Annotated in this window: 49 protein-coding genes and 1 pseudogene (2 of these 50 cut by a window edge); 15 read left to right on the forward strand and 35 right to left on the reverse strand. The window is 70.0% G+C overall.

All coding sequences use genetic code 11. The features are described from left to right. From HKD39_RS03010 to HKD39_RS03030, 5 genes are all read right to left on the reverse strand, one after another. Positions 1–201: the 5' portion of a shikimate dehydrogenase gene (locus HKD39_RS03010; RefSeq protein ID WP_171198301.1), read on the reverse strand. 654 nt of this gene lie to the left of the window's left edge; 201 of the gene's 855 nt are visible here — the first part of the coding sequence; it begins with the start codon at positions 199–201; its stop codon lies beyond the left edge, outside the window. Then, positions 194–1543: an endolytic transglycosylase MltG gene (gene mltG, locus HKD39_RS03015; RefSeq protein ID WP_171198302.1), complete on the reverse strand. Its 1350-nt coding sequence runs from the start codon at positions 1541–1543 to the stop codon at positions 194–196. The genes HKD39_RS03010 and mltG overlap by 8 nt, the downstream gene beginning before the upstream one ends. After that, entirely contained in the window at positions 1540–1998 is a 459-nt protein-coding gene (gene ruvX, locus HKD39_RS03020; protein WP_171198303.1) for a Holliday junction resolvase RuvX, read from the reverse strand. The genes mltG and ruvX overlap by 4 nt, the downstream gene beginning before the upstream one ends. A gap of 6 nt (positions 1999–2004) precedes the next feature. Then, positions 2005–4713, reverse strand: coding sequence for an alanine--tRNA ligase (alaS, locus tag HKD39_RS03025; protein ID WP_171198304.1), 2709 nt, complete (start codon positions 4711–4713; stop codon positions 2005–2007). Between the two features lie 115 nt (positions 4714–4828). Continuing rightward, complete coding sequence (locus tag HKD39_RS03030) at positions 4829–5167, reverse strand: hypothetical protein (protein WP_171198305.1); 339 nt, start codon at positions 5165–5167, stop codon at positions 4829–4831. Between the two features lie 166 nt (positions 5168–5333). Between HKD39_RS03030 and HKD39_RS03035 the strand changes: the two genes are divergently transcribed. Beyond that, on the forward strand, positions 5334–8396 hold the full coding sequence (locus tag HKD39_RS03035; RefSeq protein WP_171198306.1) for an FAD-binding and (Fe-S)-binding domain-containing protein: 3063 nt from the start codon (positions 5334–5336) through the stop codon (positions 8394–8396). Positions 8397–8426: 30 nt separating this feature from the next. Beyond that, positions 8427–10226: a glycoside hydrolase family 13 protein gene (locus tag HKD39_RS03040; protein ID WP_171198307.1), complete on the forward strand. Its 1800-nt coding sequence runs from the start codon at positions 8427–8429 to the stop codon at positions 10224–10226. On the opposite strand, the gene HKD39_RS03045 is transcribed toward HKD39_RS03040, so the two are convergent. Next, entirely contained in the window at positions 10227–11222 is a 996-nt protein-coding gene (locus HKD39_RS03045; RefSeq protein ID WP_171198308.1) for a quinone oxidoreductase family protein, read from the reverse strand. Between the two features lie 138 nt (positions 11223–11360). Here HKD39_RS03045 and HKD39_RS03050 point away from each other — a divergent pair, with 138 nt between their 5' ends. Further along, the gene (locus HKD39_RS03050; protein WP_171198309.1) at positions 11361–11933 is read left to right on the forward strand and encodes an HdeD family acid-resistance protein; all 573 of its coding nucleotides are present in this window, start codon (positions 11361–11363) and stop codon (positions 11931–11933) included. Between the two features lie 11 nt (positions 11934–11944). On the opposite strand, the gene HKD39_RS03055 is transcribed toward HKD39_RS03050, so the two are convergent. The 4 genes from HKD39_RS03055 to mmsB all read right to left on the reverse strand — a co-directional run bounded on the left by HKD39_RS03055 (position 11945) and on the right by mmsB (position 17587). Beyond that, positions 11945–13195 (reverse strand): replication-associated recombination protein A, encoded by a 1251-nt coding sequence (locus HKD39_RS03055; RefSeq protein WP_425488411.1) that lies wholly within the window; start codon positions 13193–13195, stop codon positions 11945–11947. A gap of 186 nt (positions 13196–13381) precedes the next feature. Beyond that, positions 13382–14827, reverse strand: coding sequence for an aldehyde dehydrogenase family protein (locus HKD39_RS03060; RefSeq protein WP_171198439.1), 1446 nt, complete (start codon positions 14825–14827; stop codon positions 13382–13384). A gap of 110 nt (positions 14828–14937) precedes the next feature. Then, on the reverse strand, positions 14938–16386 hold the full coding sequence (locus tag HKD39_RS03065; RefSeq protein ID WP_171198311.1) for an MFS transporter: 1449 nt from the start codon (positions 16384–16386) through the stop codon (positions 14938–14940). Continuing rightward, positions 16379–17587 carry a 3-hydroxyisobutyrate dehydrogenase gene (mmsB, locus tag HKD39_RS03070; RefSeq protein WP_343074542.1) on the reverse strand — a complete coding sequence of 403 codons (1209 nt, stop codon included), beginning with the start codon at positions 17585–17587 and terminating at the stop codon, positions 16379–16381. The genes HKD39_RS03065 and mmsB overlap by 8 nt, the downstream gene beginning before the upstream one ends. Here mmsB and HKD39_RS03075 point away from each other — a divergent pair. Beyond that, positions 17469–18410: a LysR family transcriptional regulator gene (locus tag HKD39_RS03075; protein ID WP_212753804.1), complete on the forward strand. Its 942-nt coding sequence runs from the start codon at positions 17469–17471 to the stop codon at positions 18408–18410. The genes mmsB and HKD39_RS03075 overlap by 119 nt on opposite strands. A gap of 5 nt (positions 18411–18415) precedes the next feature. On the opposite strand, the gene HKD39_RS03080 is transcribed toward HKD39_RS03075, so the two are convergent. The 3 genes from HKD39_RS03080 to HKD39_RS03090 all read right to left on the reverse strand — a co-directional run bounded on the left by HKD39_RS03080 (position 18416) and on the right by HKD39_RS03090 (position 21684). Then, on the reverse strand, positions 18416–18844 hold the full coding sequence (locus HKD39_RS03080; protein ID WP_171198313.1) for a hypothetical protein: 429 nt from the start codon (positions 18842–18844) through the stop codon (positions 18416–18418). A gap of 29 nt (positions 18845–18873) precedes the next feature. Continuing rightward, positions 18874–20778, reverse strand: a complete 1905-nt coding sequence (gene aspS, locus HKD39_RS03085) for an aspartate--tRNA ligase (protein ID WP_171198314.1) — start codon at positions 20776–20778, stop codon at positions 18874–18876. A gap of 165 nt (positions 20779–20943) precedes the next feature. Beyond that, a complete protein-coding gene (locus HKD39_RS03090; protein ID WP_171198315.1) occupies positions 20944–21684 on the reverse strand; it encodes a GntR family transcriptional regulator in 741 nt (246 codons plus the stop codon). 134 nt (positions 21685–21818) lie between these two features. Between HKD39_RS03090 and HKD39_RS03095 the strand changes: the two genes are divergently transcribed. Genes HKD39_RS03095 through HKD39_RS03120 form a run of 6 tightly spaced genes read left to right on the forward strand, consistent with a single transcriptional unit; the run spans position 21819 to position 28571 of the window. Next, on the forward strand, positions 21819–22748 hold the full coding sequence (locus HKD39_RS03095) for a TIM barrel protein (RefSeq protein WP_171198316.1): 930 nt from the start codon (positions 21819–21821) through the stop codon (positions 22746–22748). Further along, the gene (gene iolC, locus HKD39_RS03100; protein ID WP_171198317.1) at positions 22745–23704 is read left to right on the forward strand and encodes a 5-dehydro-2-deoxygluconokinase; all 960 of its coding nucleotides are present in this window, start codon (positions 22745–22747) and stop codon (positions 23702–23704) included. Before HKD39_RS03095 ends, iolC begins: the two co-directional genes overlap by 4 nt. After that, on the forward strand, positions 23701–24615 hold the full coding sequence (locus HKD39_RS03105) for a Cgl0159 family (beta/alpha)8-fold protein (protein WP_171198318.1): 915 nt from the start codon (positions 23701–23703) through the stop codon (positions 24613–24615). The genes iolC and HKD39_RS03105 overlap by 4 nt, the downstream gene beginning before the upstream one ends. Further along, the gene (iolB, locus tag HKD39_RS03110) at positions 24608–25543 is read left to right on the forward strand and encodes a 5-deoxy-glucuronate isomerase (RefSeq protein ID WP_171198319.1); all 936 of its coding nucleotides are present in this window, start codon (positions 24608–24610) and stop codon (positions 25541–25543) included. Before HKD39_RS03105 ends, iolB begins: the two co-directional genes overlap by 8 nt. Continuing rightward, the gene (gene iolD, locus HKD39_RS03115) at positions 25540–27525 is read left to right on the forward strand and encodes a 3D-(3,5/4)-trihydroxycyclohexane-1,2-dione acylhydrolase (decyclizing) (protein ID WP_343074543.1); all 1986 of its coding nucleotides are present in this window, start codon (positions 25540–25542) and stop codon (positions 27523–27525) included. Before iolB ends, iolD begins: the two co-directional genes overlap by 4 nt. After that, positions 27522–28571, forward strand: a complete 1050-nt coding sequence (locus tag HKD39_RS03120) for a Gfo/Idh/MocA family oxidoreductase (RefSeq protein ID WP_171198320.1) — start codon at positions 27522–27524, stop codon at positions 28569–28571. The genes iolD and HKD39_RS03120 overlap by 4 nt, the downstream gene beginning before the upstream one ends. 1 nt (position 28572) lies before the next feature. Here the strand turns inward: HKD39_RS03120 and HKD39_RS03125 are convergent, their stop codons facing one another. Next, a complete protein-coding gene (locus HKD39_RS03125) occupies positions 28573–29106 on the reverse strand; it encodes a beta-class carbonic anhydrase (RefSeq protein WP_171198321.1) in 534 nt (177 codons plus the stop codon). Between the two features lie 81 nt (positions 29107–29187). On the opposite strand from HKD39_RS03125, the gene HKD39_RS03130 reads away from it, so the two are divergent. After that, positions 29188–29502, forward strand: coding sequence for a hypothetical protein (locus HKD39_RS03130; RefSeq protein ID WP_171198322.1), 315 nt, complete (start codon positions 29188–29190; stop codon positions 29500–29502). Further along, entirely contained in the window at positions 29486–31312 is a 1827-nt protein-coding gene (locus HKD39_RS03135; RefSeq protein WP_212753806.1) for a DEAD/DEAH box helicase, read from the forward strand. The genes HKD39_RS03130 and HKD39_RS03135 overlap by 17 nt, the downstream gene beginning before the upstream one ends. 18 nt (positions 31313–31330) lie before the next feature. Here the strand turns inward: HKD39_RS03135 and HKD39_RS03140 are convergent, their stop codons facing one another. The 5 genes from HKD39_RS03140 to HKD39_RS03160 form a co-directional block, all read right to left on the reverse strand. Further along, the gene (locus HKD39_RS03140) at positions 31331–32488 is read right to left on the reverse strand and encodes an Rv2578c family radical SAM protein (protein ID WP_171198323.1); all 1158 of its coding nucleotides are present in this window, start codon (positions 32486–32488) and stop codon (positions 31331–31333) included. Between the two features lie 61 nt (positions 32489–32549). After that, positions 32550–35447: a glycoside hydrolase family 2 protein gene (locus HKD39_RS03145; protein WP_171198324.1), complete on the reverse strand. Its 2898-nt coding sequence runs from the start codon at positions 35445–35447 to the stop codon at positions 32550–32552. 162 nt (positions 35448–35609) lie between these two features. After that, the gene (locus HKD39_RS03150) at positions 35610–36803 is read right to left on the reverse strand and encodes an alpha/beta hydrolase fold domain-containing protein (RefSeq protein ID WP_171198325.1); all 1194 of its coding nucleotides are present in this window, start codon (positions 36801–36803) and stop codon (positions 35610–35612) included. Between the two features lie 20 nt (positions 36804–36823). Continuing rightward, positions 36824–38239 carry a histidine--tRNA ligase gene (hisS, locus tag HKD39_RS03155; protein WP_171198326.1) on the reverse strand — a complete coding sequence of 472 codons (1416 nt, stop codon included), beginning with the start codon at positions 38237–38239 and terminating at the stop codon, positions 36824–36826. A gap of 12 nt (positions 38240–38251) precedes the next feature. Beyond that, on the reverse strand, positions 38252–38998 hold the full coding sequence (locus HKD39_RS03160; RefSeq protein ID WP_171198327.1) for an MBL fold metallo-hydrolase: 747 nt from the start codon (positions 38996–38998) through the stop codon (positions 38252–38254). A 235-nt stretch (positions 38999–39233) separates the two neighbouring features. Between HKD39_RS03160 and HKD39_RS20255 the strand changes: the two genes are divergently transcribed. After that, entirely contained in the window at positions 39234–40175 is a 942-nt protein-coding gene (locus HKD39_RS20255) for a peptidylprolyl isomerase (protein ID WP_171198328.1), read from the forward strand. Between the two features lie 21 nt (positions 40176–40196). Here HKD39_RS20255 and HKD39_RS03170 read toward each other — a convergent pair whose 3' ends face one another. The 7 genes and pseudogenes from HKD39_RS03170 to ruvC form a co-directional block, all read right to left on the reverse strand. After that, entirely contained in the window at positions 40197–42503 is a 2307-nt protein-coding gene (locus HKD39_RS03170) for a RelA/SpoT family protein (protein WP_281361773.1), read from the reverse strand. A gap of 81 nt (positions 42504–42584) precedes the next feature. Then, positions 42585–43913 (reverse strand): protein translocase subunit SecF, encoded by a 1329-nt coding sequence (secF, locus tag HKD39_RS03175; RefSeq protein WP_171198329.1) that lies wholly within the window; start codon positions 43911–43913, stop codon positions 42585–42587. A 3-nt stretch (positions 43914–43916) separates the two neighbouring features. Then, positions 43917–45866 (reverse strand): protein translocase subunit SecD, encoded by a 1950-nt coding sequence (secD, locus tag HKD39_RS03180; protein WP_171198330.1) that lies wholly within the window; start codon positions 45864–45866, stop codon positions 43917–43919. 110 nt (positions 45867–45976) lie between these two features. Further along, a complete protein-coding gene (yajC, locus tag HKD39_RS03185; protein WP_171198331.1) occupies positions 45977–46399 on the reverse strand; it encodes a preprotein translocase subunit YajC in 423 nt (140 codons plus the stop codon). A 90-nt stretch (positions 46400–46489) separates the two neighbouring features. Continuing rightward, positions 46490–47524: a Holliday junction branch migration DNA helicase RuvB gene (gene ruvB / locus HKD39_RS03190; protein WP_425488412.1), complete on the reverse strand. Its 1035-nt coding sequence runs from the start codon at positions 47522–47524 to the stop codon at positions 46490–46492. 57 nt (positions 47525–47581) lie between these two features. Then, positions 47582–47941: pseudogene (gene ruvA, locus HKD39_RS20260) on the reverse strand (Holliday junction branch migration protein RuvA); the annotation flags it as partial. After that, positions 47938–48546 carry a crossover junction endodeoxyribonuclease RuvC gene (gene ruvC, locus HKD39_RS03195; protein WP_171198333.1) on the reverse strand — a complete coding sequence of 203 codons (609 nt, stop codon included), beginning with the start codon at positions 48544–48546 and terminating at the stop codon, positions 47938–47940. The gene ruvC and the pseudogene ruvA, both read right to left, overlap by 4 nt. Before the next feature lie 123 nt (positions 48547–48669). On the opposite strand from ruvC, the gene HKD39_RS03200 reads away from it, so the two are divergent. Next, positions 48670–49299: a DUF2165 domain-containing protein gene (locus HKD39_RS03200; protein ID WP_212753807.1), complete on the forward strand. Its 630-nt coding sequence runs from the start codon at positions 48670–48672 to the stop codon at positions 49297–49299. On the opposite strand, the gene HKD39_RS03205 is transcribed toward HKD39_RS03200, so the two are convergent. Both HKD39_RS03205 and HKD39_RS03210 read right to left on the reverse strand, forming a co-directional pair. Further along, on the reverse strand, positions 49296–50063 hold the full coding sequence (locus tag HKD39_RS03205) for a YebC/PmpR family DNA-binding transcriptional regulator (RefSeq protein WP_171198334.1): 768 nt from the start codon (positions 50061–50063) through the stop codon (positions 49296–49298). The genes HKD39_RS03200 and HKD39_RS03205 overlap by 4 nt on opposite strands. 18 nt (positions 50064–50081) lie before the next feature. Continuing rightward, positions 50082–50543 (reverse strand): DUF2269 family protein, encoded by a 462-nt coding sequence (locus HKD39_RS03210; RefSeq protein WP_171198335.1) that lies wholly within the window; start codon positions 50541–50543, stop codon positions 50082–50084. Between the two features lie 25 nt (positions 50544–50568). Here HKD39_RS03210 and HKD39_RS03215 point away from each other — a divergent pair, with 25 nt between their 5' ends. Then, positions 50569–52344, forward strand: a complete 1776-nt coding sequence (locus HKD39_RS03215) for a CocE/NonD family hydrolase (RefSeq protein ID WP_171198336.1) — start codon at positions 50569–50571, stop codon at positions 52342–52344. Between the two features lie 3 nt (positions 52345–52347). On the opposite strand, the gene HKD39_RS03220 is transcribed toward HKD39_RS03215, so the two are convergent. From HKD39_RS03220 to thrS, 7 genes are all read right to left on the reverse strand, one after another. Next, positions 52348–53472, reverse strand: coding sequence for a DUF3048 domain-containing protein (locus HKD39_RS03220; protein WP_171198337.1), 1125 nt, complete (start codon positions 53470–53472; stop codon positions 52348–52350). A 29-nt stretch (positions 53473–53501) separates the two neighbouring features. Continuing rightward, on the reverse strand, positions 53502–54041 hold the full coding sequence (locus HKD39_RS03225) for a LemA family protein (RefSeq protein ID WP_212753808.1): 540 nt from the start codon (positions 54039–54041) through the stop codon (positions 53502–53504). A gap of 35 nt (positions 54042–54076) precedes the next feature. Beyond that, positions 54077–55225, reverse strand: coding sequence for a glycosyltransferase family 4 protein (locus HKD39_RS03230; protein ID WP_171198338.1), 1149 nt, complete (start codon positions 55223–55225; stop codon positions 54077–54079). Positions 55226–55235: 10 nt separating this feature from the next. Next, on the reverse strand, positions 55236–56165 hold the full coding sequence (locus tag HKD39_RS03235) for a phosphatidylinositol mannoside acyltransferase (protein WP_171198339.1): 930 nt from the start codon (positions 56163–56165) through the stop codon (positions 55236–55238). Further along, complete coding sequence (gene pgsA / locus HKD39_RS03240) at positions 56162–56779, reverse strand: phosphatidylinositol phosphate synthase (RefSeq protein WP_171198340.1); 618 nt, start codon at positions 56777–56779, stop codon at positions 56162–56164. The genes HKD39_RS03235 and pgsA overlap by 4 nt, the downstream gene beginning before the upstream one ends. 88 nt (positions 56780–56867) lie before the next feature. Then, the gene (locus HKD39_RS03245; protein ID WP_343074545.1) at positions 56868–57389 is read right to left on the reverse strand and encodes an HIT family protein; all 522 of its coding nucleotides are present in this window, start codon (positions 57387–57389) and stop codon (positions 56868–56870) included. Positions 57390–57401: 12 nt separating this feature from the next. Continuing rightward, positions 57402–57671: the 3' end of a threonine--tRNA ligase gene (gene thrS / locus HKD39_RS03250; RefSeq protein ID WP_343074546.1), read on the reverse strand. It continues 1752 nt past the right edge of the window; 270 of the gene's 2022 nt are visible here — the last part of the coding sequence; the start codon falls outside the window, past its right edge — the gene reads right to left on this strand; its stop codon occupies positions 57402–57404.

The following is a 57671-nucleotide window of genomic DNA, read 5'->3' on the forward strand; positions in this document are numbered from 1 at the left end:
CGTCACGGACAGCCCGCGCCAGTGTCGGTCGAGACCGGCGACCAGCCCTGGCAGCTGCCGTTCGTCGCACTCGATGGCCCGGTAGCGGGCGCGGCGCCAGTACGGGTCTTGGACGGCGGCGAACGCCGCGGTGTGCAGCGCCGGCGACAACGAGTGCGCGACCGGCTGCCCGAGCACGGCCAGCTCGGGGCGGTCAGCCATCGAAAACCCCGGCCGCCCTTGCCTTTTCCACACACTGCTGGTGCTGGGCGATGGTGGTGCTGAAGCACGAGGCCCCGGCCTTGTCCACCTTGACGAAGAACAGCCACGGCCCCGGCGGCGGGCTCAGCGCCGCGTCCATGGCATCGGGACCCGGCGAGCTGATCGGCGTCGGCGGCAGCCCCTGGTGCACATAGGTGTTGTACGGGCTGGGATTGCTGCGCTCGGCGGCGGCGGTGGCGATCTGGGCGTGCCCGGCCGCATAGTTCACCGTCGAGTCCATCTGCAGCGGCATCGGCTTGCTCAGCCGGTTGTAGATCACCCTGGCCGCTGCCGGCATGTCAGGGGTCAGCACCTCCTGCTGCACCACCGACCCGACGATCAGCGCCCGGTACGGGGTCATCCGCTGGGCGGCCGCCGCCGCGACGATGTTGCCGGAGTTGAACTCAACCGCCGACGCGCTGATCACGGCCTTGAGGGTGGTGACCGCGTCGGCGTTGGGCGGGATGTTGTAGTCGCCGGGGACGATCATCCCCTCCAGCCGCTTGTCCTTCTCCGGCGCCCCATCGACGTCGGCCACCGCCCAGCTCACCACTCCGAGCTGCGCGGCCGGGGTGGTGCTGGCCGCCTGCTGCAGTTCCGCCGCGGTGACGCAGCGCCTCCGCTGGTCGACCGGAACGCAAGCGGCAGCGGCGATCTGGCTCAGGTACCCGGGCACGGTGCGCGAACCCGCGGTGATGTCGGCCAGCCTGCCGCCGGGGTTGAGGCGCACCTGACCGACCCGGTTGGCCGGGTTCACCAACTCGTCGGCGGCGGCCGCCGCGGAGGCGTGCTGGCGCACCCGGTAGTAGCCGGGCGGCAGGGCCATCACGTCGGCGTCGTCCTCCGCCGTGCTGGCAAAGGCATCGGCGCTGGCCACCACCTGCGCCCGTGCCAGCGTCTCGGCTATCACCGGAACTCCGTCGCCGGACTGGATCTGGATGATCACCGTCGAGTCGCCCGGCCCGGCGAAGTCAGCGATCGCCGCTGCCGGGGTGCGCCGCCACAGGGTGAAGCCGACCGCGAGGCCGCCGGCGATCAGCGCGAGCACCAGCAGCGCGATGAGCACCGACCACCTGCGCCGCCGGCGACCGGCCGGCACCACCGGCGTCGGCGCCGTCACCGGTGCGCCACCCGCGCGGCTGGCCAGGGCCGAGCGCACGGCGCCCGGGTCGAGGTCCGGCGCCGGCCCTGCCGGCGTGGGCGGCGCCGCACCGCGCCGGCGTCGGACCGGACGCTTGGCATGTGGTGCGGCGTCGGCGCCGATCCCGAACAGCCCGAGGTGGTCATCCTGCTGGTCGGTCATCCGACGCCCGTCCTGAGCGCGTCCAGCCGGGCCTGCAGGATGGCGACGGCGGCGGCCTGGTCGACCACCGACCGGCGGTGCCGGCTGCGCACACCGCGTTCGGCGAGTTGCCGGTTGGCCGTCACGCTGGTCAGCCGTTCGTCGACGAACACCAGCGGCACCGGCGCGCCGACCCGCTCCAGCGTCCTGGTCAGCCGGGTCGCGTAGTCGCGTGCGGCGGCGACGGCCTTGCCGTCCTGGCCACGCAGCGTGCGGGGCAGGCCGACAACGATCTCCACCGCCCCATACTCGACGATGAGTTCGGCCAACGCGTCAAGGTCGGCCCCGGCGCGCTCCCGCCGCAGCGTGACCACCGGGGTCGCCAAGAGCCCGTCAGGGTCACTGGCGGCGACTCCTACCCGGACGCTGCCGACATCGACGCCGACGCGCACCCCACGGCTACTCTGCTCGGCCACCTGCGGCTAACGCTTCACCCGATCGGCCCCGACGTGCTCGACTACGGCGGAGCGCACGGCGGCGACGGCAGCCGGGATACCCGCGGGTTTGCTGCCGCCGCCCTGCGCGAGTTCGGGACGGCCGCCACCGCGACCGTCGATCTCCGGCAGGAAGGTCTTCACCAGGTCGCCGGCCTTCAGCCCGGCGTCAACCGCCGCGGCGGTGCAGGCGACAACGAAGGAAACGCTGCCGCCGCTGGCCGCGAACAGCGCCACCACCCCGGGGGAACCACCGAACCGGCCACGCACGTCGGTGGCCAGGTTGCGCAGCTCGCCGCCGCTCACACCCTCCGGCGCGGTACCGGCCACCAGGCGCAGGTCACCGAGCTGTTCGGCGGCGTCGGCCAGCGTTCCGGCGGAGGCCAGCACCGCGGCGGCGCGCATCGAGTCAAGTTCCTTCTCGACGGTGCGCAGCCGCTCGACCAGCTGCTCCACCCGGCCGGGTACCTCGGCGGCCGGCACCTTGAGCATGCCGGCCAGCTCGGTGATCAGCGCGCGCTCGGCGACGAGTCCACGGAAGGCCTCGATGCCGACGGCCGCCTCCACCCGGCGCACGCCGGAGCCGACGCTGGACTCGCCGAGCAGCGACACCGGCCCGATCTGGCTGGAGTGCTCGACGTGGGTGCCGCCGCACAACTCGATGGACCACGGGCCGCCGATCTCCACCACCCTGACGGTTTCGTCGTAGGTCTCGCCGAACAGCGCCAGCGCGCCCATCTCGCGGGCCTGCGGCAGCGAGGTGTACTCGACGCTCACCGGGAGGTCCTTGCGGACCGCGAGGTTGGCGACGTCCTCGATCTCGCTGCGGGTGGCGGCGGACAGCCCGGACGGCCAGGCGAAGTCCAGCCGCAGATATCCGGGCTTGTTGTAGGAGCCGGACTGCAGGGCCTTGGGGCCGAGCACCTCGCGCAGCGCGGCGTGCACCACATGGGTGCCCGAGTGCGCCTGCCGGGCGCCGGTGCGCCACTCCGGGTCGACCTTGGCGACCACCTGCTCACCCTCGCGCAGCTCGCCGTCGGTGATCCGCACCTGGTGCACCCAGAGCTTGCGGCCCACTTTCTGCACGTCGAGCACCTCGGCGGCGGCGTTCGCGCCGAGAATGCTGCCGGCGTCGGACTCCTGCCCGCCGGACTCGGCGTACAGCGGGGTGCGGTCGAGGACCAGCTCGACGATGTCGCCGCTGCCGGCGCTGGCGATCCGCTCGCCGTCGCGGACCAACCCGCGGACGGTGCCCTCGGATTCCAGCTCGGAGTAGCCGGTGAACTCGGTGGGGCCGCCGGTCTCCAGCAGCTCGGTGAACACCGGCGCCGAAGTGACGCCGCCCTTGCGGGCCTTGGCGTCGGCGCGGGCGCGGGCCTTCTGCTCGTCCATCAGCTTGGTGAAGCCCTCGACATCTACCTGCAGGCCCGACTCCGACGCCATCTCGAGGGTGAGGTCGATCGGGAAGCCGTAGGTGTCGTGCAGGGTGAACGCCGACTGTCCGGTGACGGTGCTGGAGTTGGCCGATTTCGCTTGCGCCGCAGTGGATTCGAAGAGCTTGGTGCCGGAGCTGAGTGTCTTCAGGAAGGCCTGCTCCTCGGTCGCGGCGATCTCCTCGATGCGGCCGTAGTCCTCGGCAAGCTCGGGGTACGACGGGCTCATCAGGTCACGCACCTGCGCGGTCAGCAGCGGCATCACCGGCTCGGTGACGCCCAACAGCCTGGCCGCCCGCACGGTGCGGCGCAGCAACCTGCGCAGCACGTAGCCGCGGCCCTCGTTCCCGGGGGTGACACCGTCGCCGATCAGCATCACCGAAGAGCGGATGTGGTCGGCGATCACCCGGAAGCGCACGTCGTCAGGGCTGGCCGGGCCGTGATCGTCTCCCCCGCCGACATAGCTGCGGCCGGAGAGCTGCTCCGCGGTACCGATGATCGGCCGCAGCAGGTCGGTCTCGTAGACGTTGTCGACACCCTGCAGCAGCACCGCGACCCGTTCGATGCCGAGACCGGTGTCGATGTTCTTCTGCGGCAGGCTGCCGACCGGATCGGCGCCGTACTTGGGGCTCTGCTCGCCGCGGATGTCCTGCATGAAGACCAGGTTCCAGATCTCCAGGTAGCGGTCCTCGTCCACCACCGGCCCACCCTCGGCGCCGTACTCGGGCCCGCGGTCGTAGTAGATCTCGGAGTTCGGGCCGCCAGGACCCGGCACGCCCATGTCCCAGTAGTTGTCCTCGCCGTCCCGGTCCTGGATGCGCTCGTCCGGCAGCCCGGCGATATCGCGCCAGAGCGCGCGGGACTCGTCGTCCTTGTTGTAGACCGTCACCCAGATCCGGTCGGGGTCGAAGCCGTAGCCGCCGTCGTCGACCGATCCGGTGACCAGCTTCCAGGCGTGCTCGATGGCACCGGCCTTGAAGTAGTCGCCGAACGAGAAGTTGCCGGCCATTTGGAAAAAGGTGTTGTGCCTTGTGGTGTGCCCGACGTTGTCGATGTCGAGGGTGCGCACACACTTCTGCACGCTGGTGAGCTTGTCGGACGGGGGCGTGGCCTGGCCGAGGAAGTACGGCACCATCGGCGCCATCCCGGCAATGATGAACAGCAGCGCGGGATCGGGGCTGATCAGTGAGGCCGACGGCACCACCGTGTGGCCGGTGCGTTCGAAATGATCAAGGAAGCGCTGGCGAATCTCGTGAGTCTGCATTGTGGTGCTTGCTTTCCATGTGGGCGCGGGCCGCGGGTCGGGACGGGGCCGAACCAGGCGAGGCCACGCGAAGGGCCGGCTGTCGGGGCGCGGCCGGAGGTGCAGCGCCGGCCGGTCAGGCCGAGCGACGCTCCGGCCGCTCGGTAGCGGCCGCGGTCTCGGCGAGTTGCTGCGGCATCTGCTCGGGCGGCAGCAGCAGCACACTGCCGCGGGCATCGTCGATCACCGGGCGGTAGGAGGCGCGCCGGTTCGCCGCCCCCTGCTTGACGTCGGCGTAGAACGAGCCGACCGCGTTGCCCAGCTCCGCGATGGAGTCGGCGACGTCGGCGGCGATGGCCGACGGGGTCAGCTTGGCCTTCAGCGCGTCGCGGGCGGCGATCTTGGCCCTGCGGGTGCGGCGGGTGGCCGCGACGCCGAGGACGACGCCGGCGGTGAACACGTACCTGCTCTTCACGGCTCTCCTTGGCGGTTTGGCGGCGGTTGGCGGCTGTGGGTGCGGTGGGGGTTGCGGCGCAATGGAGCCTACCGAATCGGCGCAACCCGGACGACGGGCGCGGGGCCGGGCCCGCAGACCTGAACCCTGGTTTCATCCCGGCATCCGGACCGGGAACACTGGAGGCATGACAGCAGTAGCGCCGCCGGAGCCGGCGTCCCCCGAGCCGTCCGCCGCGCCGCCGGCAGGCGCGCCGGGGACGTACGTCGACCGCAACACCGTCGACGAGTCCAGCAGGGTGGCCTTGGGCCGCAGCATCGCCGCGAAGATCGACGGCGTCGTGGCGTTCGACGACGCCACCAGGGCGGTGTACGCCACTGACTCGTCCAACTATCGGCAGATCCCGCTCGGCGTGGTCTTTCCCCGCTCGGCGCGGGACGTGCAGACCGTTGTCACCGAGTGCGCGGCGGTCGGCGCCGCGGTACTGGGCCGCGGCGCCGGCACCGGACTCGCCGGTCAGACCGTCAATGTCGGTGTGGTGCTTGACTTCTCGCGCTTCATGAACGCGATCCTCGACATCGACCCCGCGCGCAGGGTGGCCAGGGTGCAGCCGGGTCTCGTCCTTGACGATCTGCGGGCCGCGGCCGAGGAGTTCGGGCTCACCTTCGGACCCGACCCCGCCACCCATGCCTGGTGCACCCTCGGCGGGATGATCGGCAACAACTCGTGCGGCACCCACGCGTTGTATGCCGGCAAGACCGTCGACAACGTGCGCCGGCTGCGTATCGTCACCGCCTCCGGTGCCGACTTCTGGGTGGGCCGCTACGACGACGCCGGCTACGCGGAGGTGATCGCCGAGGCGGGTTCGGAGTCCGACAGCAGCGGCGGCGAGCTGGCACGGCTGCTCGGCGGGGCCCGCGAGCTGGGCCGGCGGTACGCCGAACTGGTGACCGAGCGCTTCCCTGACATCCCGCGGCGGGTGTCCGGCTACAACCTCGATCAGGTGCTGCCGGGCCGGCCCGCCGACCTGGCCAGGTTGTTGGTCGGCTCGGAGTCGACGCTGGCGCTGGTGGTGGAGGCCGAGCTGGACCTGGCTCCGTCGCCGGCGCAGCGGCACCTTGTGGTGCTGGGCTACGACGACATCTTCTTGGCCGCGGACGCGGTGCCGTCGCTGGTGGCTTTCGGCCTGCTGGGTCTTGAGGGCATGGACCAGACGTTGATCGACCAGTCAGCGGCGATCGGGCTGAACACCGAGGGCATCGCGCTGCTGCCGCCCGGCCACGGCTGGCTGCTGGCCGAGATCGGCGACGACGACCCTGACGTCGCCGAGCGCAGGGTCACCGAGTTCATCGCCGGGCTGCCCGCCGGGGTGGCGGCCAAGCGGATCAGCGATCCGGTCGAGGTGAAACAGATCTGGTCGGTGCGCGAGTCCGGGCTGGCGGCCACCGCCCGGCCGCCGGGGCGGCCGCCGAACCACGAGGGCTGGGAGGACGCGGCGGTGCCGCCGGACCGGCTCGGCGAGTACCTGCGCCGGATCACCGCGCTGTGGGCCGAGTACGGGTATTCGGGCGCGTGGTACGGGCACTTCGGCCAGGGCTGCGTGCACACCCGCAACCCGTTCGACTTCCACAGCGCCGAAGGCTTGCGTGCCTATCGTTCGTTCATCGAGCGGGCGGCCGACGTGGTCGCCGAACTCGGCGGGTCGGTGTCGGGTGAGCACGGTGACGGGCAGGCCCGCGGCGAACTGCTCGGCCGGATGTTCGGCCCCGAGATCATCGAGGCGTTCCGATCGCTGAAGTCGCTGTTCGATCCTGCCGGGATGCTCAACCCTGGCAAGCTGGTCGATCCGTTTCCGTTGGACACCAACCTCAAACACGGCCCGACGCACCATGTTTCAGCCCTCGGCAAGCTCACCATCCATGCGCTGCCGCGGGACAACGGCTCGATCGTCGAGGCCGCGGAACGATGCGTCGGCGTCGGCCGGTGCCGGCGCGACGACCTCGGGGTGATGTGCCCGTCGTACCGGGCCACCCGCGACGAACGGCACTCGACCAGGGGCAGGGCCAAGGCCCTGCAGGAGATGTTCGCCGGCGAGATTTCTGCGGAGAGTTGGCGCAACGACGATGTGCACGACGCGTTGTCGTTGTGCTTGGCCTGCAAGGGATGTGCTGTCGACTGCCCGACCGGCGTCGACATGGCTACCTACAAGAGCGAGTTCAACGCGCACTACTATTCCGGCAGGCTCCGGCCACGGCACATGTTCGCGCTCGGGTTGCTGCCGTGGGCGTCCAGGCTGGCGGCGAAGATCCCCGCGGTGGCCAACAGGGTGCTGGCCATGCCGGCGCTGTCGTCGCTGGTGCGCCGCACCGCGGGGGTCACCACCAGCCGGCCGGCGCCGCGGTTCGCCGGAAAGTCGTTCCGCGCCACGGTGCGCAGGGATGTGCGACGCGGTAAGACCGATGGCGCACCGCCCACCACCACCGGGCGGCCGAGCGTGGTGCTCTGGCCCGACACCTTCACCGACGTCTTCGATCCGCAGCTGGGCAGCGACACCCTTGCGGCGCTGCAACTGGCCGGTGAGAGCGTGCATGTGCCGACCGAGTGGGCCTGCTGCGGCCGCACCCTGTACGACCCCGGCATGCTGTCGCTGGCCCGCACATCGCTGCGCAAGGTGCTGGACATTGTCGATCCGTTTACCTCGCAAGGGATTCCGGTGGTGGTGCCGGAGCCGAGCTGCCTTGCGGCGTTCCGCGACGAGCTGCCGCAGCTACTGCCGGACGACCCGCGGGCGGCGCGCCTGGCCGGGTTGGCCCGCTCGCTGGCCGAGCATCTTGTCGTCACCGGCGTGCTCGACCCGCGCAGCCCCGACCAGCCGGACGGGGCGGCACCGGAACCGGTGCTGGTGCACCCGCACTGCCACGGCCGGGCCACCGTTGGCATCGGCTTCGACCGAGATGCCTTGACCGCCTTGGGATATCCCGCGGCGGTGGCGGATGCCGGCTGCTGCGGCCTTGCCGGTTCGTTCGGCTTCGCGGCTGAGACGTCGGCGCTGGGCCGGCAGATCGGCGAGCAGCAGTGGCTGCCCAAGCTGCGCGCCCAGGCGCAGACCGCGGGCGCCGGGCGCATCGCGATGGACGGCTTCTCGTGCCTGACCCAGTACACCCAGTTGTCCGAGGCGACCGAGTCGGATCCGGTCACGGTGGCGGCGCTGATCAGGGCCGGGCTGCAGCGCCGGGGATCGATTCAGTAGCCGCGGCCAGCTGCCTTTACGCTTGGCGCCATGACTTCAGCGGACACCCTCGACCAGCCGGCAGCCGCCGGCACTCGCACCGACCCGGAGTGGTGGCGCTCGGCCGTTGTGTATCAGATCTATCCACGCAGCTTCGCCGACGCCGACGGCAACGGGGTGGGCGACCTGCCCGGCATCACCTCGCAGTTGCCGGCGCTGGCCGATCTCGGGGTGGATGCGGTGTGGTTGTCGCCGTTCTACACCTCACCGCAGGCCGACGCCGGGTACGACGTGGCCGACTACCGCGACGTCGATCCGATTTTCGGCACCCTCGCCGACTTCGATGCGATGGCGGCCAAGGCCCGTGAGCTGGGGCTGCGGCTGATCGTCGACCTGGTGCCCAACCACTCCTCCGACGAACATCCGTGGTTCCAGGCGGCGCTGCGGGCGGCTCCCGGTTCACCGGAGCGGGCCAGGTATCTGTTCCGGGACGGTCGCGGGCCGAACGGCGACGAGCCGCCCAACAACTGGCGCTCGGTGTTCGGCGGGCCGGCCTGGACCAGGGTCACCGAGGCCGACGGCCGGCCAGGGCAGTGGTACCTGCACCTGTTCGACACCAAGCAGCCCGACTTCGACTGGACCAACGAGGAGGTCAAGGAGGAGTTCCGTCAGGTGCTGCGGTTCTGGCTGGACCGCGGCGTCGACGGCTTCCGGGTCGACGTTGCGCACGGCATGGTCAAGCAGGCCGGTCTGCCGGACGAGGCGGAGGACGCCGAAACCGCTGTGATGGCACAGGCTCCGGTGGTCGAGGCGGAGGGGGCGGGAGCGGCCCAGCCCGGCCAGCAGGTGACCGCGTCGGAGGCGTCGGCGGCTCCGCAGGCGTCGTCCGACGAGCCGGCGGTGACCGACCGGTCGCTGTACTCCAACTACTCCCCCGCCTGGGACCAGGACGGCGTGCACGAGATCTACCGCGACTGGCGGCGGATCCTCGACGAGTACCCGGGCGACCGCATGATGGTCGCCGAGGCCTGGGTGTCGCCGCTGTCCCGGCTGGCCCGTTACATCCGGCCGGACGAGATGCAGCAGGCCTTCAACTTCGAGTTCCTGTCCGCCCGCTGGGACGCCAAGACGCTGCGCACCGTCATCGACGCCTCGCTGGCCACCGCCGGCAGCGTCGGCGCCCCGTCCACCTGGGTGCTCAGCAACCACGACGTGATCCGGCATGCCTCCCGCTTCGGCATCGACTACGTCGACCGTCCCAACGGCATCGGCCCCGACGACCCGCAGCCGGACGCCGCCCGCGGGTTGCGCCGGGCCAGGGCCGCGACCCTGATGATGCTGGCGCTGCCCGGCTCCGCCTACCTGTACCAGGGTGAGGAACTCGGCCTGCCCGACAACACCACGATGGCGCCGGAGTTCCGGCAGGATCCGGTGTTCCGGCGTTCCGGTGGCACGGAGGTGGGCCGGGACGGCTGCCGGGTGCCGATCTCGTGGCAGGCCGACGCGCCAGCCCTCGGTTTCAACGAGACCGGCAAAACCTGGTTGCCGCAACCGGATTCGTACCGCGAGCTGGCCCGCGACCAGCAGGCCGGCAAGGCGGACTCGACACTGGAGATGTACCGCGCTGCGCTGCGGCTGCGGAAGGAGAACGGTCTCGGTGACGGCGCGCTGCAGTGGGCGGCCGAGCAGCCGGACACCGCGGTCGCGTTCAGCAACGCGGGGGTCGGTGTTGTCGCCAACCTCGGCGACGCGCCGATCGCCGTCCCGGCCGGCGAGGTGCTGATCAGTTCCGGTCCGCTCACCGACGACGGTTTGCTGCCGCCGGAGACCACGGTCTGGGTGCGGACCTGATCAGTGCTCAGGGATCAGTAGCAGCTTGCCGGTGGTGCGCCGCGCGGCCAGGTCGTCCTGCGCCCGCGCGGCGTCCGGTAGCGGGTACTCGGCGCCGATCGACACGGTGAGCCTGCCGTCGGCGATCCAGCCGAACACCTCGTCGGCGCGGCGCAGCAGTTCGTCACGGCTCGCCACGTGGTCTTTCAGGGTCGGCCTGGTCAGGAACAGTGAGCCGGCGGCGTTCAGCCGTTGCGGATCGACCGGGGCGACGGGGCCACTGGCGGCGCCGAAGAGCACCAGCGTGCCGCGGGTGGCGAGGCTGGCGAGCGAGTCGTCGAAGGTCGCCTGGCCGACGCCGTCGTAGACGGCGGCGACGCCGGTGCCGTCGGTGAGATCGCGGACGGTGCCCGGGATGTTCTGGTAGCCGACGATGACGTGGTCGGCGCCGGCCCGGCTGCTCAGCTCGGCCTTGTCGGCGGTGGACACGGTGCTGATGACGGTGGCGCCGAGGATCTTGGCGATCTGGGTGAGCAGCAGCCCGACCCCGCCGGCACCGGCATGGATCAGCACGGTGTCGCCCGGCTGGATGCGATAGCTGTCGCGGGCCAGGTAGTGCGCGGTGAATCCCTGCAGCGGCACCGCTGCGGCCTGCTTCAGCTCGACGTGCTCCGGTACCGCGACCAGCCGATCGGCCGGACCGGTCACCGCGTCGGCGTACGAGCCCGGCAGTGATTCCCACGCCACCCGGTCGCCCACCCGTACCCCGGTGACGTCCGGCCCGACCGCTTGCACGGTGCCGGCGCCCTCGCTGCCGGCCACGGCCGGCAGCTGCATCGGATAGCGGCCCTCACGCTGGTAGATGTCGATGAAGTTCACTCCGGCGGCGGCAATGTCGACGGTGACCTCGCCGGAGCGCGGAGCCGGCAGCGGCACCTGGGTGTACTGAAGCACGTCGGGTCCGCCGGTGCGGCTGTACTGGATCGCATTGACCTGCTGGGTATCGGCTGCGCTCATCCCACTGGCTCCTTGAACGTCCGCAGGAACATCGAATTTTGTTGGTGTTTCAACTCGTGTTGAGCACCGATCGGGTGTCGAATATTCCCAGACGCCCGGCCGATGCCGGTCGCCCCGTCTACCCGGGAGGTAACAGTCATGACAGCTCCGTTGACCGGCGCCGGTTTGTTCAACTCGATCCGCACGACGGTGATCATCAATGCCATTGTCGGCATCGCTCTGGGTCTGATCGCGCTGTTCTGGCCGGGGCCGACGTTGTTGGTGATCGCGCTGCTGTTCGGCTTCGCGCTGATTGTCGCCGGCATCTTCCGGATCGTGATGGCCTTCAGCGCCACCGAGCTGTCCGGCGGTTCGAGGGCGCTGCTCGGCGTCCTCGGGGTGTTGATCGTGATTGCAGGGTTCATCTGCCTGTTCCATCCGGGTGACGCGTTGGTGGTGCTGGCCATCGTGATCGGCGTCGGCTGGATCTTCTCAGGGGTGCACGATCTGATGCTCGGCTTCCGGGGCACCACCGTGGGCCCGCGGTGGTTGTCGTTCGTGTCCGGTGTGCTGTCGATCATCGCCGGCATCATCATGTTCACGCTGCCGGGGCTCACCCTTGCGGTGTTCATCACCTGGGGTGCCATCTTGCTGATCATCGTGAGCATCGTCGCGCTGTTCAACCTGCCGGCGAAGGCCACCGAACGCACTGACGCCACCGTCGGCCGGTAACGCTCTGACGGCTACCGGCCGCGGATTGCCTTACGGAGCTTGGGCAATCGCTCGGCGACCGGCCGCTCGGCTCCCCTGGCGACCGGCTGGTAGTAGTCGACACCCACCAGCTGATCGGGCGGATACTGTTGCTGCGCAACGCCTTCGGGACGATTGTGTGGGTAGATGTAGTTCTGGTGGTTGCCCAGTTTTGCGGCGCCTGGATAGTGGCCGTCGCGCAGATCGGGCGGCACCAGCCCGGCCTTGCCGGCCCGCACGTCGGCCATGGCGGCATCGATCGCGGTGATCACCGAGTTCGACTTCGGCGCCATCGCAAGGTGGATGGTGGCCTGCGCCAAGCCGATTCTGGCTTCCGGCAGGCCGACCAGCTGCACCACTTGGGCGGCGGCCACCGCGGTCGGCAGCGCGGTCGGGTCGGCCATGCCGATGTCTTCGCTGGCGTGCACCATCAGCCGGCGGGCGATGAAGCGAGGGTCTTCGCCGGCCTCGATCATCCTGGCAAGGTAGTGCAGGGCGGCGTCGACGTCGCTGCCGCGGATCGACTTGATGAAGGCACTGATCACGTCGTAGTGCTGGTCGCCGTCGCGGTCGTAGCGCACCGCGGCCTTGTCGAGGGCGCGTTCCACCGCTTCGAGATCGATGACGGATGACGAGCCGACGCCGTCGGCGGCGGCTTCCAGCGCGGTGAGGCTGCGCCTGGCGTCGCCGCCGCCGAGCGCGATCAGGTGGGCCTTGGCCTCGTCGGCGAGTTGGAATCGGCCGCCGAGGCCACGCTCGTCGGCGAGCGCGCGGTCGATCAGCTCGGCGAGGTCGTCGTCGGTGAGTGGGCGCAGCTGCAGCACCAGCGAACGCGACAGCAGCGGCGAGACCACCGAGAAGAACGGGTTCTCGGTGGTGGCGCCGATCAGGATGACGGTGCGGTCCTCCACTGCGCCGAGCAGCGAGTCCTGCTGGGTCTTGGAGAAGCGGTGCACCTCGTCGATGAACAGCACCGTCTGATCGCCGGTGCGGCGCAACGACTCTCTGGCTTCGGCGATGACGGCGCGCACCTCTTTGACGCCGGCGGATAGCGCCGACAGCTGCGCGAAGCGGCGGCCGGCGGCGCCGGCAACCAGGGTGGCAAGGGTGGTCTTGCCGGTGCCTGGCGGGCCGTACAACAGCATCGACGACGGCGCCCCGCCCTCCACCAGCCGGCGCAGCGGCGCCCCCGGCCCGAGCAGGTGCTGCTGGCCGAGCACCTCGTCCAGCGTGGCCGGCCGCATCCGCACCGCCAGCGGCGCGTTCGGGTCGACCGGTTGACCCGGCCGCCACTGCCCCGCGCTGCCGGCCCCGCCGTCGGGCGCCGAGCCGGCACCCGACGCCGCTGGCGCGTCGAAGAGTCCCTGTTCCGTCATGTCCACTCGACGGTACCCAAGACGTCCGACAGCGACGTCCGTCATCACCCCAGATCAGTACTTGATGTTGATCTGCTTGACCTGGGTGAAGCCCTCCATGGCGCCCTCGAGGGAAACCTCACGGCCGATGCCGGACTGCTTGTAGCCCCCGTAGGCCTGGCCGATCACCTGGCCGCCGCCCTGGTTCACCTGCACCCAGCCGGAGTCGATGCGGTGCGCGGTGTCGAGGGCCTCGTCAAGGTCGTCCGACCAGACGTAGGCGGCCAGCCCGTAGTGCGAGTCGTTGGCCATCCTGATCACCTCGTCGCGGTCGGTCCACGGGATGGCGACCAGCACCGGCCCGAAGATTTCCTCCTGCGCCACCCGCCAGGAGTTGTCGCCCATCGAGAAGATGGTCGGGCCCTGGTAGAAGCCGTCGAGATCGTCGGGGATGTCGGTGGACTTGTCGACGGCCAGTTGCACACCGTCCTGGCCCTTGCCGTCGGTGATGTACTCGTTGATCCGGTTGAACTGCTTCTCGTTGATGATGGCGCCCATGTCGGTGGCCTCGTCCAGCGGGTCGCCGACCTTCATGGCAGCGGCCTTCTCGGACACCGCGGCCAGCACCTGGTCGTAGACGTCGGCGTGGATGAACAGCCGCGAACCTGCCGTGCACGACTGGCCCTGCCGGGCAAACCTGGTGGACAGCAACAGGTTCTGCGCCAGGGTGTCGATCATCTCAGGGTTCTGGGCGGCCGACGGGAACACGATCGACGGGCTTTTGCCGCCCAGCTCCAGCGACATGTGGGCCAGCCGCTCGCCCGCCGCGGACGCCACGTGCTTGCCGACGCCGGTGGAACCGGTGAACGACACCTTGTCGACGTCGGGGTGCTGCACCAGCGCCTCGCCGATCTCGGCGCCGTAGCCGGTGACAACGTTGAGCACACCCGGCGGCAGGAACTCGGCGGCGATCTCGGCCATCCGCAGGATGGTCAGCGGTGCGTCCTCGGCGGCCTTCAACACGATGGTGTTGCCGGCGGCCAGCGCCGCCGGGGTCTTGAAGCCGGCGATCATCAGCGGCGAGTTCCAGGGCAGGATCCCGGCGACGACGCCGAGCGGTTCCCGCCTGGTGTACTGCAGTTGCCGTTCGCCGGCCGGCAGTGTGACGCCCTTGAACTCGCCGGCCACTCCGGCGAAGTACCTGAACAGGTCGACGAGGGTCTGCGCCTCCGGCCTGGCCTGGGTGCGGATGGCGTTGCCGGTGTCCTTGGCGGTGAGCACCGCCAGTTCCTCGGCGGCGTCAGCCAACGCATCGGCCACCTTCCCCAGCGCCTTCTGCCGCTCCTTGAAGTGCAGGTCACGCCAGGCCGGGAAGGCCGCCCGCGCTGCCTGCACCGCCTTGTCGGCGTCCGCCTCCCGCCCGCGCGGCACCCTGGCAAGGGTGACCGACCGACGTCCGGCCGAGACCACGTCGATCCATTCGCCGGCCTCAGCGGTGACCGCCTCGCCGCCGACGTGCATGGCGACGTCGGGGACGGCCACGTTGTCGGCGTTGTCGTTGGTGGTGGCGGCGCCGGCACTGCTGGACTGCGGTGCGGTGGTGGTCATGTCACAAGCTCCTTCGATCGGTGTCAGCCGACCCGGTTCGCGGTCTTCGCCAGCCGCGGATCGGCAGCGTCGACCTCGGCCAGGTCCTGACCCTTGGTCTCGCGGTACAGCAACGTACCGATGACGGACACCAGGCCCATCGCCGCGATGTACACCGCGACCCAGCCCCAGGTCGAGTTGGCACTGGTGATCTCGTCGACCGGTGTGCCCTTGGCTGCCACGTTACCCAGCAGCGCCACCCCGATCAGCGGGGCTATCGAGCCGGAGAACACGCTGGTGAGTTGCGCGCCGATAGACACTGCGGTGTAACGGATCTTGGTGGGGAACATCTCGCTCATCAGCGCCGGCTGCACCGAATACATCAGGCCGTGGATGAACACCCCGAGCACCAGCCCGAGGGTGAACCACAGGTACGAGCCGTGGTTGCGGCTGCCGTCGAAGAGCAGGAAACCGACCCAGGCATAGCCGATCATGCCGAGCGCGCCGATCAGATAGATCGGCCGGCGGCCGATCCGGTCGGCCCAGGACGCCACCAGCGGGATCCAGAAGATCTCGAGGCCGTGCGCGATCAGCATGAAGCCGAGGATCGGCACCGCCGGTATGCCGACGCCGGTGAGATAGGTGATCGAGAACGTCACCACGGTGTAGTAGAGGACGTTCTCGCCGGCCCGCACCAGCATCGACACGATGATCTGCCGCGGGTAGTGCTTGAACACGTCGATGAAGGCGATCCTGTTGGACTCCAACTGTTCTTCGCGCTGCTGCGCCGCCTTGAAGATCGGCGCGTCTTCGACGCTGCGGCGGATCCACCAACCGATCAGCACGATGACCGCCGACAGCCAGAACGCCACCCGCCAGCCCCAGCTGTAGAACTGGTCCTGGGTGAGCACCGCGTTCAGCACCAGCATCACCACGGTGGCGATGAAGTTGCCCAACGGCACCCCGACCTGCGGGAAGCTGCCGTAGAAGGCGCGTTTGTCGTTCGGCGCATGCTCGGAGATCAGCAGCACCGCTCCGCCCCACTCACCGCCGACGGCGAAACCCTGGATGAAGCGCAGCACCACAAGGATGACGGCCGCTGCGTAACCGATGCTGTTGTAGCTGGGGATGCAGCCCATCAGGAAGGTGGCGACGCCGACGATGAGGATCGACAGCTGCAGCAACGTCTTTCGGCCGATGCGGTCGCCGAAGTGCCCGAACACGATGCCGCCGAGCGGCCGGGCGATGAACCCGATGGCGTAGGTGGAGAAGCCGTAGATCAGGCCGGTTTTGGCGGTCTCGCCGGGGAAGAACACCACGTTGAAGACGCCGAGTGCCACGGCGGTGCCGTATACGAAGAACTCGTACCACTCGACAACGGTGCCGGCCATCGACGCCGCAACGATCCGGCGGAGTTTGCCCCAGCCGGCGGGGGGTTTCGCCTCGGCGGACACGGTGCCGACAGCCGGCGGGTTCTTGCTGAGGTCACTCATCGCGGGCTCCTTGCTGCTGCGCTGTCGTCCCGGCTGCCGGGCCGGGCTGGGTCCCGGCTGAGCCGTCTGAGCCGTCTGAGCCGTCTGAGCCGTCAACAAGGCGGACCATGATGGCGCAATCCTTGTTCTCCCAACCCTTTTCCACCAGCTGGTCGAGCCGGTCGGACACCGCCTGGGCGAAGGCCAGCGGGGTGCCGGTGGTGTCGCCGGCCTGCAGCGCGAGGCCGATGTCCTTGCGCAGCAAGGCGGTCGCGAAGCCACCCTCGAAATCCCGGTTCACCGCTGCGGTGTCGGTGACCCCGGCGATCGGGTACCAGGTGCGCAGCGCCCAGCTGTCGCCGGACGAGACCGAGGCGAGTTGGTAGAAGGTCTGGGCGTCCAGCCCGAGCCGCTCGGCCAGCACCGCACCCTCGCAGGTGGCCTGCAGGCAGATGCCGAGCATCATGTTGTTGGTGATCTTCGCGGCCTGTCCGTTGCCCGGTCCGCCGCAGTGGAAGATCTTGCCGGCCATCACCTCGATCGCCGGGCGGGCCACGTCCAACACGTCGGCGTCGCCGCCGACCATGAAGGTGAGGGTGCCGGCAGCGGCGCCGGAGACACCGCCGGAGACCGGGGCGTCCAGGAACCGGAACCCGGCGCCGGCCGCCGCGTTGTGCAGCTCCCGCGCCGTGTCGATGTCGATGGTGGACGAGTCGATGACGACGGCGGTCTGCGGCGCGCTCGCGAGCACGCCGTCGGCGCCGGTGATCACCGCCTTGGCGTGTTGGCCGGCGGGCAGCATGGTGAAGATCAGGTCGGCGTCGGCCACCGCGTCGGCCACCGACTCCACCACGGTGACGCCCCCGGCCGCGGCCGCCGCCCTGGCCGGCTCGCTCAGGTCGAAACCCTTCACCCGATGCCCGGCGGCGACCAGATTCGCCGTCATCGGGGCGCCCATGTTGCCCAGTCCGATCCAGCCGATGTTCATTGCCGGAACATCCTTTCCACGACTCCGTTGTCTGAAGGTGCACTCATCTTGCGACCTGGGTGCGGTGATGCCAACCATTCGAGCCGTGCCGATCTCGCACACGGACTGTGCAATCTTGCACAGCAGCGCTCGCTGCTTCAGGCTGGACCATGTGCTGCGCGCCGACGATCTGCTCGTCCTGCTCGAGGTGGCCCGTAGCGGCACCCTGATCGGCGCCGCGGCCTCGTTGGGCATGGACCACACCACCATTTCCCGTCGGATCAGCGCACTGGAGGCCGCCGTCGGGGCGCGCGTGATGATCCGCTCGGCGCGCGGCTGCGAGCTCACCGAATTGGGCAGATCGCTGCTGGCCGCATCGGAAACGGTGGAACACGCGGTCGGGCAGGTGCGCACTCTCGCACAGCCGGGAGGGGTCAGTGAGCTGTCCGGTCTTGTCCGGATCTCGGCTCCCGACGCGTTCGCCGCGGAGTTCGTCGGTCCGGCGATGGCGCGGATGGTGCGCACCCACCCACGGGTCAGCGTCGAGCTGATCTCGGCCACCCGGCCGATGGTGCAGGGTCACGGCGCCGACATCGAGATCGGTCTCGGCTCGTCGTTGCCGAGGTGGGAAACCGTGCTGCTCAGCGAGTATCGGCTGGGGCTGTACGCCTCCAGCGACTACCTGGGCGATCACGGCAGCCCGGCCACCATGGCCGAGCTGACCGGCCACCAGTTGGTCTATTACGTCGAGTCGTTGCTGCGGGTGCCTGAGCTGGATGTGTTCGACCGGCTGTTTCCCGGGTTCGAGGTGCGGGTCGGTTCGACCAGCGTGCACGCGCAGCTGGCCGCCACCGTCGCCGGCGCCGGGATCGGTTTGCTGCCAACGTATCTGGCCGACCCGCAGGTGTCGCTGCGCCGGGTACTGCGGGCCGAGGTGGACGTCTCGCAGCGCTACATCGCCGGCCTCGCACCACGGGCGCTGCGCCGGCCGGCCACCACCGTGATGATGCAGGAGCTGCGCGCCGAGGTACGCGCCCGCCAGCACGAGCTGCTCGGTCGCGGCGCCCCACCCGGCTGACCTGATCAGACGGCGATCTCGGCCCGCTCCCCCGGCCCGGCCAGCCGCACCACGCGCTGCGGGGTGGCGAGATAGCAGCCGAGCAGCTGTACCGACGCCATGCGGCCGGCCTCGATCATGGCTTGGTGCCAGGCCCTGGTGTCGTCGTCGAGATAGGCGCCGGGGCGACCGAACGCGGCGACCAGGGTGCCGTGGATCGGCAGCTCGGACAGCAGCCGGCCGAGCTGCCGCGCCGCCCCCTCGTCCGGGGCCGACGGCAGTTGCTCAAGGCAGATCGGCTGCACCAGCCTGCCCTGCTCGTCGCAGAGCAGCAGCGCAAGGCTGTTGTTCTCCCGGTCGCGCAGGCTGCAGCACAGGTCGACAACGTCGGCGGCCAGGTTCGGATCGATCAGCGACTGGCTGGGCCAGCCCGTTGGCAGGTCTTCAAAACTCATGCCCACCAGGGTGATCGATCCCGGCCGGCTCAGCCGGAGTTGTCCACACTCCCCGGTTCGGCACCGTCGGCGGACGCGGCTGTTGGGGCCGTTGCAGCCGGCTCAGCAGGTTTCGCCGGGCCGGCCGGTTTGCTACCACCGGCCGGCTTGGTGTCGACGCCGGCTTCCTTGCGCTGGGCTGCGGTGACGGGTGCCGGCGCCCCGGTCAGCGGGTCGTGGCCGCCACCGGACTTCGGGAAGGCGATCACCTCGCGCAGCGAGTTGGCACCGGCCAGCAGCATCACGATCCGGTCCCAGCCGAAGGCGATGCCGCCGTGCGGCGGGGCGCCGAAGCTGAAGGCGTCCAACAGGAACCCGAACTTTTCCTTCGCCTCGTCCTCGGTCAGGCCCATCACCGAGAACACCCGCTCCTGCACATCGGCGCGGTGGATACGGATGCTGCCGCCGCCGATCTCGTTGCCGTTGCAGACGATGTCGTAGGCATAGGCCAGCGCGCTGCCGGGGTCGGTGTCGAAGGTGTCCATCGACTCCGGTTTCGGCGAGGTGAAGGCGTGATGCACCGCCGTCCATGCCCCGCTGCCGACGGCGACGTCACCGGCCGCGGCGGCGTCGGCGGCCGGCTCGAACAGCGGCGCGTCCACCACCCAGACGAACGACCACTGCGCATCGTCGATCAGCCCGTCACGACGGGCGATCTCGTTGCGGGCAGCACCGAGCAGTTCCTGGCTCTGCCGCCGCGGGCCGGCGGCGAAGAACACCGCGTCGCCCGGCTGGGCGCCGACCTGCTCGGCCAACCCGGCGCGCTCGGCGTCCGAGATGTTCTTGGCGACGGGACCACCGAGGACGTGCCGGCCCTGCTCGTCTTCGGTCACCGTCACATACGCCAATCCCTTGGCGCCGCGCTGTTTTGCCCATTCCTGCCAGGCGTCGAAGCCGCGCCGCGGGGTGGCTGCTCCGCCGCGCTGCACCACCGCGCCGACGTAGGGCGCCTGGAACACCCGGAACGGGGTGTCGGAGAAGAAGTCGGTGAGTTCGGTGAGCTCAAGGTCGAACCGCAGGTCCGGCTTGTCGCTGCCGTAGCGGTTCATCGCGTCGGTGAAGCTGATCCGCGGGATGGGGGTCGGGATCTGGTAGCCGATCAGCTTCCACAGCGCCACCAGCACCTGTTCGGCCAGCGCGATCACGTCGTCCTGGTCGACGAAGCTCATCTCGACGTCGAGCTGGGTGAACTCGGGCTGCCGGTCGGCGCGGAAATCCTCGTCCCGGTAGCAGCGGGCGATCTGGTAGTAGCGCTCCATCCCGGCCACCATCAGCAGCTGCTTGAACAGCTGCGGCGACTGCGGCAGCGCGTACCAGCTGCCCGGCCGCAGCCGGGCCGGCACCAGGAAGTCGCGGGCGCCCTCCGGCGTGGAGCGGGTCAACGTCGGGGTCTCGATCTCCACGAAGTCGTGGTCGGCCAGCACCCCGCGGGCGGCGGCGTTCACGGCCGAACGTAGCCGCAGGTTGGCGGCCTGCTCGGGCCTGCGCAGGTCGAGATAGCGGTACCGCAGCCGGGTTTCCTCGCCGACGGCGCCGGGCGCGCCCGGTCCGCTCGAGTCGCCGATCTGGAACGGCAGCGGCGCCGATTCGCTGAGCACGTCGAAGTCGGTGACGGAGATCTCCACCTGCCCGGTGGGCAGCTCGGGGTTGTCGTTGCCCTCGGGCCGCCGCTCCACCACCCCGGTCACCTGTAGGCAGAACTCGTTGCGCAGCCGGTGCGCCCGCTCGGCCGCCTCGCCCTCGCGGAAGACCACCTGAACAACACCGGAGGCGTCCCGGAAGTCGATGAAGATGACGCCGCCGTGGTCGCGCCGCCGCCCGACCCATCCGGCCAGCGTGACGGTGGTGCCTTCGTCGGCGAGGGTCAGCGATCCAGCGGGGCGGTCACGCAGCACAGTCAACGTCCTTCGGTGCGGTGGTGGCGGGTGGAGCGGGTCGGGAGTACCGGGTTGGCTGGTACGGAGCCGCCGACGATCCTACGGCGTGCCGCGCCGCCGCTCACTGCGCCGAGCCAGTGCTCATCTCGCAGTGCTCATCTCGCAGTGCTCATCTCGCAGTGCTCATCTCTCGTCGATCATCAGGTTGATGGTGTAGCCGTCGGAGCGGTAAGCGTGGTCACCGAACTCGATCCCGCCGCCCTGGGCGTCGAACGCCATCCGGCTCATGGTGAGCAGCGGCTGGGAACCGCGGATCTTCAGGTGTTTACGTTCGGTCGCCGTCGGCATCCTGGCGCCGATCGACTGCCTGGCCACCACCGGCTTTACCCCGCGCTCGCGCAGCAGCGCGTACAGACCCCTGATGGCCAGCTCGGTCTCGGTGAGATCGGACAGCGCCGGCGGCAGCCAGTTGTGCAGCACCGCAAGCGGGCTGCCGTCCGCGGTGCGCAGCCGGACAACGGCCAGCAGCGGAGTCCCGGCCGGCAGGTCGAGCGCGGCGGCGGCGCGTTCGTCCGTTGTGGTCTCCATCGAAAGCACCGTTGTCTGCGGAGTGCGCCCGCTGCGCTGCAGATCGTCGAACAGGCTGGTGAGCTCGGCCCTGCGGTGCACCTTGCGGCTGGCCACCGTTGTACCGAGGCCGCGGCGGCGCACCAGCAGGCCGTGATCGACCAGCTCGCCGATCGCCCTGCGCACCGTCGGACGGGACAACCGCAGCCGCTGCGCCAGCGCTGTCTCGTTCTCGAACGGGTCGCCGGGCTGCAACACCCCGCTGCTGATAGCGGCGGAAAGTTGCTGTGCCAGTTGGTGATACAGCGGTACCGGGGACGACCGGTCGATCGTCACGCTCAGCGGCTGCGCTGTCATGACCGGCGATGGTAGCCGCCGGAACCCCCTGGCACCACAACCACACGACAAACTGTGCATATGTCAGTACATAGCGTTGACAGCCCGGTGCGGGCCCCGGCAGGCTGGCAGGCAGCCGGCTTGGAGGACATTTCATGACACATTCGTTGCGCGCCGCCGCCGATCGCATCGCCGGGGCGCCGATCTCCTGGGGAGTCTGTGAGGTCCCCGGCTGGGGCTTTCAGCTCCCGCCGGACCGGGTGCTCGAGCAGATGCGCGAGGTCGGCCTGGTCGCCACCGAGTTCGGGCCTGACGGGTTTCTTCCCGAACAGCCCGCGGCGAAGGCGCAAACCCTTGCCGCCCACCGGCTGGCCGCCGTCGGGCAGTTCGTCCCTGTGGTGCTGCACCGGCGCGACCACGATCCCGAACCCGAAGTCCGGCAAGCGATCGATGGCCTGCTGGCGGCCGGGGCGAGCACGGTTGTGCTGGCCGCTGCCACCGGCACCGAGGGTTACGACCAACGCCCCGAGCTCGACCTCGACAGCTGGAACCTGTTGCTGAGCAACCTGAATCGGCTCGTCGCGGTGATCCGCGCGGCGGGCCTCACCCCGGCGGTGCATCCGCACGTCGGCACCATGGTGGAGTCCGGCGACGAGGTGCAGCGGGTGCTGGACGGCAGCGACATCGGCATCTGCCTCGACACCGGGCACCTGCTGATCGGCGGCGGTGATCCGGTGGCGCTGGCCACCGAGCACCCCGACCGGATCGCGCACGTTCATCTCAAGGACGTGAATGCCGCGCTGGCCGGGCAGGTGCGCTCGGGTGCGGTGGCCTACGCCGCCGCGGTCGCCGACGGGTTGTACGTGCCGCTCGGGGCCGGCGACGTCGACGTCGCGGCGATTGTCCGCGCGCTGGAGCAAAACGGCTACCAGGGCTGGTACGTGCTGGAGCAGGACGCGGTGCTCTCCGGCGACCCCGCCACCGATCCGAACGCCGCCGACCCGCTGGACGACGTCCGCACCAGCATCGCCTTCATCCGCAGCACCGTCGCCGCACTGCCCGGCAACACCGAAGGGGCTCAATGAGTTTCGACCTGCTGGCCATGGGCCGCTCCGGCGTCGACATCTATCCGCTCGATCACGGAGTACCGCTGCCCGAGGTGAAGACCTTCGAGAAGTTCCTCGGCGGCAGCGCCACCAACGTCGCGGTGGCCACCGCCCGCTACGGGCACCCGGCCGCGCTCGTCACCGGGATCGGACGCGACCCGTTCGGGCAGTACGTGCACGACGAAGCCGCCCGGCTGGGCGTCGACCCCCGCTACATCACCCCGATCAAGCAGACCGACGGCCCGCCGACCCCCGTCACCTTCTGCGAAGTGTTCCCGCCCGACGACTTTCCGCTGTACTTCTACCGCTACCCGATCGCTCCCGACCTGCTGATCGAGCCGGACCAGCTGCCGCCGGAGGAGGTGATCCGGCAGGCAAAGGTGTTCTGGTGCACGGTGACCGGGCTCAGCCAGGAACCCAGCCGCGGCACCCATTTCGCGGCATGGCAGACCCGCGGGCGCGCCAGGCACACCGTTCTTGACCTCGACTACCGCCCGATGTTCTGGGACAGACCGGCCGCTGCCACCGAGCAGGTCGGCAGGGCGCTGGAGCAGGTGACCATCGCGGTCGGCAACCGGCAGGAGTGTGAGATCGCTGTCGGCGAAACCGATCCGGACCGCGCGGCCGACGCCCTGCTGGAGCGTGGCCTCGAGCTCGCCGTCGTCAAACGCGGACCGGAGGGGGTGCTGGCGGCCACCGCGGACGAGCGGGTGCTGGTGCCGCCGTTCGAGGTCCCGGTGGTGAACGGGCTCGGCGCCGGCGACGCATTCGGCGGGGCGCTGGTGCACGGTCTGCTCTCCGGCTGGGGGTTGCAGCAGACCCTGCAGTTCGCGAACGTGGCCGGAGCCATCGTGGCGTCCCGGCTGGAGTGTTCCACCGCCATGCCGACCGCCGCCGAGGTGCAGCAAGCCATCGACACCGGGGTGGCGCCATGAGCGTCGAAGGCCTCACCGATATCAGGGCCACCGCGCCGGAACGCGTCGAGCAGGGCTGGACCGCCCGTCGCCGGCGTCCGCTGCTACGCCCGGACGGCCGGCTGATGCTGGTGGCCGCTGACCACCCGGCCAGGGCGGCGCTCGGCGTGCGGGACCGGCCGGACGCCATGGCCGATCGCGCCGACCTGTTGCGGCGCTTGCTGATCGCCCTCGCCAACCCCGCTGTCGACGGGGTGCTCGGCACCGCAGACATTCTTGACGACCTGCTGCTGCTCGGTGCTCTGGACGGCAAGGTGGTGATCGGCTCGATGAACCGGGGCGGCCTGCAAGGATCCGTCTTCGAGTTGGACGACCGGTTCACCGGGTACACGGCCGCTGTGCTGGCGGCCCGCGGGTTGGACGGCGGCAAGATGCTCACCCGCATCGACCCTGACGATCCGGCGACCGTGCGCACCCTCGAGCGGAGCGCGCAGGCGATCGACCAACTGGCGGCGCAGCGACTGCTGGCGATGGTCGAACCGTTCTGGTGCCGGCGTTCCGACGGCCGGGTGCACAACATGCTGACGCCCCAGGCCATCATCCGGTCCATCACGGTCGCCTCGGGGCTGGGGGCGGATTCCTCCCACACCTGGCTGAAACTGCCCGTGGTCGAGGGTCTTGAGCAGGTCATGGCCGCCACCACGCTGCCGACGCTGCTGCTGGGCGGCGACCCGACGGGTCACCCGGACGACACCTACGCCGCCTGGGGCGCAGCACTGGCGCTGCCACCGGTGCGCGGCCTGATCGTCGGCCGGGCGCTGCTGTATCCGCAGGACGACGACGTGGCCGCGGCGGTGGCCACCGCGGCCGAGCTGGTGCACGGGCAGCAGCTCCCCCGCCAACCCGACGAGACGGAGAGCCTGCATGGCTGACGGCACCGGAGCCGACAACAACCGCTGGGTGTTCCCGGACGGCCGGCTGCGCACCGGCGAGTACCGCACCCTGGTCGACCCTCAGCAGCCGGACATTGAGGGTTGGCAGCACACCGGTCTCGGCATCGTCGAGCTGGGCGGCGCACGGACCCACCGACTCACCCTCACCGACCGCGAGGCCATCGTCGTGCCGCTGCGCGGCGGAGTGCAGGTGAGCACCGAGGCCGGCACGCTCACCCTGGCCGGCCGCGCCTCGGTGTTCGACGGACCCACCGATGTCGCCTACCTGCCGCCGGGCAGCACCGCCGAGCTGACCGCAAGCGACGCCGAAGCGGAATCTTTGGTAGCGGTGACTTTTGCCGTCGTCCCGCCGGATCTCGCCGCGACCGAGGGGGGATCGGCGCCGGTACTGGTTGCTGCCGCTGAGGTTCCGGTGGAGCGACGCGGCGCGGGCCAGTGTTCCCGGCTGGTCCGCAATTTCGGGACCCCGGACGCGCTGCCCCAGGCACGGCGCATCATCGCCTGCGAGGTGGTGACACCGGCCGGGAACTGGTCGTCGTTCCCGCCGCACAAGCACGATGCCGAGCGGCCCGGCGAAGAGACCGAGCTTGAGGAGATCTACTACTTCGACGTCAGCGCCACCGATCCGCACAGCGGCGATCCGGTTGGCCTGCAACAGGTCTACGCCAGCGACGACCGGCCGATCGATGTGCTCACCGAGGTCCGCCCCGGCGACGTTGTGCTGGTGCCGTACGGCTGGCACGGACCGGCGGCGGCACTGCCGGGTTACCACCTGTACTACCTGAACGTGATGGCCGGGCCGGGGCCGGAGCGGGCCTGGCTGATCAGCGACGACCCGAACCGCGGGTGGGTCCGCGACAGCTGGCAGCAGCAACCGCTCGACCCCCGATTGGAGGGCATGCAGTGACCGCACCCCAAACCCTGCGACTGACCACAGCGCAGGCCCTTGTCCGATTCCTGGCCGCGCAGTACACCGAACGCGACGGCCGGCGGCAGCGGCTGTTCGCCGGCGTGCTCGGCATCTTCGGGCACGGCAACGTCGCCGGGGTCGGCCAGGCCCTGCTGGAAAACGAACTGGCCCAACAGGACTCTGCCGATCCGGCTCCGGCACTGCCGTACGTGCTGGCCCGCAACGAGCAGGCCATGGTGCACACCGCCGTCGGCTACGCCCGCCACCACGACCGGCTGCAGACCTGGGCCTGCACCGCCTCGGTCGGGCCCGGCTCCACCAACATGCTCACCGGCGCCGCGCTGGCCACCATCAACCGGATCCCGGTGCTGCTGCTGCCGTCCGGCACCTTCGCCACCAGGGTGAGCGCTCCGGTGCTGCAGGAGCTGGAATCCCCTGCTGCCGGCGATGTTTCGGTCAACGACGCGTTCCGGCCGCTGTCGGCCTACTTCGACGAGGTGGAGCGCCCCGAGCAGCTGCCGTCGGCGTTGCTGACGGCGATGGCGGTGCTCACCGACCCGGCCCGCACCGGCGCCGTCACGGTGTCGCTGCCCCAGGATGTGCAGGCCGAGGCCGCGGACTGGCCCGTCACCCTGTTCGCCGAGCGCACCTGGACGGTGCCGCGGCAACGACCCGACGTCGAGCAGCTGCGCAGGGCCGCCGAGCTGATCCGCGGCGCCAACACCCCGTTGATCGTGGCCGGCGGCGGCGTGCACTACTCCGGCGCCGAGGACGAACTGGCGGCGCTCGTGGCCGACACCGGCATCCCGGTCGCCGAAACCCAGGCAGGCAAAGGCGCTTTGCTGCATGGCGACCCGGCGTTGCTCGGCGCCATCGGCTCCACCGGCACCACCGCAGCCAACGCGATCGCCGCCGACGCCGATGTGGTGATCGGCATCGGTACCCGCTACAGCGACTTCACCACCGCCTCGCGCAGCGTCTTCGGAAATCCGGACGTGCGCTTCGTCAACGTGAACGTTGCGGCCGCGGACAGCGTCAAGCAGTCCGGCCTTGCCGTCACCGGTGATGCCAAAGAGTCGTTGCGGGAGTTGCGGTCTGCGCTTGCCGGCTATCGAGTGCCGCAGCCGCTCACCAATCGCGTCGGCGAGCTCTGGCGGGAGTGGGACCGGCAGGTGCAGGCCAGCTATCAGCCGCCGGCCGAGGTGACCGACCGGCTCGACGCCGGGCTGCTCACCCAGGGCCAGGTGCTCGGCGCGGTGAACGAGCTGTCCGATCCGCGCGACGTGGTGTTGTGCGCCGCCGGGTCAATGCCCGGCGATCTGCACAAGCTGTGGCGGGTCCGCGACCGCAAGGGCTATCACGTCGAGTACGGATACTCATGCATGGGCTATGAGATACCGGCGGCCATCGGCGTCAAGCTCGCCGACCCGGCCCGCGACGTCTTCGCCATGGTGGGCGACGGCGGCTACCTGATGATGCCGGCCGAGCTTGTCACCGCGGTGCAGGAACGCGTCAAGATCATCGTGGTGCTGGTGCAGAACTACGGGTTCGGCTCCATCGGCGCGTTGTCCGAATCCCTCGGCTCGCAACGCTTCGGCACCCGCTACCGCTACCGTGACGGCGCCCCCGACGCGGGCGGGCAACTTGACGGCCCACTCATCGAGATCGATCTGGCCGCCAATGCCCGCAGCCTCGGTGCCACCGTGATCGAGGTGTCGGACGCCGACCAGCTGGCGGCGGCCATCGCCACCGCCAAGGCCGCCCCCGACGACGGCGGGCCGGTGGTGATCCACGTCAGCACCGACCCGTTCGTCTTCAGTCCGGACTCGGCGGCCTGGTGGGACGTTCCGGTGGCGCAGGTGTCGCACCTGGACTCAACGCAAACGGCTTTCGACGAGTACACCGAACACAAGAAGCACCAACGCGAATACCTCGCACCGGCAGATCCCGGCCCGACAGCACCGAAAGAGCACTCATGAGCACACCTTTGCGGGTCGGCGTCATCGGCGTCGGGATGATGGGTGCCGACCACGCCAACCGCCTGGCGAACCGGATCGCCGGTGCCCAGTTGACGGTGGTGTCCGATCCCCGCGCCGACCAGGCCACCGCGGTGGCGCAGCAGTACGGTGCAAGGGCCGAGGCTGATCCGCTGCGGTTGATCGCCGCCGACGACGTCGATGCGGTGCTGATCGCCTCCCCCGGCGTTGCCCATCCCGAACAGTTGCTCGCCTGCATCGCGGCCGGCAAGCCGACGCTGTGCGAGAAGCCGATGACGATGGACTCCGAGTCGTCCATCGCGGTGCTGCGGGCCGAGGCGGCGGCCGCCGAGCCGGTGCTGCAGATCGGTTTCATGCGCCGCTTCGACCCCGGTTATGTCGAGTTGAAGGCGCTGCTCGACTCCGGCGAGCTCGGTCGATTGTTGTTGCTGCACAACGTGCACCGCAACAAGCAGGTCCCCAACCCCGACTTCCGCTCCGAGATGATCGTGCGGGACTCGCTGGTGCACGAGGTCGACGTCGCGCGGTTCCTGTTCGACGAGGAGATCACCGCCATCCAGGTGCTGTCGCCGGCGCCGAGCAGCCTGGCCGGAGCGGGGGTCATCGACCCGCAGGTGGCGATCTTCACCATGGCCGGCGGCGGCATGGTGACCAGCGAGGTGTTCTGTAACAGCCAGACCGGTTACGAGGTGCGCTGCGAGGCCGTGGCCGAGCGCGGTTCGGTGATCGCCGGCCAACCGTGGAACACCCTGTACCGCACCACGGTTGACAGTGTCGCCGGCGCTGGTGGCACCGGCGGCTCGGTGGGCAGGTGGGGCGGGCGGCTCCCCGACGACTTCACCCAGCGCTTCGCCCGCGCCTACGACATCGAGGTGCAGGCCTGGGTGGACGCGGCCCGGCGCGGCGAGCGGATCGGTCCGAGCGCCTGGGACGGTTACGCCGCCACCGCCGTGTGCACCGCCGGCATGCAGTCGCTGGTCAGCGGCGAGCGTGTCGCCGTCGACCTCATCGCACCGCCGGGCGCCTAGCTCAGCAAACCTGTTCCAGCAGACCGGAATCCACGTCGTAGAGGAAGCCGCCGACCTGCACCCGGTCCCCGAGCAGCGGATGACTGCGCACCTTGGTGACCTCCTCGACAATGTCGTGCCGCTGGTCGGTGATCACCCCGAACGTCATCCACGAAGCGTCCTGCCCGGAGGCCGACGACACCCGCTCCCGCATCTCCGCCTCATCGGCCGAGGCCATCGCGCAACGGGTGTGCTGCACCACCAGCACCCGCTGCACCCCGAGCAGGTTCGCACCGAGCACCAGCGCCACCAGCACCTGGTCGCTGACCCGGCCGCCGGGGTTCCGCAGGATCTTGGCGTCACCGGGCCGTAGCCCGATCATGCCGAGCGGGTCGATCCGCGAGTCCATGCACGTGACCATGCACACACCGGCGCGGGCCACACCGTCGAAGCCACCGAAGTCGAATTCGGCGGCGAAAGTCCGGTTGGCAGAAAGCAAATCGTCGAAGGCGCCGGGCTCGGCGACGCCGCCGGGAGCGGCTTCGGGAGTGCTCATGGGCTCACGGTAGCCGGTGCGCACGCGGCCGCGGCGGGCGGTTGGTCGGCGGGTGCCGCGCGATGCCGTAGACTGGACAGGTTGGATCCGGCTCTGCCAACCGGCTGCGGTGCAGCCAGGCTGGCCTTGTTTACCGGGAAGAGCGTGTTCCCGGTGTTCTTCAGTTCTTTCTTGTCAGCTTCTGCCGCAGCGTTCCATGGAATCTGTTCCTCGGAGTCGCTCGGTGCGGGCCTGACTGCGATGGATGATCGGCGCACGGTGGAAGTGCAGTCGACGAGAGCATCCGCTGCTGGAACCGACACCGCGCAGTACCGGCCCGTGACGTCCGGTGCGCAGGAGTATCCGTGTTCCGTTTCTCAAGCTGATTGGTTGTTGTCGCATGTCTGCGTCTGTTGAAGCTGTACTGTCCCCTGCCCCCGAATCCATTACCCCGCAACCTATTACCCCGGAATCCACCAACCCCGAGTCGCCCAACCCCGAGTCCACCAACCCCGAGTCGCTGAACTCCGACAACGCGGCAGCCGGTCCCGGCTTTGCCGAACTGGGCCTGCCGGCGAGGCTGCTGACCGCGATCGAGCGACTCGGCTTCACCACCCCGACCGCCATCCAGGCGCTCACCATTCCGGCCCTGCTGGCCGGTCGGGACGTCGCCGGCGTTGCGCAGACCGGTACCGGCAAGACCGCCGCGTTCGGGCTGCCGCTACTGGCGGGCATCGACCCGGCGCAGCACGGCGTGCAGGCGCTGGTGCTCTGCCCCACCCGCGAGCTGGCGATGCAGGTCGCCGACGCGCTCACCGCTTTCGCCTCCGGCATGCCGGGAGTGACTGTGGTCAGCGTCTACGGCGGTGCGCCGTTCTACCCGCAGAAGCAGGCGCTGGCCCGCGGCGCCCAGGTGGTGGTCGGTACTCCGGGCCGGCTGATCGATCACCTCAATCGCGGCAGCCTCGACCTGTCCGGGTTGCGGCTGCTGGTGCTGGACGAGGCCGACGAGATGCTGGCGATGGGCTTCGCGGACGAGGTCGAGCAGATCCTGTCCGCGGCACCGGCACAGCGGCAGACCGCGCTGCTGTCGGCCACCATGCCGCCCGCCATCCGGCGGGTCGCCGACACCCATCTCACCGATCCGGTCGACGTGACGGTGCGGGCCGCCACCCGCACCACCGGCACCGTCGAGCAGCAGTACCTTGTACTCCCGTTCCGGGAGAAGACCGACGTGCTGTTGCGGCTGCTGCACCTGCGCAAGGACGCCGATCAGGCGGCGATCGTTTTCGTGCGGGCAAAGTCGGCGTGCGAGCAGTTGACCTCGGCGCTGGCCGCCGACGGGTTGCGCGCCGCCAGCCTGAACGGCGACGTGCCGCAGGCCGAGCGTGAGCGCATCGTGCAGCGGCTGCGCGAGGGCAGCATCGACGTGCTGGTTGCCACCGATGTCGCCGCTCGCGGTCTCGACGTCGAGCGCATCGCCCTTGTGGTCAACTTCGACGCCCCGCGCGACCCGGAGACCTACGTGCACCGGATCGGCCGCACCGGCCGGGCCGGGCGCACCGGCACCGCGCTGACGTTCTTCACCCCGGCCGAGCGGAACCGGGTGCGCACCATCGAGCGCGCCACCGGTGCCAAGCTGACCGCGATCCAGCCGCCCACCCCCGGCGATCTGGTTGCCGCCAGGTCGGCGGCGGCGCTCACCGCGGCCGCCACCCGCGCCGGCGCGCTGCGGATGGACGAATTCACTCTGCGCGCCGAGCGGTTCGCCGCCGACTCGGGGCTGAGCACCACCGAGCTGGCCGCTGCGCTGCTGGCCATGGCCGCCGGCGACGACGGCGCGCCGCTGCCGGAGCCGACGCGCCGACCGCAGCACACCGGCTCGGTGGGTTCGGTCCGGGAGCCACGCAACCGGGCCGACCGGCGGGCCGGCGAGCGGCGCACCCGTCCGGAGCGCACCGGCCCGCGAGGCGCCGACCGCCGCAGCACCGGTCCGCGCTGGCGGATCGCGGTCGGGCGCAAGCACGGGGTCCGGCCGGCCGGCATTGTCGGCGCGATCGCCGGTGAGGGCGGGCTGTCCGGGCGCGACCTCGGCCGGATCGACATCTTCGACAGCTACAGCCTTGTCGAGATCATGCCGTCGCTGAACGCGGCGACGGTGGGCCGGATCGGCGCCGCCACCATCAACGGGCAGCGGCTGCGGCTGCGCCGGGAACGCGAGCGCTGACCCAGCGCCGGGCCCGGCTCAGATCAGCCGGAGTTGTTCTCCGGCAACGGATCCGCCGGCTTGCCTGGGTTCACTGTTTGTGTGCCTGGCGGCCGGCGGTGGCAGGCTGCCGTCCGGGAAGCGTGCGGACGCGTCACCAGGGACGCCGCGCGCTGCCGGCCGGCTGGCGGAGGCGTCCGGTAGCGGATTGCTGAAGCTCGTGCTGCCGACCGTGCGCCGGGCCGCGGCGATCCTGGCCTGCACCTGGCTGCGGTAGCTCTTGGGCAGATAGCTGCCGCCGCGGTACAGCTCGGTGTAGCGATCGACCAGCTCGGGGTGGCGGCGGGCCAGCCAGGCCATGAACCATTCCCTGGCACCGGGCCGCAGATGCAGGCTGATGCCGCTGATCCCGGTGGCGCCGGCATCGGCCAATTGCCGGGCCAGCGCCTCGATCTGCTCGGCGCTGTCGGACAGCCCCGGCAGCAGCGGGGCCATGAAGACGCCGCAGGGCAGCCCGGCGTCGCGGATCTTGCTGATCAACTGCAGTCGCGCCTTCGGCGTCGGGGTGCCGGGCTCCAGCCCCCGCTGCAATTCGGGGTCGAGCAGCGCCAGCGAGATACCGATGCCCACCGGCACCTGCCCCGCCGCCTCGGTCAGCAGCGGCAGATCGCGGGCCAGCACCGTGCCCTTGGTCAGGATCGAGAACGGGGTGCCGGAATCGGCCAGCGCGCTGATGATGCCCGGCAGCAGCGCGTAACGCCCTTCCGCGCGCTGGTACGGGTCGGTGTTGGTACCCATCGCGACATGTTCCCGTTGCCAGCCGGGCTTGCTGACCTCACGCCGAAGCACCTGCGCCGCATTGGTTTTCACCACGATCTGGGAGTCGAAGTCGCGGCCGGCGTCGAAGTCGAGATAGCTGTGGGTGTTGCGGGCGAAGCAGTAGACACAGGCGTGCGAGCAGCCCCGGTACGGGTTGACGGTGTACCGGAAAGGCACCGCCGACCGCGGTGGCACCTTGTTCAACACCGACTTGGCATGCACCTCGTGGAAGGTGACCCCGGCGAACTCCGGCGGCCGCACCGAGCGCTGAAACCCCTGCAGCAGCGGCATTCCGGGCAGCATCGGATCGGCCGGCGCCTTGGCCGATTCTGGTCCTGACCCCGGCCGGTGCCCGGCGCGTTGCGATTCCCACCTCATCTCCCCTATCGAACACTCGTTCGAGTCGATGCGCAAGTGGGTCAGAGTTCGACGCAACCGATCAGCGCCCGAATGTCACCTCACCACGAACGTCCTGGGCGTCGGTGTTGATCACCAGCGGCACCTCGCCACCGCGCAACCGGGAGGCTTCGGCGTCCAGATTCCACCCGTCCAGCCGCACCGCCAGCTTCCTGCCAGCCGCCGCGGCGGCCGGAACTGCGATGGTGACGGTCGCGGTCTCCCGCGGCACGATCGAGCAGTAGTTGTTGTCGTAGAAAGCCGGTAGCACCCGCTCCCCCGTCGCGCTGTCGAACGGTTGCAGGTGCAGCATCACCGCTACGGCGGGCGACAGGTTCCGCAGCTCTACTTTGATCAGCCGGTCATCGCCGTCGGTGCCGGCCGGTACCGCGGTGCCCTGGACGGCGGCAGACGGCATGGTGTCCATGGCGGCGTAGTTGCGATCACTACCGGACGTGTCGTGCCAGTAGAAGCTGCTGACCGGGTCACCACCGCCGGACGGGGTGAACCTCAAGCGCACCAACGCCACCGGCTCATCGGCGGCGGCGAGCGCGGCGATCGGCTCCTGCAGCGAGCCCAATCGCGCGTACGAGCTGCCCGCGACCGACGGCACCTGGATGGTGCCGGTGTGGTGCACCCGCCCGGCCAGGGTGTAGATGTCGGCGCGGACAGTGCCGGCGACCGGATCGTGAGAGTGGTTGGCCAGCACGACTTCTCGGGTGGCGGCGTCGAAGATGACATTGCGCCGGCGGCAGCCGCGCTGCACCGCGGCGTACGCCGAGTGGGTATCGAGGTCGTGGCTGTACATCTGCCACACCATGCTCGGCTGCGCCGGGTGGCTCATCCACATGATGACGCCGGTGACCGGTCGTGGAACGGCCGCCGTCGCCGGCGCCAGCATGGCGGCGGCGTGGCCTTCGTAGATCGCCCTGATGCATTCGTAGTTCATCAACTGCGACTTGCGGACGAAGTCGGCGAGGTTGCGCACCTGCCCGTATCGCTGGCCGGTGAGGGCGAGATAGCCGCGCATGCCACCGTTTCCGCCGTTGCCGTTGCAATCCCGGTCGGCCCAGTAGTCGTCGGGCTTCTCCCACGACGGCTCGGGCAGCATTGCCCGCATGGTCTCCAGCGTCGGGATCGAGTAGCAGCCGACCTCGTTGTGGAACCGGATGGAACTCCGGCCGCGGAACCGGTCGAAGTGCGAGGCCGGCGTCACCCAGTGGTACGGCCCGCCCGAGGCAAAACCGGTGTAGTTGTCCGCACCGGTGTCGCCGGCCGAGCTGGTCAGGCAGGCCCGCTTCGGGTCGAGCTCGGCCACCAACGCATCCAACGCCTGCACCAGCGGCTGCGGCGGCGAACCCTCATTTCCACCACACCACAACGCGATCGACGGGTGGTTGCGGTACCGGATGATGCAGTCGCGGATGTTGGCGACGTCGCGATCAACGTCGGCAGCGGCCGGACCTTCGGTGGAGTAGAAGAAGTCCTGCCAGACCAGGATTCCGTACTCGTCGCAGGCATCGAAGAGCTCTTCGCTGGTGTTCTGCCCGTTCCAGTCACGGATCAGGTTCAGGTTGGCGTCGCGGTGCAGCCGCAACTGCTGCCGCAGACGCTCGACCGGGATGCGTTTGAGCACCTCGTCAAGGCCCCAGTTGCCGCCCATCACCATGATCGGCACGTTGTTGACGATCAACTGCAGCTGCCTTGTCGGGTCGTCGGCGGCGCGGCAAACGATGGACCTGATGCCGAAACGCAGCTCGTGCTGGTCGGACTGCTGGTTGGGCGTTGTCCCGGCCGAGCCGACCGCCAGCCGCAGCGTGTAGCGGTTCGGGTCGCCATAACCGTTGGGCCACCACAGTTTCGGCTCGGTGACACGCAGAGCGGCGACCTGCTCGGGGCCGAGCCGCAGGGTCGAGGTGCCGGCCGGCACAGCCAGCTCGGCGCGGACCTCGACCGCCGTACCGTCCGGGCCGGTCAACGTCCCGGAGATCACTGCGCTGGTCTGTTCGCCCGCGTTGTCCAGGGTGAGGTCCAGCGCGATGTCGGCGCTGGACAGGTCGCCGGTGAGGGTTGGGTCGACCCGGACGTCGGCGATCCTGATCGGCCCGGTGGTGCGGTGGCTGACCGGTCGCCAGATCCCGAGGTTGCGGTCCGGGATGGTGGGCAGCCAGTCCCAGCCGGCGCTGCAGAAGAAGGTCGGCCCGTTCTTCAGGGTGACGCCGGTGGGTCCACCGTTGCGGCCACCGCGGGTGACGCCGCTGGCGTAGCTGGGCAGCAGCGGGCCTTCGGAGAAGTCGAGCTTGCCGACCTTGACGGCAAGGTAACCGCGGCCACCGTCGGGTGCGGTGGCCAGCACGGTTTCGGTGACGTCGAAGTCGCCACGGATGAACGCGCCCTCCATCCGGCCGATCTGCCGACCGTTCAGGAAGACGTCAGCCAGGTAGTTGACACCGGCGAAGTGCAGCCAGAACCGTTGCCCCGCTTGCAGTGCCGGCAGCTCGAACTCGGTGCGGTACCAGTAGTCGGTGTCTTTGAGGGTGTCCGGGATGGTGTCGGTGACGATCCGCTTGTGGAACGGGTCAGGGTAGTCGCCGTTGGCGAGCATCGCGGTGAGCGCGGTGCCCGGCACGACGGCCGGTTCGAGCGTGACCCCCGGGTCCGCGCTGGCGAGCCGCTGGCCGGTGACGCCGGGCAGCTGGTTGGCTGGCCCGTACAACCAGCCAGCTGTGATCGGGGTGCCTGCGGCCGATCCCGGCCCAGCGGCTGCGGCGGCCTGCTCCGCCGCCGGGGTCTGGGCGGCTGCGGCGCGGCCGCCGGTCAGCGCGGTCACCGCCCCACCGCCGACGACGAGCGCGCCCGCCGAGAGAAAGTGCCGGCGATCAAGACCACCGGTGGCCGGGCGCGGTGCTGATGGGGTGCCGGCGGATGGTTCGAAAGACATGTCGGAAACTCCTCGTTGAGTGTCATCTCGCGTCTCGTGAGCACCGAGCCTCCTTGGTGATCGTCCGGCCTCGCGGTCCGGTCCAGGCTCGCCTGCGTGACATCGTTGTCAGATGCCGCGTAGCGAACAGTTTCGCGCAGAGTCGCCGGCTGCGCAATGCCCTTACGGCCGCTCGAACCGACGGCGCAGGAACTCCCCGAGGAACTCGTCGGCGCGCAGCTGGTCGGTGGGCAGCTGCACCGCGTGCAGCCCTGGAACGGTCAGCGTCTCGGCGGGAACACCTTGGGCGGCAAGCTTTTCGGCCAACAGCGGCCCGCCGCCGACCACATCGTCGTGTTCGGCCAGCACCATCGCCGTCGGCGGCAGCCCGGTCACGTCAGCCGCCAGCGCCGGGGAGGCGAGCGGGTCGTCGGCGGGAAGATCGCCGAGATAAGCGGCCAGCTGCGCGTCCCGTGCCGCGCGCTGCTCGGGGTCGCGGTGCGCCGGACCGTAGTAGGTCAGATCCAGCGACGGCACCACCAACGCCAGCGCCGCGATCGACGCCGGCGCGTCCGCGGCGTCGGCACCATCCGCACCCGCGGCGTCGGCCGCATCAGCACCGGCGGCGTCCAGCAGGGCGGCGACCGTCACGGTGTTCGCACCGGACGACAGCCCGCACAGCGCAATCCGTTCCGGATCGACCGACAGCAACTCGGCATGCCGGCGCAGCCAGGCCAGCACCGCCCTGACGTCGTCGATCGGCGCGGGGTACGGGTGTTCAGGCACAAGGCGCACCTGCACGTCCACCACCAGCGCGCCGACCGCATCGGCCAGCCGCTGGTAACCGGGCTCAAGCACCGGGCGTTGGATACGGCCGCCACCCATCCAGTAGCCACCGCCGTGCACCTGCACCACGGCCGGCATCGCATCACCAGCACCACCAGCACCACCAGCACCACCAGCAGCGCCGGCGCGGGGCCGGACCAGCCGTACCGGCACCGCACCGCCGGGGCGGGGCACCATCGCGTCGGTGATCGCCGGTGGGCGGGCGGCACCGCCCGCGGCCGGTTTGCTGCCGGCCGCCCCGTTCAGCAGCCGGGCGGCGACGGCCTGCTCGTCGCCGAGCAACTGCCCGGCCAGCTCCCGGACGGCCACGGTCAGATGAGTGGCCCAGGCATCGGTGGCCGCGCGCACGGCGGCGACGTCACGCTGCCAGTCGGCCACCGGCTGGTCGGGTGCGGGTACCCACGGCGGCGCCGGAGCCGGCGGCACCCCGCCACCGGCCAGCCAACCCGGCAGCCAGCGCTCCAGTTCCTCCGGCAGCCAGTCGGCCAGCCGGGTCAGCAGCCGGCCGAGCTCGGACTCGGGCAGCGGCACGGGCTGTGCCGCACCGTCACTCACTTCTCCGCTCCGGATTCGCCGCCCGTACCGCTGCCGGCGCCGGAGCTGCGGACGACCGACGGTCGCAGATCGTCGGCGGGCGGCTGCCAGCTGGCGGGGTCGGCCGGCACCTGTTCGCCGCTGCGAATGTCCTTGACCTCGTCACCACTGGACTCGCCGGCACCGGCGGCGGTGCCGCCGGGGAACCAGACGTAAGGGATGCCGCGCCGCTCCGCGTAGCGGATCTGTTTGCCGAACTTGGCGGCGGTCGGCGCCACCTCGCAGGCAATCCCCCGCTGCCGCAACGCTTTTGCCACAGCGGCGGACGCCAGCCTTGCTACCACGTTGTCGTTGGCGAGGGCGATCAGCACCACACTGGGTGTTGACCTCGACGCGCGCACCAGGCCCTTACCGACCAGCAGCCCGACCAGACGGGACACCCCGATCGAGATGCCGACACCCGGGTAGGTGTGCCGATTGTCCGCGGCCAGCGCGTCGTACCTGCCACCGGAGCAGAACGACCCCCACGACTCGTAGCCGACCAGCTGGGTCTCGTAGACGGTGCCGGTGTAGTAGTCGAGTCCGCGGGCGATGCGCAGGTCGGCGACCATCCGTCCCGGCGCACCGGCCATACCGGCGGCGATCACCGCCGACAACGCGGCTAGCCCCTCGTCCAGCACCGGGTGCGTCACCCCCAGCGCCCGCACCCGGTCGACGAAACTCAGGTCGGGAGCGCGGATCTCGGCCAGCGCCAGGCACGCGCCGGCCTGCTCGTCGGTGGCGCCGGCGCCGATCAGCATGTCCCGCACCGCATCAGGGCCGACCTTGTCCAGCTTGTCGACGATCCGCAACGCCTCGATCACGCCGACCGAGGCGTCCAGCCCGATACCCCGGTAGAAGCCCTCGGGGATCTTGCGGTTGTTCACCTGGATCACGTACTCGCCCACCGGGAGCCGGTCGAAGATGTCCGCGATCACCAACGGAATCTCGGCCTCGTACGCCGCCGGCAGCGTGTCGACGTCGATCACATCGATGTCGGCCTGGGTGAACTCGCGGTAGCGGCCCTCCTGCGGGCGCTCCCCGCGCCAGGCCTGCTGAATCTGGTAGCGCCGGAACGGGAAGTTCAGCTTGCCGGCGTTCTCGACGACGTAGCGGGCGAACGGCACCGTCATGTCGAAGTGCAGGCCGAGCCGCGGCATTCCCTGCTCGGCACCCCCGGCCAGCCTTGACAGCACGTAGATTTCTTTGTCGGTGTCCTCGCCCTGCGCGGACAGCCGGTCGATCGGCTCGACCGAACGCGTCTGGATCGACGAAAAACCGTGCAGCTCAAAGACTTCCCTGATCACGTCGACGATGGATTGTTCGACGATGCGGTCGGCCGGCAGATACTCCGGGAAACCGCTGATCGGGGCGACCTTCTTGCTGTTGCTCATCGGCTCATTCTGTCAAGCCGGGCGAGGTGGCTGCCGGCCGGCCAGGAACGGATTGCCGGCCCGTTCGGCGCCGATGGTCGAGGTAGGGCCGTGGCCGGGCAGGATCACCGCATCGTCCGGCCGGGTGAGCAACCGCCGGCCGATCGAATCGAGCAGTTGCGCCGAGTCGCCGCCGGGCAGGTCGGTGCGGCCGATGGACCCGGCGAACAGGGTGTCGCCGGTGAACAGGATCTCCGGGTGCGCGGTATCGCGGTCGGATCCGGTACCGCTGTCGGATCCAGTACCGCCGGCGGCGAGCCGGTACACCACCGAGCCGGGGGTGTGGCCAGGGGTGTGGTCGACGGCCAGGGTCAACCCGGCCAGCTGCACCGACTCGTCTTCCCCGGCCCGGCCGAGCAACTGCAACTGGGGGGGACGCAGGCCCTGCAGCGCCTCCGGCCGAACGATCTGCTCCAACGCCAACGCGAGTTCGTCGTTGAGGCCGGACTTGGGATCGTCGAGCAGGTGTTCGTCGCCGGCGTGGATCAGCACCGGCACGTCGTACTCGGCACCGACCGCCGCCGCCGACGCGACGTGATCAAGATGCCCGTGGGTGAGCAGCACCGCCGCCGGGGTGATCTGGTTCAGCTGCACCGCCTGCCGCACCATGCCGAGCGCGTCCTCACCGGGGTCGACGATGACGCCGGGCGCGCCGCGGTCGGCGGCCACCAGGTAGCAGTTGGCCTGGAACATCCCGGTCGGAAAGCCTGCAATCAGCACAGCGCCACCTTATGGCCGCCTTAGGCGGCACGCCGCCCTGCCCATCTCACACCGCTTTCTCACGTCGTCCCTGCGGCTTTGAACGCTCGCTGTGTTCAGGTTGGGCGGGCCCAGCAGTGCTCAGTACCGTCGGGCCCAGCGGTGTCGGGGCCGCCAGGTCCGTCACCTAGACTCAGCCGCCGGGGCTGCCGCAGGGTCGGCGGCCCACCCTTTGACTCACCCAGGAGGACCACCGGTGCCGAGCAATCAGCAGCGACGCGAAGCGGCCAGGCGAAAGCTGCAGCGGCAGCTCCAGCGCCGCGAGGCCGAACGCGCGCGCCGCCGCCGGGTCGCTCTGATCTCCGGGTCCGTCGCCGTTGTGGTGATCGCCGCCGGCGTGGTGTGGCTGGTCACCGCCAACCGCAACGACAACACCAACAACACCGCGGACGCCGCTGGTTCCAGCGCCGCGCAGTCGTCCGCCGCGCCGGACAACCCCTGCAACTACACCCCGGGCGGCAAGGCCGCCAAGGACGTCAAGCCGCCGACCAACGTCTCACCGGAGCGGACCGGCACCGTCGACGTCACCATCACCATGAACGGGCAGCCGGTCGAGGCCAGCCTCGACCGCGCCTCGGCGCCCTGCTCGGTGAACGCCTTCCTGTCGCTGGCCTCGCAGAACTTCTACTCCGACACCAGCTGCCACCGGCTCACCGCCGCACCGACACTGAACGCGCTGCAGTGCGGCGATCCGACCGGGACCGGTACCGGCACCCCCGGCTACTCGTTCCAGCCGACGCCACCGACCGGCGACAACGTGAAGTACCCGGTGGGCACCGTGGCCATGGCCACCGACGGCAGCATGGAGGGCTCGCAGTTCTTCATCGTGTACGGCGCCGCCGAGCTGCCGCCGCAGTACTCGATCATCGGCAAGGTGTCCGACGCCGGCATGAAGGTGATCGACGGCATCGCCGCCAAGGGCGTGCAGAACAACGCTCAGGACGGCAAGCCGGTCGCCGAGGCCAAGATCGACTCCGTCACCGTCCCCGAGCAGGCAGTCGTCGCCACCACCGCATGGCCGTCGTCCAGCGCGCCGTCGGAACCACCGATGCCGCCGGCGCCGGCCCCGTCCGGCGCCGGCGAGGCGAGCGGATCGGCCCCCGCCGGCACCGGCGCCGCTCCGGCGTCCAACAACTGACCGCGGAGCCCGGCCCCGTAACTAGGCGCTGGTGACCCGGTAGACGTCGTAGACGCCGTCCACCGCGCGCACCGTGCGCAACAGGTGCCCGAGGTGCTTCGGGTCGGCCATCTCGAACGAGAACCGGCTGATGGCCATCCGGTCTTTGGACATCGACAGGTTCGCCGACAGGATGTTGACCTTCTCGTCGGCCAGGCTCTTGGTGATGTCCGACAGCAGCCGGTGCCGGTCAAGTGCCTCCACCTGAATGGTCACCAGGAACACGCTGGCGAAGCTGGCGTCCCAGGAAACGTCGACCAGCCGCGCATGTTCGGCGCGCAGGGCGTCGGCGTTGGTGCAGTCGGTGCGGTGCACCGAGATCGCCCCGCCCTTGGTGACGAAGCCGAGGATCTCGTCGCCCGGCACCGGGGTGCAGCAGCGCGCGAGCTTCACCTGCAGGTCGGTGGCGCCGGCCACCAGCACCCCGGACGAGCCCTTGGCGACCCGGCGCCGCACCGTCGCCGGGGCGGACCGCTCGGCGATCTGCTCGCCGACCTCCTCGTCACCACCGATGACGCCAACCACCTTGGCCACAACGGTTTTCGCCGAAACATGGTTCTCGCCGACGGCCGCATACAGCGCCGCGATGTCGCGGTAGCCGAGCTCGTGGGCGGCCTCAGCCATGGCCTGGTGGTTGATCAGCCGCTGTACCGGAAGTCCTTCGCGCCGAACGGCTTTGGCGATCGCGTCCTTACCGGACTCGATCGCCTCCTCGCGCCGCTCCTTGGCGAAGTACTGCCGGATCTTGGTCTTCGCGCGGGACGACTTGACGAAGCTGAGCCAGTCCCGGCTGGGCGCCGCGGTCTGCGCCTTTGACGTGAAGATCTCGACGATCTGGCCGCTGGCCAGCGTGCTCTCCAGCGCCACCAGCCGGCCGTCAACCTTGGCGCCGATGCAGCGGTGCCCCACCTCGGTGTGCACCGAATAGGCGAAGTCGACCGGCGTCGAACCCGCTGGGAGGGTGTGGATGTCGCCCTTCGGGGTGAAGACGAAGATCTCGCTCGAGGCCATCTCGAAGCGCAGGTTGTCCAAGAACTCGCTGGGGTCGCCGGCCTCGCGCTGCCAGTCGAGCAACTGCCGCATCCAGGCCATTTCGTCGACGGTGGTGAGCGCGCCGGCGTGGGTGCCCTTGGTCTCTTTGTAGCGCCAGTGCGCGGCGATGCCGTACTCGGCGGTGTGGTGCATTTCCCTTGTGCGGATCTGGATCTCGAGGGGTTTGCCCTCCGGCCCGATCACCGTGGTGTGCAGCGACTGGTAGACCCCGAACCGCGGCTGGGCGATGTAGTCCTTGAACCGGCCGGGCATCGGCGCCCACATGGCATGCACAACACCCATCGCGGCGTAGCACTCGCGGACGCTGCCGACAATGATGCGCAGCGCCACCAGGTCGTGGATCTCGTCGAACTCCCGGCCCCGCACCTGCATCTTCTGATAGATCGAGAAGTAATGCTTGCCGCGGCCGACCACCTCGGCGGGGATCTTCGCCGCGCTGAGCTCGGCGCTGACCTGCTCCTTGACGGTGGCGAGGTAGGTGTCGCGGGAGGGCGCCCGGTCGGCGACCAGCCGGACGATCTCGTCGTACCGCTTGGCGTGCAGAATCGCGAACGCCAGGTCTTCCAGTTCCCACTTGATGGTGGCCATGCCCAGCCGATGCGCCAGCGGCGCAAGCACTTCCAGCGTCTCCTTGGCCTTGCGCGCCTGCTTCTCCGGCGGCAGGAACCGCATGGTGCGCATGTTGTGCAGCCGGTCGGCCAGCTTGATCACCAGCACCCGCGGGTCCTGCGCCATGGCGATGATCATCTTGCGGATGGTCTCGGCCTCGGTGGCGTCGCCGTAGCGCACCTTGTCGAGCTTGGTGACCCCGTCCACCAGGTTGGCGATCTCGGTACCGAAGTCACGTTCGGCGTCGGCGTAGGTGTACGGGGTGTCTTCGACGGTGTCGTGCAGCAGCGCCGCCACCAGCGTCGTGGTGTCCATGCCGAGGTCGGCCAGAATGGTGGCGACCGCGAGCGGGTGGGTGATGTACGGGTCGCCGGACTTGCGGAACTGACCCTCGTGCGCAACCGCCGCCACCTCGAAGGCGCGCTGCAGCACCTTCAGGTCGGCCTTCGGGTGCAGGCTGCGGTGCGCGGCGAACAGCGGCTCGAGCACGGTGCGGCCGGGGCTGGCCGGGCCGGCCTGCCGCTGCCCGCTCATCCGGCGCGCGATCCGGGCCCGCACCCGGCGGGTGGCCGACGGCTGCTCGGCGTCAGCGGCGGGGGTTGCCGGGCCGCCCGATGAGTTCTGCAGGTCTGGACTGGCCACGTCGCCACCTCCGCTCAAGCGTGTGAATACCGAAGGTGCCAGCCTATCCGCGCGGGCCGGCGAGCGTCAGTGTCGGCGTTTGCCGGTGGGCCGCGCCCCCGGCTTGGGGCGGTTGCCGACCCCGGGCCGGGTCGGGCGCGGCGCGGCGAACACGTCCGTCCCCGACTCAAGATCGCTGAGCTGCACCCCGGGACGGGCCGGCGGTGCCGCTGCGTCCACCGCATCGTCGCCGGTCGCGGCAGCGTCGGTGGCCGTCGCGGTCTTGGTGGTCGACACCGCCGCCGAGCCGCTGGTCGCCTTCTTCTTGCCGGTCCTGGCACCGGCGGCCGGGGTGGTGTAACCGACCGGGTCGCCGACCGCGTCGACCAGCAGCCCGTCGGCGGCGCGGCGCTGCTGCACTCTGCGGGTGTGCGCCTTGATCGCCGACTCCCTGGTGCGCAGGTCGACCGCCATCGGCACCGCGACGAACAGCGACGAGTAGGCGCCGACGATCATGCCGATCAGCTGCACCAGCGCCAGGTCCTTCATGGTGCCGGAGCCGATCAGCGCGATACCGGCCACCAGCAGCCCGGCCACCGGCAGCAGCGCGATGAGCGAGGTGTTGATCGACCGCATCAGGGTCTGGTTGACGGCCAGGTTGGCCGCCTCGGCGTAGGTCCGCCGGTTCAGCGACAGCAGGCCCTTGGTGTTCTCCTGCACCTTGTCGAACACCACAACGGTGTCGTAGAGCGAGAAGCCGAGGATGGTGAGCAACCCGATCACCGTTGCCGGGCTGAGCTCGAATCCGACCAGGGCGTACACCCCTGCGGTGATGATCAGCACCTGGACGGTGGACGCCACGGCGGCCACCGACGCTCGCCATTCGTATCGGATCCAGATGAAGATGGCGACGGCGATGAGGAAGACGATCACCGAGATGATCGCCTGCTTCGACACCTCGTTGCCCCAGGTGCCGGACACCTGCGATGCGGTGATCTGGCTCAGCGGCAGGTGGAAGGTCTCGCTGATCGCGTTGCTGGCGTCCTGGACCTGCCTTGCGCCCTCGCCGGTGGACGAGTCCAGCGGCAGGGTGGCCTGCAGGCTGGACGTCACGCTCTGCACGGTGACGTCGCTGTCGCCGGTGGCGTCGGCGATCACCCTGGAGAGCTCCGCCCGGTCCACCGGCTGCCCTGCGGTGGGCGTGACGGTGATCTGGGTGCCGCCGGCGAAGTCGATGCTCAGGTTGAAGCCGCGCACCAGCACGATCAGGATCGACGCCAGCACCAGCCCGATCGCGACGATGTAGTAGACGCGGCGCGGCTTGAGAATGTCGAACGCGCCGGTGCCGGTGGACAGCCGCGACAGGAAGCTGTCCTTGCCGGTGCCGACCGGTGCACCTGTGGTGGGTTCGGTCATGGCTCAGGCCTCCTTCGCCACGAGTCGGGAGGTGGCGGCGCGGTGCCGTGCGCCGGCTTCGGCGACGGCGCCGAGGCCGGAGTACTTTGCCGAGCGGAACAGTCGCGAGTCGGCCGCCAGCGCCACCGCCGGGTGCGTCACCAGGAACACCACCACCAGGTCGAGCACGGTGGAAAGGCCGAGGGTGAACGCGAAACCCTTCACATCGCCGACGGCGAGCACGTACAGGATCACCGCGGACAGGAAGGTGACGGCGTCCGCGGACAGAATGGTGCGCTTGGCCCTGGCCCAGCCGCGGGGTACGGCACTGCGGAAGCTGCGGCCCTCGCGGACCTCGTCCTTGAGTCGTTCGAAGTAGACGACGAACGAGTCGGCGGTGATACCGATCGCGATGATCAGACCGGCAACACCGGCCATGTCGAGGCTGAGGCCGATCCAGCGGCCCAGCAGCACCATCACCGCGTACACCAAAATGCCGGAAAGGATCAGCGAGGCGACGGTGATGACGCCCAGCATCCGGTAGTAGATGAGGCAGTAGATGACCACCAGCAGCAACCCGATGCCACCGGCGATCAGGCCGGCGACCAGCGACTCGGAGCCGACCTCGGCGCTGATGGTGTCCACCTTCTCCTCGGTGAACTTCAGCGGCAGCGAGCCGAACTTCAGCGCGTTCGCGAGCTGGGTGGCGCTCTGCTGGGTGAAGTCGCCGCTCACCTCGGTCTGCCCGCCGGGAATGTAGGCCTGGATGGCGGGCGCGGACAGCACCTCACCGTCGAGGGTGAACGCCGTCTGCTTCTGGATGTTGGCCGCGGTGTAGGTCGCCCAGACGCCCGCCCCGGTGCTGTCGAACTGCATGTTGATGACCCAACCGTTACCGCGCGGGTTCGGCCCTGCGTTCGCGCTGTCGATCTGCGAGCCGGGGATCAGCGTCTTCTCCAGCACGTACATGGCGGTGACGGCCTGGTCGCCGGAGCCGATGGTGCCACAGGCCAGCAGCGGCTTTTCCGGGTCGTCGTTGCCGATCCAGCGCGGGTCGTTGATGTCTTTGCAGGTGAGCTGACCGCTGGCCAGGCTCTGCGCTGCCGCGGTCTGCCAAGCGGTGAAGGCCGCTTCGGTGTTGCCCTGCGGCTGGATCGGAATCTTGGGGTCGCTGCCGGCCGGGAACACCCCGCCCTTGGGAGCGGCGCTGGAACTGGCCGCCGTGCTCGCCGGGCCGGATGCGGCCGCCGAGCTGGCGGGCGCGCCGGACGCCGCAGCTGCGGACGCCGGGGCGCTGGACGCCGGCGGGGCGGCGGCGCTGCCGCTGGGGGCCGGCGAGGTGGCGGCAGCGGCGGGGCGCAGACCCTGACCGGAGGCGGCGGCGCCGGACGTCGGTGCGCCCGAGGCGATGGTGGGCGCGGCGGTGGCAGCAGTGGTGGGCGGCGCGGCCGATGCGGCCGGGGCGCTGGGAATCGGCGGCGGGTTGGAGAGCGTCTCGCCGACGGCGCTGCGGGTGGTCTCCGCGAAGCTGCTGGACGGGCCGGAGGTGGTGGCGCCGGTACTGGAGGTCTGGTCCGGCAGCGCCGTCATGTCCGGCACCGGTTGGCCAACCACCGGACGGATGTTCAGGATGGCGGAGCGGGTCAGCCCGGCGAGCGCCTCATCGGTTCCCGGGACGGTGACGACCAGCTGCCTGGCGCCGTCCACCTGCACCTGGGCGCCGGCCACACCGGATCCGTTGACCCGGTTCTCCATGATCACCCTGGCCTGCTGCATGGACTCCCGCGGCGGATCGCCGCCGCCGAGCAGGCTGGCGCCCAGCGTCACCCTGGTTCCGCCCTGCAGGTCGATGCCAAGCTTGGGAGCGTTGGAGCCCGGGGTGAAAAACACCAATCCGTACAAGAGCACCACCAGGGCACCGAAGATGCCCAGATGCAGCCATGGCCGGAACTTGCCGGCTTGCGGAGTTGCCACTTCGTGCCTTTTCTCGGTCTGGACGCGCTACCGGCACCGGGCAACCACGGGCTGCTCGCGCCGACATCTTCGGGCGAAGGACGGTTCTACAGCCCGGACGAACGTGGAGCCTAGCCGATGTCGCCGCGACGCTTGTCGAGGCTGATCCCGTCGGCGTCGCTGACCCCGTCGGTGGAGCGGCTCTGCAACTCGCCGTTCAGCTGGTAGCTGCCGTCGGTGCCCGAGACCGCACCGGTGGCCGAAGTGCCGTCGACGGCGTCGGTGCCGCCGGCCTTGGGGACGACGACCTCACGCACCGCGGCCCGCACCCAGGTGGTGCGCAGGCCGGGGGCGATCTCCAGCTCGATGGTGTCGTCGGCGACGGCGGTGACATCGCCGTACAAGCCCGAGGTGGTCATCACCCTGGTACCGGGGACGATCGACTCCTGCATCTTCTGCTGCTCGGCGGCCATCCGCTTCTGCTTCTTGACGCTGAAGTACATCATCGCGCCGAGTGCCAGGATCATCACAATCGGCAGCAGCATGGTTTCCATGGGTGAAGCTCCCTCAAGTCTGCGGGGTGGGTCAGGCCTTGTGACCTGCAACGCACATCCCGATCAACAGTACCGGAGTATCGCGGCCGATCAGTCGCCGAACAGGCCGGGATCGGCGCCCGGCGCGGCCGGACCGGCCAACCCCAGATGCTGCCAGGCGGCCGGTGTCGCCACCCGGCCGCTGGCGGTGCGGGCCAGCATGCCGATCCGCACCAGGTACGGCTCACATACCTCTTCGACGGTGGCCGGCTCCTCGCCGACAGCCACCGCCAGCGTCTTCAGCCCGACCGGTCCCCCGCCGAAGCTGCGGCACAGCGCGGTGAGCACCGCCCGGTCCAGCCGGTCGAGCCCGAGTTCGTCGACGTCGTAGACGGTGAGCGCCTGCCGCGCCACCGCCCGGTCCACCGCCGCCGCCGCATCACCGGCCTGCACCTGGGCGAAGTCACGGACCCGGCGCAGCAGCCGGTTGGCGATCCGCGGGGTGCCCCGGGAGCGCCCGGCGATCTCGGCCGCGCCGTCGGCCCGCAGCTCGACGTTCAGGATGCCGGCGGCGCGGCGCAGCACGGTGGCCAGCTCGTCCGGCGCATAGAACTCGAGGTGCCCGGTGAAGCCGAACCGGTCGCGCAGCGGCGAGGTGAGCTGGCCGGCCCTCGTGGTGGCACCGACCAGGGTGAACGGTGCCAGCTCCAGCGGAATGCTGGTGGCGCCGGGCCCCTTGCCGACCACCACGTCGACCCTGAAGTCCTCCATCGCCAGGTACAGCAGTTCTTCCGCCGGACGGGCGATCCGGTGGATCTCGTCGATGAACAGCACGTCACCGTCCGAGAGGTTGGACAACATCGCCGCGAGGTCGCCGGCCCGTTCCAGCGCCGGGCCGGACGTGACCCGCAGGGTCGACCCCAGCTCGGCGGCGATGATCATCGCCAGCGACGTCTTGCCCAACCCTGGCGGGCCGGACAGCAGCACGTGGTCCGGCACCGTTCCGCGCAGCTTGGCCCCGGCGAGCACCAGCTCCAACTGCTGCCGAACCCGTTGCTGCCCAACAAATTCGGTGAGGTCCTTGGGCCGCAGCGAGGCCTCGATGTCGGTGTCGGTCGCGGTCAGTCCCGGGTCGCTGACCGACAGCGGTTCCGGCTCCGTCACCGCGACCACCTTGTCCTTCAGCTCGAGCACCAACCGTTCAGCGCCCTTCTTGCCGATCCCGGGGGCGCGGGTGAGCATCGCGGTGTCGCCCGCGGCCAGCGCGGCGCTGAGCTCGTCCGGATCGAACACCGCCAGCAGGGCCAGCGCGATCTTCGGCCCGACCCCCGATACCGACTGCACCAGCTCGAACAGTTCCTTGGCCGGGCGGTCGGCGAAGCCGTACAGCGTCATCGAATCCTCACGCACCACCAGCGTGGTGGCGAGCGTGACCGTCTCACCGGCGGTCAACGCACCCAGCGTCGCCGGCGTTGCCCGCACCGCGTAGCCGACGCCGCCGACGTCCAGCACCAGATGGTCGAGCGCGATCGTCTGCACGCTGCCCCGCAATGCCGCGATCATCCGCGCGCTCCGGCGCCGAACCCGGTGACGGTCAGCCCGGCCACCCGTCGTGGCCGGCCGGTCGCCGCCGGGTAGTGCTGCTGCCCGGCGCTGCGGCCGGCACCCTTGGCAGCGAGCCGGGCGGCCAGCGGGCCGCGCCACAGCTGACAGATGGCCAGCGCCAACGCATCCGCAGCGTCCGCCGGGCGGGGCTGGGCGTCCAGCTTGAGCAGTTTGGTGACCATGGTGGCGACCTGCTGTTTGTCGGCAGCGCCGTTGCCGGACACCGCCGCCTTGACCTCGGTGGGGGTGTGCCAGGCCACCGGGATGCCCCTCCGGGCCGCGGCCACCGCGACAACGCCCGCCGCCTGCGCCGTTCCCATGATGGTGGAAACGTTGTGCCGGTTGAACATTCGCTCCAACGCCAGCTGATCCGGGCGGTGCTCGTCGAGCAGCGCCTCGACGTGTTCGGCAACCGCCAACAGCCGGGTGGCGACATCGTCGTTCGCCGGGGTGCGCACCACCCCGACGTGCACCAGCCGCAGCTGCCGACCGCCGCGCCCGGTGGTCTCGACGATGCCGGCGCCACAGCGGGTCAGCCCTGGGTCGATGCCGAGCACCCGCACGCCGCACTCCCTCACTTCGTCCGAACACCTGTACGCGTGGAACGTTACCGGGGCAACGCCACCGTTCGGTTCAACGGCGCGCCTTGTCGGGCAACGGCGGCCGATCCGGACAACAATGCCCTGGTGACGAACGACGGTCGGAACCAGCAAGCACGCCAGCTTCCCGCAGCCGCTGATCCCCCGCCGCGCTGGACCCGACTGGGCTCGTTTCCCGTCGTGGCCGCGGTGCTGGTCGGCCTGAACGCCCTGATGATGGCACTGATCGCGTTCGGCAACATCACCGACTTCGACACCAACCACCAGTTCGTCGACCACGTGTTGAAGATGGACACCACCAACTTCGGCGGCGAACCCGGCGCCGATCTCGACCCCGACGTGATGTGGCGAGCCATCGATTCCGGCGGGCTGCGCACCGCCGGCTACGTGCTGATCATCGCCTGGGAGACGCTGGCGGCGTTGGTGCTGATCGCCGCGGTGGTGGCCTGGATCGCCGAACGCCGGGCCGGTCACCCGCGGGCCAGGGCGCTGTCGGTGATCGGCCTGCTGAAGGTGATCCTGCTGTTCTTCGGCGGCTTCCTCGACATCGGCGGCGAATGGTTCCAGATGTGGCGCTCCAGCGCCTGGAACGGCACCGAATCGGCGCTGCGGAACATCATCGTTGCGGCGATCCCGCTGCTGCTGTTGTTCCTGCCGGCCGGCCGCGACTCCGGCCGCTCCACCGCCACTGCCGACACCGGCGCCGGCGAGCGTTAGGCGTCGACCTTCTCCATCACGTCGTCGGAGATGTCGGCGTTGGTGTAGACGTTCTGCACGTCGTCAAGGTCTTCCACCGCGTCGATCAACTTGAGCACCTTGCGCGCCGCCTCTTCGTCCAGCGGCACAGGGACGCTGCCGACGAAGCTCTGATCGGCCGAGTCGTAGTCGAGTCCGGCGTCCACCACCGCGGTGCGTACCGCCACCAGGTCGGTGGGCTCGCTGACCACCTCGAAGGCCTCGCCGAGGTCGTTGACCTCCTCGGCGCCGGCGTCCAGCACGGCCAGCAGCAGGTCGTCCTCGGTGACGTCGGTGTTCTGCTCGGAAGACTTCGGCACCACCACCAAACCCTTGCGGGAGAACATGTATGCCACGCTGCCGGGGTCGGCCATGTTGCCGCCGTTACGGGTGACGGCCAGCCGGACGTCGGTGGCCGCGCGGTTGCGGTTGTCGGTGAGGCACTCGATCATCATCGCGACGCCGGCCGGGCCGTACGCCTCGTACATGATGGTCTGGTAGTCGACGCCACCGCCCTCGGCGCCGGAGCCGCGCTTGACCGCCCTGTCGATGTTGTCGTTGGGGACGGACGACTTCTTCGCCTTCTGGATGGCGTCGAACAGCGTCGGGTTACCGGCCGGATCGCCCCCGCCGACGCGCGCCGCCACCTCGATGTTCTTGATCAGCTTGGCGAACAGCTTGCCGCGCTTGGCATCGATCGCGGCCTTCTTGTGCTTGGTCGTCGCCCATTTGGAATGCCCACTCATAACCGTCGAGTCTACGGCTCAGGGCTTGACCACCATCAACACGACGACGGCGACCAGCATCAGGGTGGCGATCCCGTTCGCGGCGGCGATCTTGCCGTAGCCGGCTCTGGCGTCAGCAGTCCCGGCACCGGCTGACGACCCGGCGGACGCCCGGAGCGCGTCGGCGGCGTCCCGCAGTCCCGGCACCACCACCAGCACGGTGATCAGCACCGCGAGCGCCCAGAGCACCAGCGACAGCCAGATCCACAGTGACGAGAACGACCAGTCGGCCCAGTCCGGGCGGGTGCCGAGCGCACCGAACCCGAACACCACAACGGCGGCCGAGACGATGCTGAACACGAACGTCGCCCTGGCCAGCCCGGCCACCATGCCGGGCGAGTCCTCTCGAATGCCGCGCAGCGCCAGTTGCGGCAGCATCGCCATCGGGCCGACGGCGAACACCGCGAGCAGCACATGCAGGGCAGTCATCAGGTCGAACACAACTCAAGAGTATCGGCATGCTGGGATGGATCCCATGCCGCTCGATCTGTCGATCCGTCTGTTGTCCGCGCTGGCCCGGCTGCCACGGCCGCGGCACCGCGAACTGCTGGTGGAAAAGGACCTCGCGGTGCCGATGGACGACGGCATCACCCTGCTGGCCGACCGGGTGGCCCCGATCGACCTGCCGGCGGCGCCGATCCTTTTGGCACGCACGCCATATGGCAACCGCGAGCCGATGCGGCCGCTGCGGCTGATCGCGGCGCAGGGGTTTCAGGTGGTGTCGGTGCGCTGCCGGGGCACCTTCGGATCCGGCGGTGAGTTCGATCCGTTCTTCGCCGAGGCCGCCGACGGGCAGGCCACGCTGCGGTGGCTGCGGGAGCAGCCCTGGTACTCGGGGCAGGTCTGCCTTTTCGGGCCGAGCTACCTCGGCCTGACCCAGTGGGCGGTGCTGCACTCCGGCGCCGGCGACGACGTCAAAGGCGCGGCAATATCGGTGTCCGCCAGCGATTTTCCCCGCGATCTGATCTATCCGGGCGGGGCGTTCGGGCTGGACCTGGCGACCACCTGGCTGTACGCGCTCGATGTGCAGGAGCGGTCGTGGCTGACCCGCAAGCGCGCGCAGCTGACCCGCAAACCCCACAAGGTGGCGGCGGCGGCCGCGTTGCCGGTGGCCGACGCCGACCAGCCGCTGGTGGGCCATCGCATCGGCTACTACCACGACTGGATCGACCACGAGGACGTCACCGACGAGTACTGGCGGCGCATCGACTTCCGCCCGCTGCCGACGGCCGAGAGCTCCGGCCGGCAGGACGCCGAAACCGCCACTCCCCCGGTCAATCTGGTGGCCGGCTGGTACGACATCATGCTCACCGGCCAGCTTGCCGACCATGTGCTGCTGACCCAGCGGGCGGCTCGCCGCGGCACTGAGCCGCCGCGGCTGACCGTCGGGCCTTGGCACCACGCCTCACCGGCGGCGGCGCTCACCGTCGTGCGGGAACTGGTCGGTCACGCCCGCCGAGTGTTCGGCGACACCGAAGAACTCGGCCCCGCGGTGCGGGTGCGGGTGCTCGGCGCCCCGCGCGGGTCAGCCTGGCTGGAACTACCCAGCTGGCCGCCGAAACCGGCGGAACACCTGTCGCTCTTCGCCGGCGCCCCCGGGCTGCTCACCCCGGCACCGCCGAGCACCGATACCGAACCGATCGGCAGCTTTGTGCACGACCCTGCCGACCCGGCACCGATGTGCGGTGGCCGTTCCCTCGACCCGGCGCTGGCCGGCCCGAAAGACCAGGCCCCACGCGAGAATCGGGACGACGTGCTGGTGTTGTCCACCGAGCCGTTGACCGATCCGGTGACGGCGGCCGGGGTCCCGGTGGTGCGGCTGCGGCTGCGGCTCAGCAATCCGAACGCCGACATTTTCGTCCGGCTGTGCGATGTGGCGCCCGGCCGCGGTGCGCGTGAGAAGTCGATCAATCTGACCGACGCCGGGCTGCGACTCGACCCGCGGTTGGATGCGGCACGCGATCGGGCCGCCGACACCGCGGCCGGCGCGCCGACCGCGGAGGTGCTGCGGCTACCGGACGGCACCGTCGCGGTGACGCTGCCGCTGGCGCCCACCGCCTGCTACTTCGCCAAGGGCCACCGGATCCGGTTGCAGCTGTCCGGTGCGGCGAATGCGTTGCTGGCACGGAACACCGGCAGCGGCCAGCCGCTGGCCACCGCGACCACCCTCACCTCGACGAGCTATGAAGTTCTCGGACCGGACGACGGCCCGCTGCTGGAGCTGCCGGTGCTGGATCGCTGATCGTCAGCCGGTGCTGATCTCGGCGTTCGCCGGCGCCAGCAGAACCCAGGTCTTTCCCGGCTTGAACAGCAACGGCTTGCCCGAGGCGTCGACGAAAGCCGTTGGCGCCCCCGCGTTGTCGCGCTTCCAGCTGCCCTTGAGCGCCTTGCCGTCACGGTACAGCGTTACCTCGCCGGTGCCGACCGTGTGCGACAGCAGCGACGGCTGCCCGTTGGTGTCGACGGTGCCGTCGGGTTCGTCGGTGACGCGCTGCACCACCACGTTGTCGGCGACCACAGCACCGCCCGACCGATCGACGTAGTCGCCGTACTTGCTGCTGACCCGGTAGCGGCCGTCGGCGAAGGCAAAGCTGGTGCGGCCCAACACCATCGTCACCTGAACCGAGCCGACGGCCGGTGCCGACCTCAGCCGGGCGTCGTCCGCGGAGAACTGGAAACCGGGTCCGGTCGGAGCCGGCAGCCCCGACTCGGCGGCCAGCTTCTGCACGTCGACGTGCAGGTTGTGGGTGCCGTCGCCGGACGACGAGCGCCAGTAGGCAGAGCCCGAGGTGTCGGCCGAGAGGTTCGCAATGTCGGTGGCGGCCAACATCTCCAGCGGTCCGCCGGCGCCGCCGGAGAACGCCAGGCCCGGCTTGCCGTAGCTGGGCAGCAGTTCGGTGTCGGTACTGCGCACGCTGCGGATCGGGCCGACCTCCGCGGGCAGCGCGGAGTGGTAGACGGCGATCAGCCGAGTCAGTCCGCCCTCCACCTGCTCGACGTAGACGATGTCGGCGGCCGCGGTGCCGAACTGCACCCCGAAACCGGCTGCGGTGTTGTCGATCTTGGCGGCGATCACCGGGTTGGCACTGGGTTTTCCGCCGGTCAGCGGGTCGACCTTGGCGGTGGTCGGCGGGTTGGCCGGCTTGCGGGAGGTGCTGGCGGCGGTCGGCCGGGTGGTGGCGGTGATCTTCGGAGCCACCGGCGGTTCGGAGGCACTCGGCGGGTCGGGGGTACCCGGCGGGCTGGCCGGGACGGCCATCGAGCTGGTGACGGTGACGGACGCCGCTCCCGACGACGCACACCCGCTGAGCACCACCAGCAATGCAGCCGCGAACATCAGCAGGGGGACACCGGAACGAGGTAAGCGCACGCCGCCGAAGGTAACGCAGCGCGAACTTTTTATCGGGTAGGTGATCCGGCGACGTCGGTCACTGAATCGTCCGGGCGACCCAACGGCCGCAGCTCGGAGATCTCGAAATAGTCGGGCAGCGCGGCGCTGCCGGCGAGCCGGAAGAGCTTGGTGAATCGCTTGTCGCGCAATGCCCTGGTGTCGCGGACCGCGTCGTTGTAGAAGCGCCGAGCGAGACTGAGGCGCTCCTGGGCGTCGAACAGTTCGGCCAGCAACTCCTCGTCGACCGTCGGCGGCAACACCGCGAGCGCCCTGGTGAGATCGTTCTCGGCGTCGGCGCGGAAGTCGCGGTTGGCGGTGTCGGCCTGCCGGGCCAGCCCCCGGAGCACGGCCGCGCGTTCCGGTTCCAGCCCGCCGGCGGCGGCGATCGCTCTGGTGGCGACGATGCGGCGCGCCATCGCACCGTCGAGAGCGGCCCAGGCGGCCTCGGTACGAACGTGCAGCCGGTCCAACCGGTTCGCGGTGAGCCACAGCCGCAGCGCGGCGGCGAGCAGCAGCACCACCACGACCACAACAAGGAAGACCGTCACCGGCTCAGGATGACACGAGCAAAGCCCGCCAGGGTTCAGTCCGCGGTCACCACGTGCCGCGGGTCGCCGTCGATCACCGTCTCGTAGACCTTGAGAACGGTGCGGACAACGGTGTTCCAGTCGTACGGCTTGACGGCGATGCGGCCGCGGCCGGCCAGTTCGGCGGCCAGCGCCGCGTCGTCCAACACGGTGGCGAGGCCGCCGGCCAGCGAGGCCGGATCGCCCACCCTGGTGAGCACCCCCGCGGTCCCGCCGGCCAGCACCCTGGCGAAGGCGTCCAGGTCGCTGGCCACCACCGGAGCACCGGCGCTCATCGCCTCGGTGAGGATGATCCCGAAGCTCTCGCCGCCGATGTTCGGGGCGCAGTACACGTCGACCGACCGCAGCAGCGAGGCCTTGTCGGCGTCGCTGACCAGCCCGAGATGCCGGATGTGGCCGGCCAGATCGGCGCCGGCCTCCCTGCGCAGATCGTCGGCGTCGCCCGGACCGGCCACCAACAACTGCAGGGCAGGTCGGCGCGGCAGCAACCGGCGCAACGCCTGCAGCAGCACCGGCATGCCCTTGCGGGGTTCGTCGAACCGTCCGACGAAGCCGACGGTGCCGCCGGCGCGCGGATAGCCCGGCAGCGGACGGGCGTCGGCGAAGAAGTCGACGTCGACGCCGTTCGGGATGATCACCGCATCGCCGCCGAGGTGCTCCACCTGAACCTTGCGCGCGAGCTCACTGACCGCGATGCGGCCGGTGATCTTCTCCAGGAACGGCTGCAGCACCGGTTGGAACGCGGCCAGCATCCGCGAGCGCGGGTTGGCGGTGTGAAAGGTCGCGACGATCGGACCCTCGGCCACCATCAGCGCCAGCAGCGACAAGCTCGGCGCCACCGGTTCGTGCAGGTGCAGCACGTCGAACTGACCGGTCCGGATCCAGCGACGCACCCTGGTGTACGACTTGGGCCCGAACGAGAGCCGGGCGACCGACCCGTTGTAGGGAATGCCGACGCTGCGGCCGGCGGGGACAACGTAGTCCGGAAGCGGAGAGCCGTCAGGGCCGGTGCCACCCTCGTCACCGGGGGCCAGCACCGACACCTGATGCCCGAACCTGATCAGCACCCTGGCCAGGTCGGCCACGTGCGCCTGCACGCCGCCGGGCACGTCCATCGAGTACGGACAGACAATCCCGACCCTCATGACCCGACCCTCATGATCTGGCGGCGGCGGCCCGGCGGGCGGCCAGGTCGGACAGCCACAGCGGCTGCATCATGTGCCAGTCCTGCGGACGCGCGGCGACGCCGGCGGCGAACTCGTCGGCGATCTGCTGAGTGGCGGCAGCCACCTTGTCGCGCAAGCGTTTTCCGGCGATCGGGATCTCCGGCTGGACGACGTGCCGCCAGCCGCCGTCGTCGGTGAAGTTGAGCCGGACGGTGCACAACATGGCGCCGGTGAGCGCCGCCAACATTGCCGGCCCTGCTGGCATCTTGGTCGGCTCGCCGAAGAAGCTGACCGGTACCCCGTTGGCGGTCAGATCGCGGTCGGCGGGCAGGCAGACGATCTTCCCCCGCTCCAATTCGGCGCGCAGCAGCCCGGACACCGACCCCTGGCCACCGGTGAGCGGCAGCACCGTCATGCCCAGCGAGGTGCGGTAGTCGACGAATTTGTCGAACAGCGAGGCCGGTTCCACGCGTTCGGCCACCGTCGTCATGCTGCCGAAGGTGCGGGTGACGACCAGCCCCGCGACGTCCCAGTTGCCGGAGTGCGGGACGGCGAGCACAACGCCGCGGCCGGAGTCGACGGCCCGCTGCACCCGGTCGAGGCCGTAGGTGTTGTTCCTGGCGTAGCGGTAGACCCGGTCGAGGTTCATCGCGCCGAGCCGGGTCGTCTCTTTCCAGTACCTGGCGTACGAGAGCATGCCTGCTCTGGTGACGCGGGCCAGGGTTTGAGGTGTCGACCGCTCCCCCAGCACCCGGTGCAGGTTGCGGGCCAGCTGCACCACCGGGCGGCCCTGGCGACGGAACAGCCACTCACCGCCGGCGGCGAACGCGGCGTCGGCCACCGGCGCCGGCAACGCCTGAACCAGTTGCCAGCCACCGGCCATCGCGAGGCCGACCAACCGGTTCTTGTCCACCGTCATGGATTGGCCTGTTGCTGGCGCTGATAGCTGGCCCGCACCTGGAGCAGCCGCTGCACAACCGTGAGACAGCTGGCCACCGCCAGAATCCACAGCAGGATGGGCAGCGCGGCGGTCAGCCCGAGGCCGGCCAGCCCGGTGCCGAACAGGCCGAGCAGGTTGCGTTCGGCGCGTTCGGCCAGGGCGCCGCCGATGGGCAGCTGCACCGAGTCGGCACGGGCCTTGACGTAGGAGATCACCTGGGCGCTGACCAGGCACAGCAGGGCGGCGACGCCGGTGGTGGTCTTGCCGGTGGTGAAGCAGTAGTATGCGATCGCACCGAACACCGCGCCGTCGGCGATGCGGTCGCAGGTGGCGTCGAGCACGACGCCGAACGGCGTGCCATAGCCGCGGGCTCGCGCCATCGCACCGTCGATCAGGTCGAACAGCACGAAGGCGGTGATCACCAAAGTGCCGGCCAACAGGTGGCCGAGCGGGAACAGGATCACCGCGCCGGCCACCACCCCTGCGGTCCCGATCAGCGTGACGGCGTCCGGGGTGAGCCCGATCCGCAGCAACCAACGCCCGATCGGATCCACCACCTTGGAGACAGCGGATCGCGCAAAGGTGTTGAGCATGCAGTGATCCGATCATCTCTCTGGCGCAGGGCTCGGGCCGCGGTTGCAGCAGGTGACCACGATAGCGGTCGCCGCTCGCGCGCAGCAGCTACCAGGCCGCGGCGAGCAGTTCTCTGGTTTGGCCCAACAATTGCGGCAGCACCTTGGTCTGACCCACCACCGGCATGAAGTTCGCATCGCCGGACCAGCGCGGCACCACATGTTGGTGCAGATGCCCGGCGATGCCGGCGCCGGCCGGGGCACCCGCGTTGATGCCGAGGTTGAAGCCGTGCGGGTTCGAGGCCCGGCGAATGGCTTGCAGCGCATGCCGACTGAACTCGTTGAACTCGGCGAACTCGGCGTCGTCCAGGTCGGTGTAGTCGGGCAGGTGCCGGTACGGCACCACCATCAGGTGGCCGGGGTTGTACGGGTACAGGTTCAGTACCGCGTAGACCTTTTCGCCCCGGGCGACGATCAGACCGTCCTCGTCGGACAGCGTGGGAATCCGGCAGAACGGGCATTCGGTCGAGCTGGAATCGCCGCCGACATAGGCCATCCGGTGCGGCGTCCAGAGCCGGGCGAAGCCGTCCGGATCACCGACCCCGTCCTGCAGTTCCGTCTGCTCCTGCACCCTGGGCACCGATCAGCTCAGCAGTTCGCCGAAGGTCTCGGCGGTGGGCTCGGTGTTGTTGCGGCTGTCCACCCAGCCCTCGATGGCGGCGATCGCGGCGTCCACCGGAATACCGTTGAGCTGGCTGCCGTCGCGGAACCGGAACGAGACGGCGCCGGCGTCGACGTCTTTGCCGCCGGCCAGCAGCAGGATCGGCACCTTGCCGGTGGTGTGGTTCCGGATCTTCTTCTGCATGCGGTCGTCGCCGCGATCGACCTCGATCCGGATGCCCTTGCGCCGCAA

This window comes from Nakamurella aerolata (assembly GCF_013002705.1).
Classification (GTDB): Bacteria; Actinomycetota; Actinomycetes; order Mycobacteriales; family Nakamurellaceae; genus Nakamurella; species Nakamurella aerolata.

Coding starts and splice junctions, on each gene's coding strand:
- HKD39_RS03090 (WP_171198315.1), bottom strand. CDS start 21,684: ATGACAGCGCAGCCGCTGAGCGTGACGATCGACCGGTCGTCCCCGGTA.
- HKD39_RS03235 (WP_171198339.1), bottom strand. CDS start 56,165: ATGACGGTGGACAAGAACCGGTTGGTCGGCCTCGCGATGGCCGGTGGC.
- HKD39_RS03120 (WP_171198320.1), top strand. CDS start 27,522: ATGAGCACACCTTTGCGGGTCGGCGTCATCGGCGTCGGGATGATGGGT.
- HKD39_RS03135 (WP_212753806.1), top strand. CDS start 29,486: ATGTCTGCGTCTGTTGAAGCTGTACTGTCCCCTGCCCCCGAATCCATT.
- mltG (WP_171198302.1), bottom strand. CDS start 1,543: ATGACCGACCAGCAGGATGACCACCTCGGGCTGTTCGGGATCGGCGCC.
- HKD39_RS03095 (WP_171198316.1), top strand. CDS start 21,819: ATGACACATTCGTTGCGCGCCGCCGCCGATCGCATCGCCGGGGCGCCG.
- iolB (WP_171198319.1), top strand. CDS start 24,608: ATGGCTGACGGCACCGGAGCCGACAACAACCGCTGGGTGTTCCCGGAC.
- HKD39_RS03145 (WP_171198324.1), bottom strand. CDS start 35,447: ATGTCTTTCGAACCATCCGCCGGCACCCCATCAGCACCGCGCCCGGCC.
- iolC (WP_171198317.1), top strand. CDS start 22,745: ATGAGTTTCGACCTGCTGGCCATGGGCCGCTCCGGCGTCGACATCTAT.
- HKD39_RS03215 (WP_171198336.1), top strand. CDS start 50,569: ATGGATCCCATGCCGCTCGATCTGTCGATCCGTCTGTTGTCCGCGCTG.
- HKD39_RS03055 (WP_425488411.1), bottom strand. CDS start 13,195: ATGCGGCCGGCCACGCTGGACGAGGTGCTCGGCCAGCAGCACCTGCTC.
- HKD39_RS03065 (WP_171198311.1), bottom strand. CDS start 16,386: ATGAGTGACCTCAGCAAGAACCCGCCGGCTGTCGGCACCGTGTCCGCC.
- HKD39_RS03105 (WP_171198318.1), top strand. CDS start 23,701: ATGAGCGTCGAAGGCCTCACCGATATCAGGGCCACCGCGCCGGAACGC.
- HKD39_RS03045 (WP_171198308.1), bottom strand. CDS start 11,222: ATGAGCGCAGCCGATACCCAGCAGGTCAATGCGATCCAGTACAGCCGC.
- mmsB (WP_343074542.1), bottom strand. CDS start 17,587: ATGCCCAACGAGGCCGCGGCGCCGATCAGGGTGCCGCTACGGGCCACC.
- HKD39_RS03060 (WP_171198439.1), bottom strand. CDS start 14,827: ATGCACGTCGGCGGCGAGGCGGTCACCGCTGAGGCCGGCGAATGGATC.
- hisS (WP_171198326.1), bottom strand. CDS start 38,239: ATGAGCAACAGCAAGAAGGTCGCCCCGATCAGCGGTTTCCCGGAGTAT.
- HKD39_RS03205 (WP_171198334.1), bottom strand. CDS start 50,063: ATGAGTGGGCATTCCAAATGGGCGACGACCAAGCACAAGAAGGCCGCG.
- alaS (WP_171198304.1), bottom strand. CDS start 4,713: ATGCAGACTCACGAGATTCGCCAGCGCTTCCTTGATCATTTCGAACGC.
- HKD39_RS03125 (WP_171198321.1), bottom strand. CDS start 29,106: ATGAGCACTCCCGAAGCCGCTCCCGGCGGCGTCGCCGAGCCCGGCGCC.
- HKD39_RS03080 (WP_171198313.1), bottom strand. CDS start 18,844: ATGAGTTTTGAAGACCTGCCAACGGGCTGGCCCAGCCAGTCGCTGATC.
- secF (WP_171198329.1), bottom strand. CDS start 43,913: ATGACCGAACCCACCACAGGTGCACCGGTCGGCACCGGCAAGGACAGC.
- pgsA (WP_171198340.1), bottom strand. CDS start 56,779: ATGCTCAACACCTTTGCGCGATCCGCTGTCTCCAAGGTGGTGGATCCG.
- HKD39_RS03140 (WP_171198323.1), bottom strand. CDS start 32,488: ATGAGGTGGGAATCGCAACGCGCCGGGCACCGGCCGGGGTCAGGACCA.
- HKD39_RS03230 (WP_171198338.1), bottom strand. CDS start 55,225: ATGAGGGTCGGGATTGTCTGTCCGTACTCGATGGACGTGCCCGGCGGC.
- HKD39_RS03035 (WP_171198306.1), top strand. CDS start 5,334: ATGACAGCAGTAGCGCCGCCGGAGCCGGCGTCCCCCGAGCCGTCCGCC.
- yajC (WP_171198331.1), bottom strand. CDS start 46,399: ATGGAAACCATGCTGCTGCCGATTGTGATGATCCTGGCACTCGGCGCG.
- HKD39_RS03040 (WP_171198307.1), top strand. CDS start 8,427: ATGACTTCAGCGGACACCCTCGACCAGCCGGCAGCCGCCGGCACTCGC.
- HKD39_RS03050 (WP_171198309.1), top strand. CDS start 11,361: ATGACAGCTCCGTTGACCGGCGCCGGTTTGTTCAACTCGATCCGCACG.